This window comes from Streptomyces sp. SN-593 (assembly GCF_016756395.1).
In the GTDB taxonomy this organism is placed as follows: domain Bacteria; phylum Actinomycetota; class Actinomycetes; order Streptomycetales; family Streptomycetaceae; genus Actinacidiphila; species Actinacidiphila reveromycinica.
The window spans coordinates 3,591,997-3,649,667 of the sequence record NZ_AP018365.1; the positions used below are offsets into that span (position 1 = coordinate 3,591,997).

Sequence of the window (57,671 nt, forward strand, 5' to 3'; positions counted from 1 at the left end):
AGCCAAGCGCCTCGACCAGGTCGCGCAGCAGCTCGCCGACGCTCGCGCAGATTGGGCCGCGAACGCCAAGCTGACGGCGTGACCGGCAGCAGCAGCTGACGGCCAGGGCCAGCGCCCGACCGTCCCGCCGCCGAACACATCCTGTGCGTGGGCCAGCGATGACCGGGGTCCACCGTCACCATCGCCACATCCGACCACGGCGACGTCACCATCTCCGAGCTGGCCTGGTGCCCCAGGTGCCACCCAGCCGGCACCTACCGCCGGGACATCGGCCCGAGCGTCAGAACGACCCCACCTCGGGCGCCGTGGGCCGCGCCAGCGCCGCGACGCCGGTCCGGCGCCTTCAGCCGCCGTAGGGCAACGGTACCGACGAATCGGCCTCCGCGGCGGCGTCGAGCAGGTCGGGTAGATCAGGCGAGTCGAGCGGGTCGAGTGCAGTCTGCGCCGCCGGGCCGGTGGCCTCGTCCTCCTCGGCACGGGTCGGCAGCACGTACTCCTGTGCGAGCCCCGTGAGATGGAGCGCAAGCGGGCGGGCGAGCGCCTCCGGATAGTCCGGGGCTGGCGATGCAGGTGGGCGACCAGGGCAAGGCTCTGGGGATCGTCGCCATCCTCGGGGTGGCAACCCAGGACCGCCAGCTCGATCAGGCCGGGCATCCAACCGGGCACGCCGGTGTTGAGTGTGGGCTCCCCCTTCCGCTTCCCGAGAGTGATCGGGCGTGGAGCCAACTTGTCTGCCTGGACAGCGGAGGTGCGGAACTGGACAGGTTTCGGTGTCGTGCTGTAGAAAACCCGGCCGCCGGGATCCTCCTGCGGGACCCACAGGTGTGCGGCGATGCCGTTGTGTCCTGTCCCAGCGTTGACACCCGGCGGATTCAACTGGTCGCCGCAACACCTCGTGACCAGGGAGGTGTTGGATGGTTCGTCGTCAGCAGGCAGCCGATCGGGCGGTGCGGCCGAAGTTGAGATCCCCGGGGCATCCGAAGTACCAGCGTCACGTGGAAGCGGCGTTCTGGACAGAGATCGCCAAGGGCCTTCTACCTGAGGAGGCCGCCGTCGTCGTCGGTGTGGCGCCGGCGGTCGCGACGCGCTGGTACCGCCAGTGTGGTGGCATGCGACCGTTCGATTCGAAGCCGCCCTCAGGCAGGTACCTGTCGTTTTCCGAGCGAGAGGAGATCGCGTTGCTCAGGGCCCAGGGCAAGGGAGTGCGCGAGATCGCTCGGGACGTCGGTCGTCATCCAGGCACGATCTCCCGCGAGCTGCGACGCAACGCCGCCACAAGAAGTGGGAAGCTCGACTACCGGGCGTCGGTGGCGCAGTGGAAGGCAGATATGGCGGCCCGGCGTCCGAAGACAGCGAAGTTGGTTGCTAAACCGGGGTTGCACGCCTACGTCCAGGAGAGGCTGTCCGGCCAGATCGCCACCTCGGGCGGCACTCCGATCACGGGACCGATGACGGGCTCGTGGACAGGGCGGAACAAGCCGCATCGCAAGGATCGTGCATGGGTTCAGGCATGGAGTCCAGAGCAGATCGCAAACCGGATCAGGCTCGATTCCCGGATGATGAATCCATGCGCATCAGTCACGAGGCGATCTACCAGGCCCTCTACATCCAGGGCCGCGGGGCGCTGAAACGCGAGCTCATCCTGTGTCTTCGGACCGGCCGCGCTCTGCGTGCGCCGCGGGCGCGTTCACGGCGGAAGACCTGGGCGCACGTCACACCAGAAGCGTTGATCAGCGAGAGGCCCGCCGAGGCCGAGGAGCGCGCTGTTCCCGGCCACTGGGAAGGGGATTTGATCATCCGGGCTGGAGCGTTCCGCGATCGGCACCGTTGTCGAGCGGTCGACCCGGTTCACCATGCTGGTTCATCTGCCCCGCGAAGAGGGATACGGCACGATCCCTCGAACGAAGAACGGCCCCGCACTCGCTGGCTACGGGGCGATCTCCATGAAGAAATCACTCGCCAACACGATGTCGATCCTCCCCGAGCGGCTGACGCGGTCGCTGACATGGGACCGCGGCAAGGAAATGTCCGCGCACACGCAGTTCAAAGTCGAGACCGGCATCCCGGTCTTCTTCGCCGATCCGCACAGCCCTTGGCAGCGAGGAACGAACGAGAACACCAACGGGCTCCTGCGCCAGTACTTCCCGAAGGGCACCGATCTCTCACGCTGGTCTGCCGAAGAAATCGAAGCCGTTGCTCACGCGCTGAACACCAGACCGCGCAAGACACTTAGTTGGAGGACACCGGCCGAGGCGTTCAACGAGCAGCTACTCTTGCTCCAAGAAGCCGGTGTTGCAACGACCGGTTGAGTCCAGCCAATTTCGGTCCCGGAAATTCGTTCGGGCGCTCGACCGGCACGAGATGACCGGTTCGATAGGAAGGGTCGGGGCGGCAGACGACAACGCGGCCATGGAGTCCTTCTTCAGCCTGCTGCAGAAAAACGTCCTCGACCGCCGGCACTGTGCCACCCGCCAAGAACTGCGGATCACAATCGTGACCTGGATCGAGCGGACCTACCACCGCCGCCGCAGGCAAGCCTCGCTCGGTCGGCTGACCCCCATCGAATACGAGACCGTCACGACCACACCGGCCCTCCAGGCCGCGTGACCAAACCTGTCACCCGAACCTGCACCAGACCCCAGCGACATCCTTCCCACCCGCCCCACAGGGCAAGCCAGTTCAGATGTCACCCGATCGTGCACCAGACCCAGATGCTGGTCGCGCCAGCCGCCGAGCCGCAGGTCCTAGACGAGCGCGAGTGTCATCGGAGTGACGGCTTCTATACCTACCGTCTTGCCTGCCAGCCAGGCAAGTTCACCGGTTGCGCTGAGGGTACGCGCTGGAAACCTCAGCTTCCGGAAACCTCTTCACCCTGCCTATGCTGCGCTCCGACCCTTCCTCGACTGACGAGACCGACATGCAGCAGCCATGGAACAGCGACCGCCGCCGCACCGCGATCGGTCGCTCCAACCTCTCCGTGCCGGCGCGGCAGGCTCTGGCCGACCGCCAGCTCACCGCGGACCGCACGATCCTCGACTACGGCTGCGGCCGAGGCGGCGACGTCGCCTCTCTCCAGTGCCTCGATTGCAAGATCACCGGTTGGGACCCCTACTACAGCTCAAGCGCGCCAGTGGCCCCCTCGGACGTCGTCCTCCTTACCTACGTCCTGAACATCATCGAGGATCCCGTCGAGCGTCAGCAGACGCTCAAGGAGGCATGGAGGCTCGCCACCTCCGTACTCATCGTCTCGGCTCGCCTCAGCTGGGAGCGGTCCAAAGTCCGCGGCCACGAGTACGGCGACGGCCTCCTCACCAGCCGGCAGACGTTTCAGCACCTCTTCAGCCCGGACGAGCTCCGGATCTACGTCGAGGAGGTCACAGGCACACGCTGCATATCAGCGGCCCCCGGCATTGTGTACGCCTTCAAGGACGACTCAGCCCGACTGGGCTACCTCGCACACCGCATCGTCCCCGACGCCGCGTGGCTCGCTTCAGCCGATACCACTTCCGCTCTTGCCTCGCTGGTCGACTACGTCGAACGGCGTGGCCGCCCGCCCCGTGTCGACGAGATGCCCCGGCCGATGGCCGAACAGCTCGCCCATCTGAAACCCGGCGAACTCAAGCGCCTCATACGCGACTCCGCCGACCCCGAGAAGGTCTCCGAGGGCGCCAAGCGCACGACGCTGAACACACTGCTGTTCCTCGCCGTTGAGCTCTTCAACGGTCGAGGTCCGTTCAGCAGCCTTCCCCTGGGCGTCCAGCTCGACGTCCGTTCGTTCTTCACCTCGTACAAGGAAGCCTGCAGACGCTCCGACCGTCTGCTCCTCAAGCTCCGGGACGACACCTATATCCGGGGCGCCATGAACGCATCCAGCGTCGGCAAGATCACCCCGACCGCGCTGTACGTGCACCGCCGGGCGATCGACCGGATGCCGACAGTCCTGCGCCTGTACGAGCACTGCGCCTCCATCGCCGCCGGCCGCCCTCAGGAATGGACCATCGCCAAACTGAAGCACCAGGGGCGAGCCACCAGCTGGCTCGACTACCCAGAATTCGACAAGGACCCACACCCGAGGATCACGTCCTCGTACCTCGTAGATCTCAAGACCCTCGAGACCTCGCACATGTCCTACGCGAACTCCGCCAACCGTCCTCTGCTCCACCGCAAGCACGAGTTCCTGGCGCCCGACGACCCGGACGTGCCGCGATACCGTCGTCTGACCGAGTCCGAGCTACGCGCCGGCCTCTACGAGAATCCGCACCTGATCGGCACCGAAAATGGCTGGAAGGCCGAACTGATCAGGTGCGGTCGCATGCTTCGGGGACACCGGCTGGTCCGGCACCCCAACGACTGAGCAGCTCAAACGCCAGGGGCCTCCGGTTGCATGTACGCAATCGTCTCCGCCAAGCCGTCCGCGTCAAAGTCCGAGACCTGCCCGGGAAACCACGAGAAGCGGAGGCCGTTGGTGGCCACCTCCTCCGGGAGGCCCATTGCGGTCAGCACGTGGCTCGGCGTGTACGAAGCGCTGGTGCATGCGGAACCGGTCGACACGGCCACCTGGTCCTTGATCCGTACGATCAGGGCCTCGGCATTGAGCCCGTCGAAGGTCACATTCAGGATGTGCGGAACCGCGTGGTCGGCATCGCCGTTGATCTGGAAGCGGGTCTTCCCCAGCGCGGCGAGCAGCCGATCCCGCATCTCCTTCGCGTCCCGCTCCCAACGCGACCGGTTCTCCTGGAAGACCTTGACTGCTTCGTACAGTCCCATGATCAGTGGCACGGGGAGCGTCCCGGGGCGCAGCTTTCGTTCCTGCCCGCCGCCGAACATGATCGGCTCCAGCGGCACCTTGTCCCAGCCGCGACGCCGGGTCACCAGAGCACCGATCCCCTTGGGTGCACCGATCTTGTGGCCGCTGATGCTGGTCAAATCGATAGGTGCCTTTAGGTCCTCGGGAACCTTCCCGTACCCCTGCGCGGCATCGACGTGGAGATAAGTCGCCGTCTTCTGGAGCTTCTCCGCCAGCTCGGCCACGGGCTGGATGACGCCCGTCTCATTGTTCACGTGCATTAGCGAGACCAGCAGGGTGTCCGGCCTCAGCTTCTCCAGCACAGCGTCCGTAGAGATCCGCCCCGAGGGGCCGGGTTGCAGGAAGTCGACCTCGAACCCCTGCTTCTCCTGCAGATGCAGGAGTGGCTCGATGACCGCCTTGTGCTCGATGGCGGAGGTGATGATGTGCTTCCGGGCGTGCTTCTCGCCATACGGGGCCATACCGAGCAGCGCGATGTTGTTGGACTCCGTCGCTCCACTGGTGAAGATGATCTCTTCAGTTCTCACACCGACTGTCCCGGCAAGGAACGCCCTAGCCTCCTGGACCGCTTTCTTTGCCCGGGCTCCGTACTCATGGGTGCGGCTGCCGGCGTTGCCGAAGTCTTCGGTCATCCAGTGGAGCACCACGTCAGCCACCCGCGGCTCCACACGGGTCGTCGCCGCCACGTCCAGATACGCCACCACCGCGCTCACCCATCCCAGAGCAATCATCCCGTCACCGGGTACGTCAAACCGTTAACGTACACGCATGCTCACCCGACGCACAGCGCGGCGCCTCAGAGTGGTCAACGCAGACGTCGGCGTACGTCTTCCCGGGCAGGAACTTGTTCGCTCGAGCCGGGTGAAGTTCCAGACATACCGGTGCGTCCTACGCACGTGAAGGTGACGTAACTTCAGCAAGCTTCGTACGTTAACCGGATGACGTACGCTAAGGTTGCCGCGTGGAGATCAAGGCATCGACAGCAGCGACCAGAGTCGTAGCTCCGCGCACCTCAACGGGGTTCGAGTACACGTTCCCTGCGATCCGCGGCATCCAGGCAGGGCGCGAGTATTACGTCTCGATGTGCCCCCTGCGCCTGATCCCAAAGATCTTTATCTTCGATGAAGACGAGCTCTCACCGGAACTGCGCGCCCAGCGGATCCTCAATAAGGGGCGCCTCCCGACACTCACGAAGTACATTCTGGATAATCCAGGAGATTACGTCTTCAGTGCTTTGACCGCATCCGTCGACGGCGACGTGGAGTTCGACCATCTCGGCTCCGACGGCAATGCTTTCCGTACCGGGCAGCTGCGCATCCCCATGGACTCTCGCTTCCTGATCAACGACGGCCAGCACCGGCGCGCGGCCATCGAGCACGCCCTCAAGGAGAACCCGGACATCGGCAACGAGACGATCGCCGTTGTCTTCTTCCATGACGAAGGGCTCGCCCGCTCGCAGCAGATGTTCGCGGACCTCAACCGGCACGCGGTGCGTCCGGCCCGGTCCATCGGCGTACTCTACGACCACCGGGACAGCGAAGCCCAGGTCGCGCGCGCACTGGCCAGCCAGTGCAAGGTCTTCAAGGGCTACGTCGAGATGGAGAAGAGCACCCTCTCCGCCCGTTCCCGGATGATGTTCACCTTGAGCGCTCTCTACTACGGCACTCAGTCCCTCCTCCAGGGCCTGGAGATCGAGGCAGACACCTCAGCCAAACTGGCGCAGGACTATTGGGAGCACATCGACACGACGCTTCCCGAGTGGGAGATGGTTCGCAAGCGAGAGCTCTCAGCACCTGAGATGCGGCGCGATTTCATCCACAGCCACGGAATCGCATTGCACGCTCTCGGCCGCATCGGAAATTCCCTATTTCGGAAATCCACTGCGCCCAGTAAATGGAAACGGAAACTCTCCCCTCTGAAAACGGTCGACTGGACTCGGTCGAATCCAGACTGGGAGGGCCGTGCCATCGTCGGCGGCCGCGTTTCCAAAAGCCACCAAAATGTAGCTCTTACAGTCAACTACCTGCGCAATCATCTGCGCCTCGGCCTCAGCGCCGAAGAGCAGCGGGTAGAGAACGCATACCTGCGAGGCGAAGCATGAGCACCATCCCTCTACAACTCGGCATCACGCCTGTCCGGCGGAAGCCGTTCGACGGACAACCCCTCGAAGAGGTCATCGCCAAGCTCTCAGACGAAGTGCGTGAGCTCTACACCGCCGACCAGGTGCCCTGGGTCATCGGATATAGCGGCGGCAAGGACTCCACCGCGGTCCTTCAGCTCGTATGGAACGCCATCGCCGCTCTGTCGCCGGAGCAGCGCACCAAGACGGTCCACGTCATCAGCACCGACACCCTCGTCGAGAACCCCGTCGTCGCCGCGTGGGTGACGACATCCCTGGAGACGATGGAGAAAGCTGCCGCCGAGCAGGGCCTCCCTATCGAGCCTCATCGCCTGACGCCCGAGATAAAGGACACCTTCTGGGTCAACCTGATCGGTCGGGGCTACCCGGCGCCGCGCCCCAAGTTCCGCTGGTGCACCGAGCGCCTCAAGATCAAGCCCTCCAACTCCTTCATCCGGAACGTCGTGGCAGCACATGGCGAGGCGATCATGGTGCTCGGTATCCGTAAGACCGAGAGCCAGGCGCGCGCCCGTGCCATGGAGAAGCATGAGAAGCGTCGCGTCCGTGATCGCCTCTCCCCCAATGCAAACCTTCCCAACTCCCTTGTCTATAGCCCGGTCGAAGACTGGGCCAACGACGACGTCTGGGAGTACCTGATGCAGAAGCCCAACCCGTGGGGCTACAACAACCAGGATCTCCTCACCATGTACCAGGGCGCCTCCGGCGATGGCGAGTGCCCCCTCGTGGTCGACTCGACCACTCCCTCCTGCGGCTCCAGCCGCTTCGGGTGCTGGACATGCACGCTTGTCGAGCAGGACAAGTCGATGTCGGCGATGATCCAGAACGACGAGGAGAAAGAGTGGATGAGGCCGCTCCTGGACCTCCGCGACAAGCTCGACGCCCCGTTCGGCTACTTCGAAGAGGGCGAGGAAGGACTCCCCGTCGGCCGGAAGCTCCCGTACCCCCGCCCTGACCAGCCGGCGCGAGACTTCCGCCGCATGAACGGCAAGGTCATGGTCTACACGCGCCGGACTGACGGCGAAGAGGTCCCGATCCACGGCCCGTACCTGCAGAAGTTCCGCCAGGACTGGCTCAAGGACTTGCTGGACGCCCAGACCTGGATCCGCGCCAACGCGCCGGAGCACGTCAAGAACATCGAGCTGATCACCCTCGACGAGCTACACGAGATCCGCCGCATCTGGGTCTTCGACAAACACGAGGTCGAGGACTCCCTCCCCCGTATCTACAAGGAGTCCACGGGCGAGCACTTCCCGGGTGGGCCTCTGGACGAGCAGCTCGTCATGGGCGCTGACGAGATGGAGCTCCTGAAGGAGCTCTGCGGGGACGACGACCTGCACTACGACATGGTCCGTGAGTTGCTCTCCGTCGAGCGCAAGTACCGGACAATGTCCCGACGTGCCGGCCTTTTCCAAGCTCTGGAGACTGCGGTAAAGAAGGGCTACTACGAGAACAGCACCGACGCCATCGACTTCGCACAGCGCAAGAACAAGTGGCGTGACGAATCGCCGACCCATCTGACCCTGGACGAAGAAACCGATATCGATGCTCCTGCGTAAGATCACTCTCGAAGAGTTCGGGGCTTACCGCGGCACTCAGTCGCTGGATCTGACTACCAAGAAGAACAAACCGATCGTCCTCATCGGCGGACTCAACGGCTGCGGCAAAACGACCCTTCTTGACGCCATCCAGCTGGCGCTGTTCGGGCCGCGAGCACGGTGCAGCGGTCGAGGCGGCAAGTCGTACGAGACGTACCTTCGCGAGAGCATCAACCGGCAGGCGGACCCCACTCGCGGTGCACAAATTGTCCTGGAGTTCACGGTCACGGTGGACGGCACGGAGCACTATTACAAGGTGGTCCGCAGCTGGCACACCAGCGGAAAGACAACGCTCAAGGAGTTCGTGAACGCGTTCGTCGACGAGGAGTACGGTTCCAGGGCGAAGTCGGGGCGCCGTGTCGAACCTGAGCTGAAGTACAGCCGGGTTCTCAGCCAGGAGTGGGCCGATCACATCGAGAGCCTGCTCCCCCTCGAAGTCGCCTCGCTATCATTCTTCGACGGAGAGAAGATCGAATCGCTCGCCGACCCTGAGCGCGCGGCATCGGTCATCGAATCGGCCATCCACTCGCTGCTGGGTGTCAGCACCGTCCAGCAGCTCCGTACGGACCTGCTGGCGCTCCAGCGCCGGCAGAAGTTGTCGGACGAAGAGCAGCACTTGATGGACAAGATCCGCGCTGAGGAGCAGGAACAGCAGACGGCCGATGCCGCTCTGGAGAACGCAGAGCAGCAGGCAGCGCAACGCAACAGCGAACTCGGCAAAGCTCGGCGCGCTCTCGAAACGCTGGAGGCAGCCTACAAGCAGGAGGGCGGAAACCTCTTCGAGCGCCGAGTCGAGATCGAGCGCGAACACGCTGAGATTTCCGCTCGCCTCGCCGAAATCCGCAGCTCTCTCATCCAGTTGGCTGCTGGCCCGCTTCCGCTTCTCCTGATGGGAAGCCACCTCAAGGAGCTGCGGACGCAGGCCGGTCGCGAGCGGACGGCAGCCGAGTCTCACCAGGTGCTCGGAGTACTCGAAGAGCGTGACCAGTGGCTGCTGGACATGCTCCCTGCCGAGGCGAAGACCGCCGTGATGGGGAAGCTGGAGGTTGACCGCGCCAAGCGCGCCAAGTCCGCCGGTCTCAAAGTAAATCTCGGCCTTTCCCCGGACACGATTCCCCAGCTGTCGGCACTCGACGAGGCACTCAGTCGGGACCAGGCACGAGCTGTCGAGCTCCTTCAGCAGGCCGCGGAAGCCGCCGATGAGCGTGTGCAGCTGGAGCGCCAACTGGCAGGCGTACCGGCCAAGAGCAAGGTCGAGGCCATTCAGAAGGAACGAGAAGACCAGCTCCAGGAAGTCGCACGGCTGGAACGGGAGTACGAGAGCAACCTCAACAGCGTCGACGAGTTGAAGCGCCGCCTCGCATACGTGTCTGCCTCCCTGCAGCGTGCCCACGAAGAGTTCGTCCGCACCAAGGTGAAAGCCGAAGAGGTCGAGCGGATCATCAAGTACTCGGAGAAGGCCCGGAAGACACTGGATCAGTTCGGCGATGCCCTCCTCAAGCGGCACATCAGCCGCCTCGAGGTAGCAATGCTCACGAGCTTCCAGACCCTCATGCGTAAGCAGGGGCTGGTGACCGACCTCCGCATCGATACTGACAAGTTCACGCTCACCCTGGCTGACACCGACGGAGATCCGATCGACCCCGGCCGTCTCAGCGCGGGCGAGCGCCAGCTACTCGCCGTCTCCCTCCTCTGGGGCTTGATGAAGGTCGCCGGCAACCACCTGCCCAGCGTCATCGACACGCCGCTCGGCCGGCTCGACAGCCGTCACCGTGAGCACTTGGTGGACCGATACTTTCCATACGCCAGTGACCAAGTCCTCCTCCTCTCCACCGATGAGGAGATCGACGAATACCTGCTTGGCCGCCTCAAGAAGTCCGTCGCCAACACCTACACACTGGTCCACGACGACACCACCTTCACCACCAGCGTCATCGAGGGCTACTGGTGGAACGTAGGAGCCAGCAATGTCGCTTGAGAACATCCGCCTCGCCACCCCGAGCAAGGACCGCCTGAGCCGTCTGAAGCGCACCACCGGCATCACCCATTGGAACGTCCTGTGCCGATGGGCCCTGGCCCTCTCCTTGGCGGACGCCTCTACCCCACTGGTTCGTGAGGTCGTCACCGACTCCAACGTCGAGATGTCCTGGAAGACCTTCGCCGGACCCCACGGCGACCTCTACCTCGCCCTGCTCAAGCAGCGCTGCGTGGCCGACGGACTGGAGCCGACGGACGAGAACGTCTCCAATACGCTGACGATCCATCTGGCGCGAGGGATCGGCTACCTGGGGGCTCACAGGAAGATGACGGCGATCGAGGGGCTGATCGGAGCCGTGGCAACCGTCTGAATTGATATGAATCGCCCGATGCAGGGCCGATTGGCCTACGCGGGTCGGCCATCTCCCACCCTCCGCAAGATGGCGATCAGTCATCAGACAACACGGATCCACATCACGAGTCCTTCCAGCATTGTCTCTCCAGGATGAGAGCGGTGCGGTGGTGGCCGTCTTCCGGTTCCTGCTGCAGCGACTTCTGCGGGAGATCCGCCAGGACTTCAAGCCGGCAATGCCCCGCTCGACGGGGCCGCGAGCGTGGACGAGTGCACGGTTCAGCGTCAGCTCGGTCGGTGACATTTCACCGCCGGGCGGGCGGCGAATCGCAGTGGTGACCGCGGGGCCAGCGCAGACGAGACGTCAGCGTTTGTGGGAGTAGCCGGCCCCCCAGTCCCCAAGTACGTGAGAGCAACGAGGGCACGCGGTACCGCAGATGGACGGCCTAACAGACACGGTGAACGGTCTCGGGCGAAGGACGGGACTCCATCGCTGCGACCCTCACCCTGCATCTCGGGCAGAGCCGGTGATCAGTCCAGGGCGACTTCACGGCCGCCCGGCGCATACAGGCCGACGTGCCCGCCGAGCGTCGGGTCCTCGACTTCTCCAACTAATTCCGTGATGCGCCGGTCCCGGCCGCAGGGACTAGGAAGATCAGCGCCTGCCAGGCCCTGAGCATCCAACGTCCACCACGCCTGATCTCCCCAAACTCTTACGCAGGGGCAGACGGTCCGGGCGGTGGCGCGTGTGCAGACCTACTTCGACAGCGCGGGGCTGGACCGCGCGTCATGTTTCGACAGGCGTGGGTACTTTCGTAGTCGACGCCCGAAACGTCAAGGACGAGAACATGAGGGTCTTCCCTTGGCCACTGGCACAGTAGGTTTCACGGTGACGACAAGGCAGCCCATCCTCACCGCGCTTCACTGCCCCAGGGGCACGCTATGGGGGATCGCGCCCCCGTTGCCTCGCGAGAATGCAGTTCTGGCGAATCTTCCGCAGAGTTCACTGCACCCCAACGCGTCACTTGCTGCTCTTGAACCTGGACTGACAGCAGGAAACCTTCATGCGGCCCGCCATACAGCACGCTATGCCAGCATGACGGATCCGCGTGCACTATTCAGGTTTCCGGCTCGAAGTCGCATTTGACACCAGCCGGTTGCCCATTATCAGACTTCTGGCTCCCGCGCCGGAGAATCGCTAGAACTCTATCAGCTCCGACGATTTTCGGCCGATACCCTCGATACCCTCTGTGACGAAATCGCTATCATCGCCATGGCGTGCGGCATCCGGCTTTGCCACTTAGGGATCCAGACGTCATTCTGAATGAAATCGGAACGAAGATTTCCGAGGCTCAGGGCGATCTCCGCACGCACCACTCGATGCTCGATCGAAGTCAACCTCATTAGGATGCCTCTCCACCTCATGCGCGCGCCATCGCCCGGACCAGCAGCTTTAGGGTATCGGTCGGGGAGAATCGGACCTTCCGCCCTTCCTCGATTGCAGTTATGCTCCAAGCCGTACCGTTCGCGAAGCGCACTGCAACTTGCCGTACTGCTGCATGCGCATGGTTACGCATGTCGCAACGGCGGCTCTCGATCCATGGAATTTGAATTTATGAATCAAAAACCGTGACTGCCAGCTACCGATAGCCGTGGGTGAGATGTCTCGTTCCAAAGCGGTAGGTGACTCCAATGGTGAAAGGGTTTCCCCCGTTCATGGTCACTCCTCTTCCTCCTGGCTCGCTACAGCCGAGGGGAAGAGCTAAGGGTTGTCCCGTAACTGCCGTCCGCGGGTGGGATGATCTTGGTGTGGCTGGTGTGCTCACGGCGTCGGAGCCGTCCTGGATAGCCCCGTTCACCGGGCTGAGCCCGCGCGCCTTCGGGAAGCTGGTGACAGTGTTGCGGCGCGAGGGTGCGGACGCGGTCCGCAAAGGCAGGCCGTGGGGCCTTCCGCTGGAGGACCGGGCTCTGCTGGTCGCGGCGTACTGGCGCACGAACCTGACGATGCGACAGCTCGCCCCGCTGTTCGGGGTGTCGAAGTCTGCGGCGGACCGGATCATCGATCACCTCGGGCCGATGCTCGCGCTCCAGCCCCGCAAGCGGTTCGCGAAGGACGCCGTGCTCATCGTGGACGGCACCCTGGTCCCCACCCGCGACCACACGGTGGCCGAGCCGTCGAAGAACTACCGGTACTCCACCAACCATCAGGTCGTCATCGACGCCGACACCCGCCTGGTCGTCGTGGTCGGCCGGCCGCTCGCCGGAAACCGCAACGACTGCAAGGCATGGGAGGAGTCCGGTGCCAAAGCCGCTGTCGGCAACACGCTGACGATCTCCGACGGCGGCTACCCGGGCACCGGACTCGTCATGCCCCACCGCCGACGCAACGGCGAAGACCTGCCCGAGTGGAAGCAGGCGCACAACACGTCCCACAAGCAGGTCCGCGCCCGCGTCGAGCACGTCTTCGCTCGCATGAAGACCTGGAAAATCCTCCGCGACTGCCGCCTCAAAGGCGACGGCGTCCACCACGCCATGCTCGGCATCGCCCGGATGCACAACCTCGCCCTCGCCGGCTAGGCCAGCGAGCCGTACGTCAGCCCGCCCTACCCGAAACGACTCGAAGATCATTTACGGGACGGCCCTTAGTTGGGCTCAGTTGTCACCTGCTACGTGGAAACCGCATGAGCCCGAAGAAGAGAGGAGCAACGTGCACAATCCGGTTGATGGCGATCGCTGCTACACCTCGGCGTGCCTGCGGGATGAAGATCAGAGCACATCTGATCGTCAGATCAACGAAGATCCCCCGAAAGGGTATGTAACTCCGGCCACAATCACGGCTGTTGCTACCCTGGTCACTTCCCTGGCCGCACTGATCACGGCCTTCCGGTAGCAGAAGCACGCCGTCAGGAAGCGGGTGAGTTGAAGGTGCTGTCGGCTGACCATCTGGGAGCACCTTCAGCAGCTTGTCAGGAGTCGCATAACTGCTTAGTGCACACTCGAAATCAGCGGATCAACGGGAATGAAGTACTCCGATTCTAATGGACACTCGATTCCCTGAGGGGATCAAGTCATGGCTCGCCCGTCTCCTCGTCCTGCCGAGCTGAGCGCGGTACGAATGCCTGCGGAGATCCGCTATAACTCGCCACCGAGTGGGCCGCAATGAAGGCGGGCGCCGCGAAGTTGGGCATCGATGCCGCGGCCACGGCAGTGCGGGTCGACTGGTTCAACAATCAGCGGCTCCCACACCGCTATCAGAGAGATTCCGCCACACGAACACGAGACTAACTACTTCGCTCCACATCAAGCCCAAGTGGCAGGCTGGAGTCAACTCAGAAATTCTCCACCGATCCCAGAGCGCTTCATTTCCTGGCACCGAGTTCAGGGAAAAATTCGCGCTTTCCGCTGCGGAAAAAGGCGATTCCAAGCCTGCCTGGTACCGCCTGAGCGCTCTGGAGACGACCAGATCAATGGAGTCCCAATCGGGATTCTACCTCACCAACGACCCGAGCCGGATCAACATTGAGCACGTGTTCCCGTAGGACGCCACGGAAGCCGACTGAGAGGAATGCATGAAGAGGATCGGCGCAAACAGGACGCCGCTAGCTGGCGCTACTCGTTTGGAACACGGCGCTCGTTAAGGCTCTAGGCAACTTCAAGATCAGAAACAAGTCATTCGCCGAAATGCCGTGGTCTTCAAGGCGTCAAACTTCGAGCTGACCAGAAGATCAACGAGAAGGCGAGTGCACCCCGGGCCGAATTCGACTTCGGCACACCGTCCTTGCCAGACTCGCGGTCAAGACCTGGCCCCGCTGAGGCGGACCGGGTTGGCAGCCGAACGGATTCCGGCTGCCAAGCCTGCCCTGAAGAAGCGGCTTTACCAGTTCAGATCAGCGCTGGCGAGGATGTCGCCAACATCGTCATTCTCATCCTCCAGCGGCGGGGTCTTAAGCCCTTCGAGGACAAGATTCGAGATGATCGTGTCAAGGTCCTGGTCGGACTGACGGTGCATAAGAGTCTGCAGGTGGGACAGGCCGGCGTTCGCATACTCCTCGAAGATGAGTACCCGATCGGGCTGGCGATCCGCGCTGAGGATCTTCGGGTCGTCGGGGCACTCGACGGCTCCGAGCATGTCGAGGAGCACCTCCCCGTAGTCCCGGCTCTCCATGAGCGCGAGGCGGATCGGCTCGTCAGCATGTTCGAACGGCTTGCGCTCGCCTCGGCGGCGGCCGAGCAGCGCGGCGAACATCATCGCTTCGACCATGGTCGCGAACGTCCCGGTCTTTCTGTCGGTGAGCTTACCGAGCAACTCCTCATGCTCTTTGGGACGGCGGAATCGGTCCGTGTAGGCCATCAGAGGATCACCCTCTCCAAAACTGTGTGTTCGAAGTCGCCGTGTGACACGTACGGAACCTCACGGTTGTTGATGACGATCGTCTCTTCGCCCGCCGAATGGTTCGATGTGAAAGAGCGCAGTACGTACATCTGATTGGCGGCCTGCTGGAGGTTTTCCAGAACCTTGCCCCGCGCCTGCGACTGCGAGAGCAGGGTGATGATCTGGGACGTTAGCGCCGGCAAGGCTTTGGAGATCTCTTCCTGATAGGTCAGGTCGAGGTTGCCGAAGGGGGCATCCATAACGACGGGGTAGACACCGCCGTTGCCGGTCTCGATACTCGCCTCCCCCCTGTTCTTCTTCCGGGCACTGATGTTCCTGGCAACCTCGGAGACCGCACCGACGAAGCTGAGGCCGAGAATCTGGTTCTCACCGGTGGAGCGGATGGCCACTCCGCTCGCGGTGTGCAGCTCCAGCTCAAAGTCGTCGTTCAGCTCGGGTACATAGCTCTTGATGAAGATTCGGGAGAAGACATCTTTGACCTTCTTGTCGAGCTGGTCACGTACCTCCTCGGTCTTGATCTCGAGGATTTCCCTCAGCGCGGCACGCACGTTCTCGACGAGCTCGACCTGCTTCTGAATCTTGCGGGCCTTCTCGCTCTTGCCCTCTGCATTCCGGTACTGGCGGCCTGTGGCCTCTTCCTCCTGCTTGATCGAAGTGACCCTGTTCTCTGCCTCCTTGTGCGCGACGCGGGCGTCGGTCTCCTTGGAGGCGTAATTCTTCCGGCGCTCGATGAGGCGCTGAACATCCTGGATGTTCACCCCTTCCAACTGTCGATCCACATCGGAGCGTTCCGCTTCCAACTCGCTGATCTCGGCATCTGCCTTCTGAATGTCGGAAGCGTTGAGGGTGAGCTGCTCCAAGATCTCCTGGCGCCTCTCCTCCAAGTTCTTCATCTTTCCGCTGACCCGCATCCAGTTCTCCTGTACATCCTCGAGACCAGCGTTGTATTTGCGCTTGTCCAGCTCCTCGTACTCCTGGGTCCCCTTACGGACCTCACGTCCGCACATGCACAGCTGGGCTTCGAGGATGTCCTCGATGAAGCTGCGCTGGATGCCTGCGGGAAGCTGTCGACGCTCTCGCATCTCGTCCGCGAGCTCAATCACCTTGGTGTCGATCCCGCCGGTCAGAGCCAGGAAGCCGTGCCGCGACAGCAGTTCACGCTTACGGCTCTTGAACTCCATGTGCCGGTCGTGCGCGGCCTTGATTCGTCGTGTCAGCGAGTCCCGCTTCTTCTGGAGCGGCTCTGCCTCCCTGTTCTGAAGTAGAGCGCGGTCAATGGACTGGACTTCCTTCTGGAAGGCACTGATCTCGCCGGAGAGACGCAGCATCTCTGCCACCTCTTCCTTCTGGCGGGTGGCGAGTTGGTCCATATGGTCGGACAGCTGCTTCAGCCTGCTGTCCTCCTTGGAGTCGATCTCGCTGGCAAGCTTTCGGGAGACCTTCGGCAGATCTTCCAGAGCACGCTCGATCGATTCCAAGTCCAGAAGGGTCTTAATGGCCTCCTGGACCTCCTGGTTCTTTCCTTCGCCTTCCCGCTTCACGTCGCCGGAGAACATCTTCTCCATGCGCTCACCGTTGAAGAAAAAGAATTGACGCAGGCCCTTGGGTAGGATCTTCTCGATCCGGTCCTGCCCGTTGAGGATGCTCTGGGCTTCGCCGTCCGTCCCGATCTCCGTAACCGTCAGGGCAGGCTCGACGGGCTCCTGCTCCGCTTTCTCCTTGATAACGGTGACGTGCCGGACCACGGAGAACCGGGTCCCGTCGTGCTCGAAGTCCAGCCGCACCGAGGCAGTGACGTCCTCCTCGAACGCGGTATCCGCCCATACCTTGTCGTGAATGATACGGTGCTGCTGCTCCACATCGTCCGAGAATGTGCCATAAAGAGCCCAGGCGAACGCATTGAGCAGGGTGGTCTTACCAGCCCCGTTGTTTCCGAAGATGAGGACAGCGGGCTTGCCCTCCTCTACCGACAGGTCGAGGACTTGCTCGCCATAGAAAGCGCGGAAGTTCTTCAGCGTCAACTTAAGCAATTTCACTTGGTCAGCTCCCTCACGGCGTCGACGATCTTCGGGACGACCTTGGTCGTCTCCCTGATGTGGATGTTCTCGTTCTCCAGATCGATGACCTTCTGGACGAGAATCCTGGCTTCCCGTGGCAGCTCGTTCAGGACGTCGCGCACCGTTCGCGCGCGAGGCTGGTCGGCTGTTTCGTCGCTCACGGACTACTCCTGGCTCGAGGTAGCGGTACGGAAGGTATGGGGTAGTTGCAGTGGGGCTTCAGGTGTCGAAGAGGCCGTAGCGCTCTCGCACGGGGCGGAGGACGTTGAGGGTGTCCCCCTCGTTGTCCGCGAGGAAGGCGAACTCCTCGACACGGGCCAGCTCGCGGCGGAGAAGGCTGCGTTCGGTCTCGTACCGGATCGCATCCCCGCCCGCGGGCGGCACGACGACGAAGTCGATGATGTCCGCGCGTTCCTTGCCGGGCGCCTTGCGCAGGACGCGGCCGCGCCGCTGGATGAACTGTCGGGGATTGGAGGAGCTGGACAACAGGTAGGCGGTCCGGGAGGCCGGGACGTCCACGCCTTCATCCAGACAGCGCATGGACGAGATGACCTGGAGGTCATTGCTCTCAAAGCGGCGCAGGATGTCCAGGCGGGCAGAGCGCTTCGTCTCCGAGGTGTAGCGGGCAGCGGGCATGCGAAGCTCGTTGCCGACCATCTCCATGACCTGGTCAATCTGGCGCGGGCCATCGGTGCCGTGCTCGTAGAGGAGCGGGTGCTTGCCCTCAGCGCAGTAGATCAGCTGGTGGCTAGTGTCCCGGCGCTTCTCGAGCTCTGCGTTGAGGATCTCCAGCTTGCCGTGGGCATGGCCGATAATGTCGGCGCGCTTCTTCAGGAGTCGGCCGAGCGGGCTGTCGCGGTCGGCGGTCTCCTTCAAGTCCGTGCCGGCCGCGATCAGGCGGGCGATCTTTGCGCTGGTCTCTGCATACAGCTCGGCCTCTTCGTGGTCCAGCTCCACGAGGATGGGTGTGTAGGTGTAGTGGCACAAGGCGCCGCGCCCGATGGCTTCGCCGATGCCCATCTCGAAGACGACTCGGTCGAAGTAGCCGGTGAGGGCCTCGGTGCCCTCCTCGTCGAACCAGCGCTCCGGGGTGGCTGAGAGACCTAGGCGGTATTGGGCCTTCTCCGGCAGGCGGGTGCGCAGGTGCGTGGCGCCGAGGTTGTGGGCCTCGTCCGCGATGAGGAGGAAGTGCCCGCGGTAGGAGCTGAGCAGGGTCTGGAAAGCGTCGCCGCCGAAGGTGGCGTTGGTGGTGACGATGACGCCCCCCCGGGTACCCCTCAGGGCGATGCTCTGGAGCAGGCTGTGGGCCCGCGGGGACCATTTACTGGTCGACTCGTAGGCACGCAGCGGTGTCACGCCGAACCACTCGATGTCCTTGGCCCACTGGTCGACCAGATGCTGGTACGGGGCCACGATGACGGTGAGGAGTGAGGCGGACTCGTCGTTCTTCCGCAGGAACGTGCCGAGCTGGGCGGCGGCTGAAAGAGCGGTCAGGGTCTTACCTGTGCCGGTGGCCATACGGAGAATGCCTCGGCACTGGTTGTGGAACCAGTTCTGGACGGCTTCCTTCTGGTAGTCGCGGACCTCCAGGCTGGGCGGGATCGCAAGCGTGCCGGGCGGAGGCAGTGGTGTGGTGCGGATAGGGGTTCCACCGCTCGGCAGGTCGTCCAACTCGTACCGGTCGGCGGTGGCCCGTGCGCTGCGCTCGACGATCACCTTGGCGGCCTCGGTGAACGGGATAACGCGCAGTATCTGCGTGCGGTTCTCCCAGAGGTCTTCAAAGTCTTTGCCTATACGCGCGGCTCGACGTGTGTCGCTTGGGTCCCAGCTCCGGTAGACCTCGATGGCCTCGAAGTTTCCGACCAGACCGGAGCGGGTCTCGTTGGCGCTGCCCTTGAAGGCAATGACATCCCGGCCGTCCCGGAAGACGCCGATCTTCTCGTGGTACATACCGACGCGGCCACGTTCTTCGATATATGCCAGCTTGAAATCGACTCGGTTCTCGGCGACCAGTTGTCCGAGCTTGCCAAGGCCACGGGCTGCCCGCGCGTCCTCGACCGCGTGCTCCAGGTCGCGGAGGGCAGCACGCTGGAGGACTTCGCGCAGCTCGTAGCCGTTCTCGATGTCCTTGATATCGGCCGGGGCAAGGTAGGGGGAGGCGATGATTCGCATGGTGCCGCCTCGCGCGGTGAACTCGTCGATCCCCTGCCCGAGCGTGGCAATCACGGACGCAGCGAAGTAGCCCACGGCCCGGTCGTATGCGGTGGAGGCTGCGAGGGCGGGCAGGTAGAAATCCTCGACAATATTGTTGCGGTCGCTGCGATAGTCGGACTCCGCGCCGCAGTCGCGGAGGAAAGGGGGAGCAGACATCAGGTCAAGCCCAGGTGGTCCATGAGGTCGTCCACGTCGGGGGCCTCGTCGACTGGGCGGGGCTGCTGCTCGGCCGACGCGTCGGTCTCAGCAGTGCGGTCTGCGGGGACAGCTGCTTCCTCGGAGCCAGCGTCTAGGTCTTCGCCTATACGACGGACGATCCCTCCGCGTGCGGTGAAGGGCGCTATGGACATTGCGGCCCGAAGACTGGACTCCTTGATGTCGAAGTCTCGGCGGAGGAGCTCCACGACCCTGTCTGCCTTAACCTGGCCGCCGTGCGCATCTACCATGTCGGAGATTAGTTCCTTGATCGGCTTGTACACCGGGAGGTGCCATTCGGTGAGCGCCCACTGGTTCCGCTGGCTCCGGCTGAAGCGGGCATCCCCTTCCATCTGCTGCCGGAGATACTGAATCCCGATGGTGACGCCCGTGCGCTCCTTGAGATCCTCGACAGTCAGCGGGGTGTCTGCCTCGCGCAAGGCAACCTCCACCTTGTCCAGGCGCTCGCGCTCACGCTGTGGCCCACCGCGCGAGCCGACGACGCCGGTCGAGACGGACGCTCCTTCTTCTGAGGAGGAATCTTCCTGGGCCGAGATCGCTGCACCGGAGGGTGCAGTCGTGTCGGAACCGTCCTGGAGGCACCATGCTCCCCTGGCCGTGATCGCGAAGCGCGCATCCGTAAACAGCACTTCCGTCACTTCTCTCTGAGGCACGACTCCGTCCAGTGCACCCTCGATGAGCGAGGTGCTCATGCCCTCAGCGCAGCGTTCGAGAAGCTGCGCGATGAGGTCCCCGGGCGACGCCTCCAGACCCGCCTCGCTTGCATCCGCCAGCGTTCCTGCAAGCGGGATGGATGCGTCACTCTCTGCTCTCCTGTTTTTCACCTCCTCGCTCGCACTCGAAGAGCTATTACCCTCCGTAGTAATCGACTCCGTCGAGAGTTCTTTGCCTCGCACTGCCCGACGCCTCTCGGAATCGGTGGAGCGATCTGGCACAACCCAGCCCTCGCCTGCGGTGAAGGTGGTGTCGCGGAGCATGCGGGAGACCACTCCAAGCTCCCCGTCTGCCGTTTCCGCCGCGCCGAGGAGGTCACCGAGAGTGAGAATTCTCTCGCCTTTTTTATTTTTTAGGAGGAGGGTGGACAGCTGCTCAACAGTCTCATACAGCCCGTCAGACACGACATCGGTCTCAGCCGGCTCAGGCTTGGAGCGAGCCAACGAGATCTGGTTGCCCTCGCAGTCAAGTCCGCAGTGGATCAGCCACTGGCGCAGAGTGTCGAGATCGCTGGGGACAGACACCTGGCGGGCGTTAAGGAGAGCGGAGGTTGTCGACAGACTCATCACCTCGTCGACACCAAGATCGAGGGCTATTATCGTGGCGGCGCCGCACTCTTCCAGATCATTCATGAAGATCCACTGTCCGGTCGGGGACTCGGAGGTGGTCGCGTCCAGCCAGCGCATGCCGGTGAACAGTCGGAGGACGGTGAGTCTGTTCCCAATGTTCTCGCCAAGCCAGGCGTGGCGGTCCAGAAACGAACTGACGAGGCTAGGTTTCCGCAGGTCAAGCTCAGCGTTCTCTGTCCAGGCACGGAGTATCGGATCCCCCTCGACACTGCGATTGAACTCGTCCATAAGGAAGTTTCGGCACTGCCGCGCAGTCTCCCGAAGGAGGGCATGCTGAGAAGCAAGCTCGTACAACGGAACCGGAACCTCTGCGCAGAAGTGCTGCAGGACGAGGTCCCGGTTGAAGTTGCTGAGCCCCTTGTACCAACGGTCGAATACGTTCATGGCCTGCAGAGGTAGGGGCGGACGGACGGTCAGCGCGCTGGGAGCAGCGCCTCACCACATGCGGCGGTCGGGTTGCCGGTTACCGCGCATTAAGGCGTCATTGGGTTGTTCGTCCCAGCACACCCCTGTGCCTCTTCCTCCCTCCTCCGACACCAGCGACAGAGCCGATGCTTCCAACGGTAAGGGCGATGACTTGAACTGTCCCATGGTTCCCTGAACTGCAGCAGACGCGAAACGGCGGCCCGCGGCTTCCTGCAACCTCACGCCCGCCTCCATGAAGCGAGTGCTACTCATGATCGGGTCCAAGGCGTGCCTCGACTGCAACACCGTCACCGCCGTTGAGACGCTCTCCGAAGCGACGCGGAATGCGCGTGGACTACCTGCGACAGGTCGCCGAGCGTGCACCGGACCACGTCTGCTCCACGACTTCGGGACCCTGCAGGTCGTGTTGGCCATTCTCCTCAAGGACGGCCAAGACATCACCGTCGGCTCCCTCTTCGCCTTCGCGCAGGTCTCCCTGCTGTCGGCACGACGACGCATGCCGGCCGTGCGGGCGCGCTCGACGGCGTCGATGATCACAGCCTCTGGGCGGAGGTTGGCCAGGGCGCGCCGCATCAGGTCGGTGGGGTCGATGCCGAGGATCGTGCCGATCGTCTGGTTCCAGTCCTCCTGGGTGGCGCGGCCGACTTCGAGGTCGGCGTAGACCCGGACGCCTTCGGGGTGGTCGTTGAGGGCGGCGAAGTACGCGCCCGGAACGAGCCCTTCGGACTTCTCGAAGGCTTGTCCGTTGAGCCTCATCCGGGTGGTGAGGACACCGCCGAAGTCGAGGATCAGTCCGCGGTAGGACACGGCGGCTCCTTGAGTGATGGGCGCGATCGGGGGACAGCGGGAAATGCCGTTTCAGAGGGCCGTCACCCAATGGGCGATCTGCTCGGCGTCACGAAGATCCGACACGACGCGTGATGCTCCGGCCGCCCGCAGGTCTTCGGCGGAGAACCGGCCGGAGGCGACAGCGATGAGAGGCACACCGACTTCAAGGGCCGCCGAGACGTCGGCGGGAGTATCGCCGACGACGACCGCATCTTGCGGCGTCAGCTCCCAGTCGAGGTGCTCCGTCGCTCGCCGGAGTGCGACGCGGACGAGGTCCGGTCGTTCGTCGGCGTCTTCGCCGTAGGCGCCACACTCCCACACGATGTGGCGATCCAGTCCGAACACGTTGAGCTTGATCTTGGCGACGGCTCGGACGTTTCCGCTGACGACGGTCTGGGTCACGTCGGGGGTTCGGGAGAGGCGGTCGAGTGCGGCTGCCGCACCGGCGAGGCCGTGGCCACGAGCGCGCAGTTCCTCCGAGCTTTCCACGTGTGCAGCGGTGAGCGCCTCGGCGAATTCCTCGAAGTCATCCCGCGTGGTGGTCAGCCCGTGCAGCTTGGAGGTCTCCCGGAAGATCACGGCTTCCGTGATTCCATCGATGGTCGCCTGTTCCCTCATGGGCATGCCGGTGGTGCGCTCGAACGCCCGCGCGGCAAGCTCCCGCCCCACGCCGCCGGTGTCGATCAGGGTGTGGTCGACATCCCAGAGCACGACCCGGCGAACTGCCATGGAGGGCACCTTCCTTGAAGTGGCTGCGATCTACGGTCAGCCTGCCACAGGGTCGGAGGAACCCGCACAATACCGGTCACCATGCGGCTACGCTCGGTCCATCAGAGCGTAGGGGGCACCCTTGGACCCGGACTTTCTCGTCGGGAAACGCATCCGCGACCACCGCCAGCAGCGGGGCCGTTCCCAGGCGGTCGTTGCCGGATTGTGCGGCATCACCGAGGACTATCTCTCGCGCATCGAGCGCGGGGTCAAGACGCCGACGCTGCATGTCCTGATCAAGATCTCACGTGAGTTGCGGGTGCCCGTGGCCGTCCTCGTCGGCGACACGTCACCAGCCGAACCCCCGCCGTCGTCCACGCCTCCCATGGCGAAGGAGGTCACCCAAGCGCTTCTCGTCGGTTCAACCGTGACGGCCAGCGCGCCGGCCCCGGCAGCGCTCCGTGAGCGAGTCAACGCTGCCTGGTCGATCTGGCAGAGGAGCCCGCAACGCTTCACCGAAGCGGCCGTCGTACTCCCGAGCCTGATCGCCGACACCGAAGCGGCCTTGCACACCTCGTACACCGAGGCCGAGTGCGGCGCGTTGCGCGAAGCGCAACGGTGCGCTGCCGATCTGTACTTCCTCCTGCGCTCCTACTGCCGACGGGCAGGACGAACCGACCTCTCCCTCCTTGTTGCCGACCGCGGCAGGAAAGCGGCCGAGGCGGCCGACGACCCGATTCGTATCGCCGCGGCCACGTGGAACCTGGGGCACATCCTGCTCGGTACCGACGAACCCGAAGAGGCAGCCGACGTCGTTTTGCGCGGGCTGGACCGACTGGGTGAACCCCGGACCGTGGAGGCGACGGCTATGGCAGGCGCCCTTGAACGGGTCTGTCAAACGAGCGGCCCTGTCTCACTTTCGGTGGTGACGGAGGGTGATGTTATCCAAGGAGGATGCGGTGGCGTAGGAGGGTGAAGGCTGCTCGTCCGTGCATTTGGCGCGCGATGCGCTTGGTCTTGGTGTTGACGCCTTCGGTGGGGCCGTTGCTGTACGGAAGTGTGAGCGCGGCGTTCACGGCGTCGTGGTCTCGGTCCAAGCTCCGGGCGAAGTCGTGCAAATGGGGTAGATCGGCTGAGTGAACCTCGACGGTCCAGCGCGAGAGCTCGTCAGCATTTCTTGCGCAAGGCGTCAGGAGTGCGGCGAAGTCCCGGACGCTGGCGGATAGTTGGGTCATCTCGGGGCAGGCGGCGGTGAGCCGTCCCCGAAGATCGTGATGTTCGGCCTTGAGGTTGTCGGGCCTGGTGGGGATCATCCGGGCGAGCCGGCGGGCGGAGATGTGGCTGCGGTCGGCATCCGCGCGGCCCTGATTGATGTACTTGTGCGGGAGGTTCAGGCAGCCGGTGAAACCGAGGGCCTTGATCTCCTCGAACAGGTGCTGGACGGGGACGGCCGGGTCCTCGGCCCGGCGTTTGCGCAGGTGCTCGCGGTAGGGGTCGACGAGACTGGCGCGGTATTTGGGGACGCGGAGCATCCGCTCGGGCCGGTCGGCCCGCGCGTAGCGTTTGACGGTGTTCAGGGCCAGTTGCAGTCGGCGTGCGCATTCGAGCAGGCCCACGCCCTTCTCGAGCAGGCTGTGGACCTGGTGCCAGCGTTCGAGGGTGCTCTGCGCGCGGGGCCCGTCGTAGAGGGGCGCGTCCAGCACAGCGGCCCAGCAGGTGCTGTGTGCTTTCACCTCGCTCAGGGCGGCTTCGCACAGGTTGTGCCACAGGTGCCACCGGTCGGCGACCTGGACTGCGTCGGGCAGGGCGCGGCGGATGGCCTCGGCGTAGGTCGCGGAGCCGTCTGGGCACACGATCTCGATGCCCGGATGCTCGCGCAGCCAGGCTTCCAGCGTGTCGGCGGTGCGGTCGGGCAGTACCTCGATCCGTTCATGGGTCTCGGCGTCGATCACCACGGTGGCGTAGCGGCGCCGCCGGCGCAGGGCGAAGTCGTCGACGCCGACCACGCGGGGCACCCGCCCGGTGGGCAACGGGATGCGCAACAGGGTACGCAGGGCCGTGTGACGAGACAGGCCCACCGCGAGTATCGCCACCAGACGGGACCCAGCCCGGCCCGCTAACTCCTTGACCACGGCCTTGACCTGCCTGGCCAGACGCGCCGTGCGGCGCTGGTATCGCTCCAGCACCCCGGGCATCTGCTCGCGGAAGGTCTGCCGGCAGCCGAGCGTGGGACACACCAGACGCCGCACCCGCACACGGACCACCACTCGGCGACCGTCGACCGGCACGTCAGCGACGGTCCGCCAGTAGTAGCCGTGCACCCGCCCCGTCAACGCCCCCCACACCGGACAGACCACAGCCTCCTGCGGAGTCCGCGCCCTCATCACGATCCGCTCACCCTCGTCGGCCACATCCTCGACCACCAGCGGCAACAGACCCGAAAACACCACCCGCACAAGCTCGTTGACGTCCTCCACACCTAAGGGCCGTCCCGTAAATGATCTTCGAGTCGTTTCGGGTAGGGCGGGCTGACGTACGGCTCGCTGGCCTAGCCGGCGAGGGCGAGGTTGTGCATCCGGGCGATGCCGAGCATGGCGTGGTGGACGCCGTCGCCTTTGAGGCGGCAGTCGCGGAGGATTTTCCAGGTCTTCATGCGAGCGAAGACGTGCTCGACGCGGGCGCGGACCTGCTTGTGGGACGTGTTGTGCGCCTGCTTCCACTCGGGCAGGTCTTCGCCGTTGCGTCGGCGGTGGGGCATGACGAGTCCGGTGCCCGGGTAGCCGCCGTCGGAGATCGTCAGCGTGTTGCCGACAGCGGCTTTGGCACCGGACTCCTCCCATGCCTTGCAGTCGTTGCGGTTTCCGGCGAGCGGCCGGCCGACCACGACGACCAGGCGGGTGTCGGCGTCGATGACGACCTGATGGTTGGTGGAGTACCGGTAGTTCTTCGACGGCTCGGCCAACGTGTGGTCGCGGGTGGGGACCAGGGTGCCGTCCACGATGAGCACGGCGTCCTTCGCGAACCGCTTGCGGGGCTGGAGCGCGAGCATCGGCCCGAGGTGATCGATGATCCGGTCCGCCGCAGACTTCGACACCCCGAACAGCGGGGCGAGCTGTCGCATCGTCAGGTTCGTGCGCCAGTACGCCGCGACCAGCAGAGCCCGGTCCTCCAGCGGAAGGCCCCACGGCCTGCCTTTGCGGACCGCGTCCGCACCCTCGCGCCGCAACACTGTCACCAGCTTCCCGAAGGCGCGCGGGCTCAGCCCGGTGAACGGGGCTATCCAGGACGGCTCCGACGCCGTGAGCACACCAGCCACACCAAGATCATCCCACCCGCGGACGGCAGTTACGGGACAACCCTTAGATGAGTTGTTCCGATGTGGGTTGTTCAGTGGTCGTAGGCGATCAGTGAGCGGGTGATGGGTTGGCCGGTGGTGCGGTTGTGCCAGATTGCGCAGGTCATTGCGAGGATCCGCTGGCTGACCCGGGTAGCGACGCCCTCGATGGTGCGGCCGCCGTGCTGTTCGAGGCCGAGTTGGCCCTTGAGGGTGTCGTTGACCGATTCGATCAGTTGCCGGATCGGTTTGAGCAGGGCTTGTCCGGGTCGGGGCTGGTGGTTGCGGTAGGAGGGCCGCAGGAGGGTGATGCCGTACTGGTCCAGGAAGCGGTCCAGTTCGGCGAAGACGTAGCCCTTGTCGGCGAGGATCATCAGGCCGGGCCGGTCGTGGGCCAGCTCGGGTTCGGTCTCGATCAGTGCGGCCAGGACCTCTCGCTCGTCGACTTTCGGGGTGGCCAGGGCCCAGGTGATGGGCAGTCCGGCGGGTGTGCAGACCAGGTGCAGGCGCAGTCCCCAAAACCAAGCGGGGGTTGCGTCCTTGGAAGTGGTGTAGCGGGTGGGACCCGATCCGGGGGTTTGTCCCGGCGTCCGGGTTGGTGCCTGCATAGAAAGACGGCCACCGGCTGATCTTCGAAGTGACTAAGCCTCGAAGGAGATCAGCACGATGACCGCACCAAACAGTCTGCCCCTGCACGCCCTCACCGAGGACAACCTCGCCGCGGCGAGTCCCGACCTGCTGCGCGCGATGGTCAAGACGTTCACCGACGCGCTCATGTCGGCGGAGGCCGACGCGATGTGCAACGCCGAATACGGGCAGGTCAGCGACGAACGCGTCAACCACCGCAACGGCTACCGCCCGCGCGAGTGGGACACCCGCGCCGGCACGGTAGAACTCGCAATCCCCAAGCTGAGGTCAGGCAGTTACTTCCCGACCTGGCTGCTGGAACGCCGCCGCCGGGCCGAACAGGCCCTCATCTCGGTCGTCGCGACCGCCTACCTCCTGGGCGTCTCTACCCGTCGCGTGGAGAAACTCGCGCAGTCCCTCGGCGTCACCCAACTGTCGAAGTCACAGGTGAGCGCGATGGCCAAGCACCTGGACGAGCAAGTCACCGCGTTCCGGAACCGACCTTTGGACGCCGGCCCGTACGCGTTCGTCCGGGTCGACGCCCTCACACAGAAGGTCCGCGAAGAAGGCCGGATCATCAACATCCACGCGCTGGTGGCGGTCGGAGTCAACGCCGACGGTCACCGCGAGATCCTCGGCCTGGACGTGGCCACCGCCGAGGACGGCGCCGGCTGGCTGGCGTTCCTGCGATCTCTGACCGCCCGCGGTCTTTCCGGTGTCCAGCTCGTCGTCTCCGACGCCCACACCGGCCTCGTGGCCGCGATCGGCACGGTTCTGCCCGGCGCGTCCTGGCAGCGGTGCCGCACCCACTACGCCAGGAATCTGCTGAGCCAGGTCCCGAAATCTGCCCAGCCCTGGGTGGCGACTTTGCTGCGAACCGTCTTCGAGCAGCCCGACACCGACGCCGTCCAGGCCCAGATGCGACACGTCCTGGACGCCCTGGAGACCAAGTTCCCCAAGGCCGCCGAGCACCTCGACACAGCCCAGGCCGATCTGCTGGCGTTCACCGCGTTCCCCCGTGAGATCTGGCGGCAGATCTGGTCCAACAACCCCCAAGAACGCCTGAACAAGGAGATCCGCCGCCGCACCGACGTCGTCGGGATCTTCCCCGACCGCACCGCCGTCATCCGCCTGATCGGCGCAGTCCTGGCCGAGCAGAACGACGAATGGACCGAAGCCCGCCGCTACATGAGCCGCGACCTGCTCGCCAAAACCCGCCCCACCCCGAACGAGTCACAAACCGACAAGATGGACCTGCCGACCGCACTCACCTCCTAATGATGTTGTCAAGCCGTATCGGTGACGGGGAGGCTGGCTTGGTAGCACTGTCCGTCACGGATGAGAGCCCACAGGACATTTACGCGCCGACGGGCCAGAGCGAGAACTGCCTGGGTATGCCTCTTGCCTTCAGCCCGCTTGCGTTCGTAGAAACGGCGCGAGTCGTCGCAGCTGCGGATGCTGATGAGCGCGGAGGTGTAGAAGACACGTTGCAGGCCGCGGTGGTAGCGCCTGGGCCGGTGCAGGTTACCGCTGATGTTGCCCGAGTCCCGGGGGACCGGAGCGACTCCGGCGAGGCTGGCCAGGCGGTCGGCGGTGCCGTAGCGGCTCATGTCGCCAGCGGTGACCGCGAGGAACTCGGCGCCCAACAGCGGGCCGATGCCAGGCATGCTGGAGATCACTTCGGCGAGTTCGTGGTCGCGAAACCGGGCTGCAATGATCTTGTCGATCTCGCTGATCTGCTCGTTGAGGCTCATCACCTCCTTGGCCAGGGTGTGGATCACCTGGGCGATGATCTTCTGGCCGGGGACGGCGGTGTGCTGGCGTTCGGCTGCTTCCAAGGCGGCCTCGGCGAGGGCCTCGGGACTGCGCACGCTGCGGTTGCGCAGCCAGGTCGCCAGCCGCTTTGCGCCGGTCCGGCGAAGGGCGGCGGGGGTCTGGTAGCCGGCCAGAAGGATCAGTGGTCCGAGATTGGTCAGGTCAAGGACCCGTTCCAAGGCAGGGAAGATGCTCGTGAGTTGACCGCGCAGGCGGTTGATCCTGCGGGTGCGGTCCGCGTTCAGGTCTGCCCGGCGGCTGGTAAGGACCCGCAGCTCGACGGCTTGTGCGTCGTCCGACCGCAGAACTGTCAGGTCGCGACGCATCCGGGCCTGATCAGCGATGACGGTGGCGTCCTTGGCGTCGGCCTTGCCCATGCCCCGGTAGCCGGCCGAGGCCCGATTGACGGCCAGGCCGGGTATGTAGACGAGGTGCTGGCCGTGGTTGAGCAGCACGCTGATCCACAGGGCGCCCATGCCATCAGCGACGTCGACCGCCCAGACCACATCCTCATCAAGGGCAAGTACGTCGGTGAGCAGGGCCAGCAGCTCTGGCTCGTCGTTCAGGACGCGCCGCGACAGCAGTCGTTCGCCCTCCGCGTTCAGAACCACGCAATGGTGATGGGTCTTTCCGATGTCCGTACCTGCCCAAATCTGGGCCACCCGTTCCTCCAGTCGTTCGATGTGCTGTTCTCCCGGACGACCTCGCCGGCGCGGTCCTACTCAGCGATCCGCTCGGAGGCGTTCGCAGCTCCTAATCAGCGGCCGAGTCGTCGTGAGACACCGGGCGGCCAGGTGAGTGGAACCATCGAGGGCAACCGCATAGAAGCCATGCCCGGTGTCTCTGGGCCTCTGGACCTTACGATGGCCCGTCCAACCCACGAAAAAGGTAGGACCGCATAACCTCAGAACAAGATCACCGAGTGGCCGTCGATACACCACTCCCACGGACGTGACCCCAGCGGGAGTGGGAGGCGCAGTAGCCGTAGCCGGCCCATCCGGCCAGGGCGGAGCGGCGGGCGGTGTCGCGGGAGCGGCCGCACTCCACGGGGGTGGAGTCGGTGATCCATACCGGGTCGGGCCACAGGTCGCTGTGCTGGGCCAGGGTGCGGATTGCCTGCTGTATGTGTGGTCGGGCTGCGCGGAGGCGTTTGTTGTAGGCCGGGCGTTGGGGCAGGCCGGGGAACATCGGCCGCAGGTGGGCGTGGGCGAAGCGGATCCAACGGGCCTCGGAGTGGAAGCCGAGCAGCACCTGGGCAACGGCCAGGCACACGAGTTCCGCGTCGGACAGGCGTGGAGGACGGCCCAGCCGCCGAGTTTTCGGCAGATGATCATCGACCAGCACGTACAGTGCCGTCAGAAGGGTGTTCAGTTTTTCGGTCGTCACAACCCGATGCTGAACACCCTTCCTGCTGCCCGGGGCCGAAACCGCGAATCCCGAGACATCGGAACTACTCGTCTAGGTCAACGACCCTCACGACTCTCCGTCACCACCGAAAGTGAGACAGGGCCAGACCGTACAGACCCCACCGAGTGGCCGTCGATACACCACTCCAGCGGACGTGACCGCATGGGGTTCCGGCAGGGGGAATGCCTCGGTCTCCGGTGGGCGTATGTCGATCTCGAAGCCGAGTTGTTCCACCCGCAGTGGCAACTCCAGCGGCCTACGTGGCGACACGGCTGCGACGACCCGCATGCGTGCGGCGAGCGGCTGCACCGGTTCCACGTCTGCCCGCCCGAGTGCACCACCCACAAGGGATACAAGCGCGGATGCCCGAAGCCCTGCCCTCCGACATGCACAAGGCACGCGAGCGCGTGCCCGGAACGAAAGGGTGGTGGCCTGGTGTTCACGCGGCCGAAGACAAAGAAGAGCCGCAACGCCGTGCCGATCCCGTCGCCGTTTATCCCGCACCTGCGCCAGCACAAGGCACAACAGGAGGAGACGAGGGCCGCGGCCGGCGAAGCCTGGCAAGAGCACGACGCCGTGTTCACCCGGCCCGACGGCCGGCCGCTCGATCCGCGCCAGGACTACGAGGAGTTCCAGGATCTTCTGACCGAAGCGGGCATCGACGCCCGTCGCCTCTACGACGGCAGCAGGCACACGGCCGGCACGATCCTGAACGAGCTGGGGGTCGACATCGTGACGATCATGGAGATCCTGCGGCACACGCAGATCAGCCAGACGCGCCGCTACGTCAAGGGGCGGTCGCACCTCAGCAAGGCAGCCATGCACCGGATGGGCGACATGTTCCTGCCCCAACCCGGGCCCACGAATGAGACCAGAACTGAGACCGCCGACACCCGCGCGGACCGGGCCCGCCGTCGCCGTCGCATCCGCTGAACGAGAAAACCCCAGCTCAGACACGGTCTGAGCTGGGGTTTCGTGGAGCCGCCTTCGGGATTCGAACCCGAGACCTACGCATTACGAGTGCGTTGCTCTGGCCAACTGAGCTAAGGCGGCTTGCTGCGGGTGGTGCACCGCTGCGGACAAGGGTGTCAGCAGCAGCGGGGCAAAGTCTACAGGGTTCCGGAGGGTGCTCGGGACCGCGGCGGGATCATGGGGAGGGGCTGGTGGGGGGCCGTGGGCGGGGCCGTGGGGGGCCGCCGGGGAGCAGCGGGAGGGGGGTCAGGAGCACACCTTGCCGGCGGGCGGGACCGTGCCGGCCAGCAGGTACGCGTTGACGGCGGAGTCGACGCAGGAGGACCCGAGGGCGTAGGCGGTGTGGCCGTCGCCGTCGTAGGTGAGGAGGTGGCCGGAGCTGAGCTGGGAGGCCAGGGACCTGGCCCAGGCGTACGGGGTCGCCGGGTCCCGGGTGGTGCCGACCACCAGGATCGGGCCGGCGCCCTTCGCGGTGATCCTGGCGGCGTGGCCGGTCGGGGCGACCGGCCAGTAGGCACAGCCGAGGGAGGACCAGGCCAGCGTGGTGCCGAAGAGCGGGGACGCCTTGCGGAAGGAGGGCAGGGCCTTCTCCACGGCGGCCGGGGACGTGAACGCCGGGGGGAGGTCGAGGCAGTTGACCGCGGCGTTGGCGTACATGAGGTTGCTGTACTTGCCGGTGTCGTCGCGCTCGTAGTAGCTGTCGGAGAGCTTGAGGAGGGCGTCGCCCTGCCCCTTCGTGGCGTCGGTGAGGGCGCTGCGCAGGCTCGGCCAGGCGGACTGGTCGTACATCGCGGAGATCACGCCGGTGGTGCCGAGGGCCTCGGTCAGCGGGCGGGCGGCGTCGCCGGTCGGGAGGGGGTGGGCGTCGAGCGACGTGAAGAGCGCGGTGAGGCGCTTGCCGGCGTCGGCGACGGAGGTGGTGCCGAGGGGGCAGCCGGAGCGGGCGACGCAGTCCTTGGCGAAGGCGTCGAAGGCCACCTGGAAGCCGCCCGCCTGGGTGCGGCTGCTCTCCTCGGCACTGATCGAGGGGTCCATCGCGCCGTCGAGCACCATGTGGCCGACGTTCTTCGGGAACAGGCCGGCGTAGGTGGCGCCAAGGAAGGTGCCGTACGACTTGCCGACGTAGTTGAGCTTCGGGTCGCCGAGGACGGCGCGCAGGACGTCCATGTCGCGGGCGGAGTCGACGGTGGAGACGTGGCCGAGCAGCTTGCCGGAACGGCGCTCGCAGCTCTTGTCGAAGTTCCGGTCGGCGGTGGAGAGGGCCTTGATCTCTGCGCTGTCGTCGGGGGTGGTGTCGACGGAACTGAAGGCGTCCATCTGCTTGTCGGTCAGGCACTCCACGGGTGCGCTGCGCGCGACGCCGCGCGGATCGACGGCGGCCATGTCGTAGCGCGAGGTGACCGCGGAGGGGTACCCGAGGGCCGCGTACTGGAGGTAGTCGATCGCGGAGCCGCCGGGGCCGCCGGGGTTCACCAGCAGGGAGCCGAGCTTCTTGTCCTTGCCGGTGGCCTTCTTGCGGGCGACGGCGAGCTTGAGGTCGTCGGCGGCCACGGGGTGGGCGTAGTCCAGCGGGACCTTCATCGTGCCGCAGTCGAAGCCCGCCACCCCGCAGCTGTGCCAGCCGATCTTCTGCCGGTAGTACGACGTCAGGTCCGCGGGCACCGACGACGACCCCGCGGACGGCGCGGACGAGCCGGCCGCCGTGGAGGACGATCCGGAAGTTCCGGAGGCTCCCGGCGAGACCGCGGCCGCCTTGTGTCCGCCCCCTCCCGAGCAGGCGGACAGCAGCAGTCCGGTCACCGCGATCACGGTCGCGGGCATGCGGAGCAGGCGCTTGGGGTGCTTGGCGGCTGGCATCGGCGGCTCGGGTCCTCCCGTTGGGTGGTGCGAGCGTATCCGGCGCGGGGTGCCGAAGTTCACCAACCCTGTCACCTTTTGAGTGATTCGGGGTTTTACGGGCGGTGACGAGGTGTGACGAGGAAGGGGGTGGGCATGAACGCTGTGTGAGGGGCGGGGTGCGGAGGTCCGCAGCGGGGTCGGCGAGGTAGGCGGGGTGGGCCGGGCCGCGGAGGTGGGTGCGCGGAGCAGGGAGCGGGCGCCCAGGTGGGAGCGGGCGCGGATGCGGAGGCCCGTGCGGCGGGTGGTCAGGGTGCGGTGGGGGCGGTCGGGTTGCGGCGGGGGGCGGTCGGGTGGCGGGTCAGTGGGCGGCGGGTGAGGGTGCGGAGGCGGTGCGCGGAGAGGTGCGGTGCGCGGGTGCGGAGGCGGGTTCGGGGGTGGCTTTGCCGGTGGGTTCGGGAGCCGGCCGGGAGGCCGGTGCGGGGTCGGAGTGGGGTGTGCCGGTGGACGGGTGGGCCGCCGTGCCGCCCCGGGTACCGGGAGCCGGGGCCGGTCTGCTGGTGGAAGGCGGCGTGGCGCCGGGTTTCCGGGCGGCGGGTTTCCGGGCGACGGGCTGGTGGGCGGCCGGCTCGTGGGCGGCGGGCGGCTTGGTGGCCGGCGCGCTGACCGCGGGTGTCCGGGAAGCGGGCTTCCCGGCGGGTGGCGTCGTGGCCGGGGTGCCGCCGGGCGTGACGGTGGCGGACGCGGTGGGGGTGGCGCCCGGTGCGAACGGCGACCCGGGCGTCGGGGTGAGGTGCGCCGTCGGGGTACGGGCCGGCCCGTCCAGCTTCTCCGTGAGGTACGCGGCGACCTGCGCCGCCAGGTCCTGCGGCCGCCGTCCTCCGTCGAAGACCCTGACCTGGTCGCCCCTCGCCCGCAGCGAGGTCCGCAGCCGGACGGCGGAGGCGCGCTGCCGGGTCTCCGCGGTGGAGGCGGCGAGCAGCAGTGGCGGGTAGCTCCCGGTCGGGCGGGCGATGGCCGGGTAGTCGCCGGAGACGCCGGCGGCGGCCGCGTAGCGGTCCGGGTGGGACAGCGCCTCGCGGACGGCGCAGGGCGCCTGTGCGCCGAACCCGATCACGCCGTGCGCGGTGCGGGCGGTCAGGGTGCGGTAGCGGGCGGCCACCTCGGCGAGCAGGGCCGCCGGGTCGGTGGGACAGCGGGGAGGAGCGACGAGCAGGAAGGAGTTGGCACGGCCGCGGTTCGCCTGGCCGTCGAACGCGGAGTACAGGTCCGATCCGGCGGAGGAGCCGGCCGAGGAGGTGTGGACGATGACCACGGGATAGGCGATGTCGGCCGCGGACGGCGTCGTGTAGCGGCGGGGCAGCCACACCCGGGTGCCGTCGCGCAGTTCCTCCAGGGTGCCGCCCGCGGGGTGGCCGAGGACCCGCGGTTCCGGCGGTGGCGGTACGGCTTCCGGTGTGCCGGTGGGCGACGGCGGCACGACCGCGGGCCGGGGTGCGCGGGCGGCCACGGCGCGGGTGCGGACCGGCGCGGCCCCGACGTCGTGCAGGAGCGGTACGGCGACGGTCGCGGCGAGCAGTGCGGTGGCGCCCGAGGCACCCGCGCGCAGCAGGGTGCCCCGGTGGTCGACGGGAAGCTCATACACCAGGCCGGCGCGCTGGCCGTACCAGTGCCGCAGGGCCCGCACGGCGAGCAGCGCGGTCGCGCCGAGCGCCAGCAGAAGGAGGAGGACGAGTACGGCGTCGGCCACGGCGGGGCCCTTCCGGGACGGCAGCGGCCCCACGGGGACACGGCAAGCGGCGGGGACGCTGCCTGCACCTTGCCTCCGCGGGCGCCCGGCCGGCGGGACCCGGGTGCGCTCGGGCGCCGTGATCACCCGAAGGCAGGACAGCCGGACGGGTGCGCGGGCGGGTGACGGGTGAACGTGACGGGTTGACGGCGGCAAGCGGCTCGCGGCTCCGGCCGGACAGCGCGCCGACGTCGGCGGTCCGCCCGGGCGCCGGCCTGCCGGGTGCGGAAGTGGCCGAGCGTCGGCCTGCCGGGTGCAGGGGCAGTGAGTGCCCGGACGGCACCCGAGCCACCCGGACGCCAGGGGCGGCGGTGGGCGGGACCACCGGCGCACCCGGGTGCCGCGCCGGCCTATGTCCGAACGGCACCCAAGTCACCCGGACGCCCCGGCAAGCGGGGCAACCAGCGCACCCGCGCGCCCCGGCCAACCGGCAAGCAGGGCCACCAGCACACCCGCGCACCCCGGGGCGGGTCAACCGGCGCGCAGCGCCAGGGTCATGGCCTCGACGGCGAGCAGGGGCGCCACATTGCGGTCGAGGGCATCGCGGCAGGCGAGCACCGCGTCGATGCGCCGCAGGCTCTGCTCGGGCCGGGAGGAGGAGGCGATCCGCTCGATGCCGTCGAGCACCTCGATGTTGGCGACGCGGTCCGGGGAGGCGCCGAGTTGGAGGTTGAGGACGTCGCGGTAGAAACCGGCGAGGTCGGTGAGCGCGAGGTCGAGGGTGTCGCGCTGGGTGCGGGTGGCGCGGCGCTTCTGGCGGTCGGCGAGGTCCTTCATCACGCCGGCGGTGCCCCGGGGCATCCGCCCGCCGCTGCCGGAGGCGGCGCCGAGGGCCGCGCGCAGTTCCTCGGTCTCCTTGGCGTCGACCTCCTCCGCGACGGCCTTGGCGTCCTCGCCCGCGGCGTCCACGAGTTCCTGGGCGGCGCGCAGGCAGCCGCCGATGTCGGCGACGCGCAGCGGCAGGCGCAGGACGCCGGCCCGGCGGGCGCGGGCGCCCTCGTCGGTGGCCAGCCGGCGCGCCCGGCCGATGTGCCCCTGGGTGGAGCGGGAGACGCGGGCGGCGAGGTCCGGGTCGATGCCGTCCCTGCGGGTGAGGACCTCGGCGACCGCCTCCGGGGAGGGGGTGCGCAGCGTCAGCAGCCGGCAGCGGGAGCGGATGGTGGGCAGCGCGTCCTCGACGGAGGGCGCGCACAGCAGCCACACCGTACGGGGGGCCGGCTCCTCGATCGCCTTGAGCAGCACGTTCGCGGCGCCCTCGGTGAGGCGGTCGGCGTCCTCCAGGACGATCACCTGCCACCGTCCGCCGGCCGGGGAGAGCGAGGCGCGGCGGACCAGGTCGCGGGTGTCCTTCACGCCGATGGTGAGCAGGTCGGTACGGACGGTCTCCACGTCGGCGTGGGTGCCGATCAGGGCGGTGTGGCAGCCGTCGCAGAAGCCGCAGCCGGGGGGCGCGCCGAGCTTGCGGTCGGGGCTGACGCACTGGAGTGCCGCGGCGAACGCCTTCGCGGCGGTGGCGCGGCCGGACCCGGGCGGCCCGGTGAACAGCCAGGCGTGCGTCATCCGGGAGGCGTTGGCCGCGGGGCCGGGCTGCCACCCCTCGCCGTGGTCGGCGGTCACGAGCGCGTCCGCGGCCTGGGCGGCCGACGCCAGTTCGGCCACCACGGCGGGCTGGCCCACCACGTCGTCCCAGACGGCCATCGCGACCGCACCTCGCCTCACGTCCGGCATCCGCCCGTACGGCGTCTGCGCGTGTCCTGGTCCCCGGATACGTCCGGGCACCGCCGGGGTGCCCGGAGGTATCCGGGTGCCTCCGGGGTACCCCTGCCGCGGGCGGCGACCGTACGGCGGTGCCGACCGCTCCCCCATTCTGCGGGACGCCCCGGACAGTCCGGCCGCACGGCAGGGCGTACGGCGGTCTCCGGGCCCATGACAGGCAGCTCCGCCCGCGTCCCTGGACATCCCCGGGGCACCTCCGCCCCGTCCGGGCACATCGCCCGCGTCCCCCCGCTTCCCCGGGGCACCCCCGATTCCCCCCGCGTCCCCCGGGCACCTCCGCCCGGTCGCCCAGCCCCGCCTCACCCGCCCCGCTCCCGCCCCACCCCCACGAAACCGCCGAGCGCCCTCCTCACAGGGTGAGCCGCTGGACTCCCCCGGCCAGCGCCCGCTGCTCGGGCGCGTCCGCACCCGTCCAGCACGACCCGCGGCGCCCCAGCAGCCGCCGCAACCACAGCTCGGTCGCCACGATCTCGCCGAGCCCTTCGAGCGCGAGGACCCGCGCGCCGCCCGCCGCGGAGTCCGCCCCCTCGGCGCCGGCCGCCGAGGCCGCCGCCCGGAAGGCCCCGCGCAGCACCCTCGCGTCGACCAGCCCCGCGTCCGCGAGCAGCGGCGCCTCGAACAGGTCGAGCAGCGGGTCCAGTGCCGCGCGCAGCCCGACCCGGACCGCCGAGGACCCGGCGGCCGCCGCCGACCCGCCGCCCCACCCGTGCGGCAGCCCGTGCACCCCCGCGCCCGACAGCGCCACCCGCAGCACCTCCGCCCGCGCCCCGGGCCGCACCCGCAGCGCGCCCGGCAGGGCCTGGCACGCGCGCACCACCTGGTTGTCGAGGAACGGCGCGTGCAGCCGCTGGCTCGGTACGGCCGCGGCCTGCTCCAGCACCCGGTAGTCCGCGGCGTGCCGGGCCAGCGCGGCGCGGGCGCGTCGCTCGCCGGGCCGTTCCAGCGGCCAGGGCCGGCGTGCCGCGTCCTGGAGCCGAACCGATACTTCGGCCAGGGCCTCCCCGGTCAGCCAGCGTGCCGCCGGCCCGGAGCGCACCCAGGCCATCGCGGCCAGCGACGCGGACAGCGCGCCCCCGTCCGGGCCGTCCGGGCCGCCGAGGCCGAAGTCCCGGCGCAGCAGCGCCGTCGCGACGTCCTCGACGCCCTGCCGGTAGGGCGTACGGGCCAGCCGGCGCGCGGAGCGGTAGACGGTGAGCGGGACGGTCACGGAGGTGAGCGAACCGGTGAGGGTGCCGCCGCCGTCCGCCCGGGTCAGCGCGGCGACCGGGCGCAGCAGGTGGCGCCGGCGCCGGTCCATCAGCAGGTCGGCCAGCCGGGCGGGGTGGGCGTCGAGCACCTGCCGGGCGCCGTAGCCGATCAGGTGGTCGGCGCCGCCCGCGGCCAACCGCCGCCGGTGGCGCTCGGCGCTGACCAGCGCGGGGCCGGGCTCGTCGGTGAGCGCGCCGAGCCCGCCGGAGCCCTCGGCCCAGCCGGAGACCAGGTCGGCGTAGGGCAGCGCCTCGGGGCCGCCGGGGACGACGATGTGCCGCAGCCGCGGGTCGGCGCCCATCTCCCGGGCGCGTTCGAGTTCGGCGGCGGTGCCGTGGGCGCCGTGCCGGCCGTCCGCGTCGCCGTGCCCGCCGACCAGGTCGTTGAAGGTGACCGCGAGCAGCCGCTCCCCGGCCAGCGACCCCGGTGCGCCGGGCAGTGTGCCGGGCATGCCGGGCAGTCCGGCCGCGAGCAGCGCCAGCGTGGAGGAGGCGATGCCGCCGGACAGGTCCGCGCCGATGCCGGGGGCCGGGCCGGCCCCGTCCAGCGCGCCGTCGGGCACGAAGCGCGGCTGTGCCAGCCGGACCCGTACCGCGTCGAGCAGCGCGTCGCGCACGCCTTCCACGGCGGCCGCCCCGTCGGCCGCGCTGGCCGGCTGGTGGCCGGCGGCCAACGACGCGGTGGGCTCGTAACCGGTGATCTCGGGTGCGCCGTCGCGAAGGATCAGCGCATGGCCGGGCGGCACCCGCCGCACGCCCAGGTACGGCGTCCCGTCGAGCAGTGCCTCGGGGGCGTCCGGGCAGGCCAGGGTGGCCGCGAGGTGGGTGACGTCGAGGCCGGCCTCGATCAGGTCGGCCAGCGGGAGCGCGGCCGTGGCGTACGCGGTGCCGTCCCGCCAGCGGGTGTGGAAGACCGGCAGCGCGCCGGCGAGGTCGCCCAGCACCGTGATCCGGCGGCCGAGTTGGAGCACCGCGGTGTAGCTGCCGGGCCACGCGGTGACGTGCCGCAGCGCGCCGCCGCGGGCGGCGACCAGGCCGAGCCGCAGTTCCGCGTCGGTGGCCCCGCACCGTCCGAGCACGGCCAGCCGGGCCACGCCGTGCGCGTTGCCGTTGAACCCCGCGCCGTAGGCTCCGTTGACGCCGTGACCGTCGCCGCCGCCGTGGCCGTCGGGGTCCCCGTAGCCGGCGCCGTACGCTCCCGCGCCGTGGGCGGCACCGCCGTAGGGGCCGGATCCGGCCGCGGCGGCGGACCCGTACCCGGGCGGGTATCCGGGCGAACCACTGCCCCAGGAGCGGCCGTTCGCGTTCGCTCCCGGGTCCGCGTGCACCACGCGCACCTCGTCGGGACGCCAGTCCCCCACCGCCCACAGCGGATCGGGGTCGCCCCACAACAACTGCGCGCCGACGGGATGGAGCGCGCGGGACCGCGCACCGGGCAACGGACCCGCGGTGGCACTGCTCCACCCCACCAACCACCGCATCGCCGCCTCCACAGGCTGTGAACAGCCGGCGTGGTCCGGTCGCGCTGCTGCTGCCGCTCACCCCGCCGGGCCGCCACGTCTGACGTCCGAAAGACCATGCTGCCACGTGGAAGCGCGCAAGGAGGCGCACGGGTGCACCAACGCGGGCCGGGTCGCGTCGCGGGCCCGGGGACGAAAACCACCCGAACCGGCGTGCGCGCCGGCCGGCCGCGACCTGGTGGCGAAACGTCTGGTTCGCGCCAAAGTCCACGGCACATGCCGCAGTTGATATGCCCCGGCGGTGCCCGGCACATCGTCCGCGGTGATCGGCGACGGTCACGGAACGTGTCCCGGACCCGTCGGCCGCCCTGGAATCGCCTTTACAGAACCGGCCACGGGGTCAACGGCCCGGGAGGCGTTCGGACGCCGCCCGGGCCGGTCCGCCACCCGCGGGGATTGTGGCAGCGGAACCCCCTGGCCCGCTCCACCCCGGCATAGCCGCCTGCCGTGGCCCGCGGGCCGACCCATGCCGCCATGCAACCGCGACCGGGACACCACGGCACAGAGCGCACGGCCGGGCGCACGGCCACATATACCGGGAGCACACGCCGGATCGCGCGCGCGTCGCGCGCGGGGCGCCCGGGGGCACCCGTCCGTTTCCGGCCATCCGGCCCGAGCCTCTTAACGGTCGGGATGCGGCGAACTACGCTGGGTGTACCCGGTTCGCACACGTAAGCGCGGCACGGGTGCCCGGCGCAAGTACCGTACCGGCCGCCCTGCGGCCGCCGCGGTGGCCGAATCGGGCTCCAGGGGAGGGCGACCCCCGTACCCCATGACATCACCAGGCCAAGCCGGCCTGCCCCCAGCGGCATCACGAGGTGAACCGCAGTGAACAGAGAACACCGCGGGCCGAACGAGAAGCTCGGCACCCTTCTCGCCATGGCGGGCATCAGCAACGCCGGACTCGCCCGCAGGGTCAACGACCTAGGCGCGCAACGGGGTCTGACGCTGCGTTATGACAAGACGTCGGTGGCCCGCTGGGTCACCAAGGGCATGGTGCCGCAGGGCGCCGCGCCCCATCTGATAGCCGCCGCGATCGGCAGCAAACTCGGCCGTCCCGTGCCGCTGCACGAGATAGGTCTGGCCGACGCCGACCCCGCGCCGGAGGTCGGCCTCGCCTTCCCCAGGGACGTCGGGGAGGCGGTGAAATCGGCCACCGACCTGTGGCGACTGGATCTCGCCGGGCGGCGCGGCCCCGGCGGCAGCGGCATCTGGCAGTCCCTGGCCGGATCCTTCGCAGTGAGCGCTTACGTCACTCCCGCCTCACGCTGGCTGATCACCCCGGCCGACGCCACCGTGGCCCGGGACGCGCCGGCCCCCGGCATGGCGCACGTCGGCCACGCCGACGTCACCAAACTCCGCGAGGCCGCCGACGACGCGCGCCGCTGGGACTCCAAGTACGGCGGCGGCGACTGGCGTTCGGGCATGGTGCCGGAGTGCCTGCGGGTGGAGGCGGCGCCGCTGCTGCTGGGCTCCTACAGCGACGACGTCGGCCGCTCGCTGTTCGGCGCCACCGCCGAACTCACCCGGCTGGCCGGGTGGATGGCCTTCGACACCGGTCAACAGGAGGCCGCGCAGCGGTACTACATCCAGGCGCTGCGGCTGGCCCGCGCCGCCGCCGACGTGCCGCTCGGCGGCTACGTCCTGGCGTCGATGTCGCTCCAGGCCACCTACCGCAACTTCTCCGACGAGGGCGTCGACCTCGCGCAGGCGGCCCTGGAGCGCAACCGCGGCCTGGCCACCGCCCGCACCATGAGCTTCTTCCACCTGGTCGAGGCCCGCGCCCACGCCAAGGCCGGCGAGGCCGCCGCCTGCGGTGCCTCGCTGTCGGCCGCCGAGGCACTGCTGGAGCGCGCCCGCACCGGCGACGCCGACCCGAGCTGGCTCGGCTTCTACTCCTACGACCGGCTCGCCGCCGACGCCGCCGAGTGCTACCGCGACCTGCGCCTGCCGCGCCAGGTGCAGCGCTTCACCGAACAGGCGCTGGCCAAGCCCACCGAGGAGTTCGTCCGCTCGCACGGTCTGCGCCTGGTGGTCTCCGCGGTCGCCGAACTGGAGTCCGGCAACCTGGACGCGTGCTGCGCGGCCGGCGTCAAGGCGGTGGAGGTGGCTGGGCGGATCTCCTCCGCCCGCACCACGGAGTACGTCCGCGACCTCCTGCACCGCCTGGAGCCGTACAACGACGACCCGCAGGTGCTCGACCTGCGCGAGCGGGCCCGCCCGCTGCTGGCGGCCCCGGCGTAGGGCTCGGCGCGGGGCGTCGATGTGGGACAGCAGGGTATCGGCGCGAGACAGCGGGGGCATCGACGCGCGCACCGGGCCTCGGCGCGGGGCGGCGTGGGGCGGGGTGAGGCGGGCACGGCGGCGCGCCGCCGTCCGTGCGGCGCCGCGTGCCCGAGGCCGCCCCGGCGGGGCCGCGCCGCCTCGCCGGGACGTACCGCTCCGCCCGGGCGCACCCCTCCGCCGGGCCCCGCGGCCGCGTGTCCGCAAGGTCACGTCCGGCGGGGCCGCCGCCGCCCGCCGCCGCCCCCGTAGAATCGACGGCATTGTGTCGACGCCGTCCCCCGCACCTGCCCCCGCACCTGCCCCCGCCGTGAAGTTCCCGGCCGGGCCCGCGCCCGACCCGGCGGGGTCGCGCGGTGAGCACCGCATCCGCAGCTTCCACGCGCGGCGCGGCCGGCTCACCAAGGCGCAGGAGGCCGCGATAGACCGGCACTGGGCGCGCTGGGGCGTGGAGCTGGACGGCTCCCCCCTGGACCTGGCCGAGCTGTTCCCCGCCCCGGACGGCGGCCGGCTGCCGGTCGTCGTCGAGATCGGCTTCGGCATGGGCGACGCCACCGCCGCGATGGCCGCGGCCGACCCCGGCACCGGCATCCTCGCGGTCGACGTGCACACCCCCGGCCAGGGCAACCTGCTCGCCCTCGCCGACCGCTCCGGTCTGACGAACGTGCGGGTGGCCAACGGCGACGCGATCGTGCTGCTGCGCGACATGCTGCCGCCCGCCTCGCTGGACGGGCTGCGGGTGTACTTCCCCGACCCGTGGCCCAAGGCCAAGCACCACAAACGGCGGCTGATACAGCCGGAGTTCCTCGCCCTGGTCACGCCGCTGCTGCGGCCCGACGCCGTGGTGCACTGCGCCACCGACTGGGAGCCGTACGCGGAGCAGATGCTCCAGGTGCTGACCGCCGCCCCGGGGCTGGTGAACCGCTCCGGCGACACCTTCGCGCCGCGCCCGCCGTCCCGGCCCCTGACGAAGTTCGAGCGCGCCGGCCTCGCGAAGGGCCACGTGGTGCGCGACCTGCTCTTCGTGCGCACCTGAGGCCGCGCCCCGCCGGGTTGCCCCGTACCCTCGCGCGCCGCCGCCCCACCCCCGTACTGTCGTCATGGTGACGACGCATTCGTACCCTTCCGCGCCGGACGCCCCACTCGGGGACGACGTGCCGCGGGAGCCCACCACGGCGCACTACGGGCCGCGGCGCGCCTTCTGGGAGAGCCGGGCGGTGCGGACGGGTGCGCTGTTCACCGCGCTCGCGGTGTGCGGGGTGGTCATCCTGGCGGTGCTGCGGCACCACATCGGCACCGAGCCGTTCCTCGTGGGGCTGGCGCTGGCGCTGCTGCCGGTCCCGCTGATCGTCTGGGCGTACCTGTGGTTCGACCGCGTGGCGCCCAGCCCCTGGCAGAACGTCGTCTTCGCCTTCTCCTGGGGCGCCTGCGCCGCCACCCTGGTGGCGATCTTCGCCAACGAGTACGGCGCGAAGCTGCTGGCCACGGCGTTCTCCGCCACGCCGACGCAGTCCGACCGGTGGGGGGCGACGTTCGTCGCGCCCCTGGTCGAGGAGACCGCCAAGGGCAGCGCGCTGCTGCTGCTCTTCCTCTTCCGCCGCCGGCACATCGAGTCGCTCCTCGACGGCATCGTGCTGGCCGGGCTGACCGCGACCGGCTTCGCCTTCACCGAGAACATCCTCTACCTCGGCACCGCCTTCGACCAGGACAAGGCGCTGGGGGGAGACGGGATCGGCACCACCGTGGCGACCTTCGTCGTCCGGGTGCTCATGACGCCGTTCGCCCACCCGCTGTTCACCTCCATGACCGGGATCGGCTTCGCGCTCGCGGCCACCCTGCGCCCGGGGCTGCGCTGGCGCTGGCGGTGGGTGCCGCCGGTGTGCGGCTGGCTGCTGGCGATGGTGCTGCACGGCACCTGGAACGGCAGTTCCGAACTGTCCCCGGTCGGCTTCCTGACGGTGTACGTGTCGGTGATGGTGCCGGTGTTCGGACTGGTGGTGTGGCTGGCGTTCTGGGCCCGCTCGGGCGAGTTGCGCACCGTCCGCCGCCACCTGCCGCCGTACGCGGCCGCGGGTTGGCTCGGGGTCGGCGAGCCCCACGCGCTGGGCACGATGCGGATACGGGTCGAGGCCCGGCGCGAGGCGAAACGGCTGGTGGGCGAGCAGGCCGCGCGCGCGGTCCGCGACTACACCGCCTTCGCCACGCACCTCGCGTTCCTGCGGGCGGCCGCCGAACGCGGCGCCCCCGAGCCCGACTTCGCCGCACGCGAGGCCGAACTCCTCTCCCACCTGTGGCACCGCAGGGCGCTGGCCCAGCCGGCGCTGGCCCACGCGGTGGCGCTGGACGAGCCGCCGGCCCGGCCGCTCCCGCTGCCGTACGCACCGCAGCCGTACGCACCGCCGTACGCCCAGGTGCCGCCGCCGCGCGGCGCCTCGTGGGGGCCGCCGCGGGCCGGCGGGCCCACCGGGTGGCCGCAGGCCGCCTCGCCGCCGTACGGGCCACCGCGGCAGTTCCGCCCGCCACCGCCGTACGACCCGCCGCCGTACGGTCCGCCGCCGTCGTACAGTCCACCGCCGTACGGCCCGCCGCCGTACGGCCCGCCGCCGTACGGCCCGCCACCGTCGTACAGTCCACCGCCGTACGGCCCGGCGCAGGCGGCGCAGGACCGTCCCGAGCACCTCTAGGGCCAACGCCGTTCAGTTAGGGCGGGTTGGGTGGTGTCAAGGGCTGGTTGTGAGCATGTGGATGCTGATGGTGGCTTGGTGGGTGGTCCGGTCGATGGCGGGTCCTCGTGCGTTGTATTTGGAGATCGCTCGTTTGACGATGCGGTCTTTGGTGCGGACCCGCCGGGTGGGTAGGAGGTGGGCCAGGATGTGGCGGCCGATGGTGCCGACGAGGTCGATGTCGGTGGCGGTGGTGACGCCGGCGGCCAGGACGAGCTGGTCCCGGGCGGCGGAGAGGGCGGTGGTGAAGCCGGCCCGGTCCGGGTCGGTGCCCGGGATGCTGTCGGTGGCATCGGTCATCGCGGTCCGTAGTGCCTGGTAGGCGGTCAGCAGGGCCCAGACTTCCTGCTCGACGCCCGCCGGGGTGCGGGCCCGCAGGACGCGTCCGCCCAGCATCGTGGACTTCAGCTCCGCGTAGGCGGTCTCGATCTCCCAGCGCTCGTGGTAGAGCCGGACGAGTTCGGCGGCCGGGTGGGTTGCGGGGTCGGTGAGGGTGGTCAGCAGCCGGTAGTGGCCGGTGCGGGTGCCGTCGGCGGTGCGGACGGTGATCTCGGCGTCGATGACGCGGACGGTCAGCGCACCGATCCGGGCCAGCGTCGAGCCGTCGCGGCAGCGGGCCACCGGTGGCAGTTTCCGGTTCGTTTTGCAGCGCACCAGCAGGTCGGCACCAGTGGCGGCCCACTGGTTCAGCAGCGCGGCCGAGGCGAACATGCGGTCGCCCAGGAGCAGCATCCCCGTGCGCAGGTCCCCCGCCAGGCGGCGGGCGTACTCCAGCTCGCCGATCGAGGCCGGGCCGAAGGCGGCCCCGATCACCGAGCGGGTCCCGCAGGCGACCAGCAGGGCCAGCCGCAGCTGCGGATAGCCCGAGATCCCGTTGCCCAGCCGCTGCCGGGTGAACGCCGCGAGGTTGGCCGCAGCGTCCGGGACGGGCAGCAGGGTGCCGTCGACCGCGACCACCCTCAGCCCCCGCCACATCCCGGCGGCTGCGGTCGTGGCAGCAGGCCCCCGCACCAGGTCGAACAGTGCTTTCAGCGGTGCCGGCCCCAGCCGCTGACGGGCCTGGCGCAGCGCACTGCCGCTGGGGCGGACCGGCGCCGGGCCCGGTAGCCCGGCACACAACCGCTCGAAGACCTGCCCGTAGCCCAACCCGGCGAACAACGCCCCGGCCAGCAGCAGGTAGACCGTGACCCGAGCCGGCACCAGCCGCACCCTGCGCTGCACCGCGCCCGTGGCCGCCAGTACCTCATCGACCATTTCGAACGGCACGATCCCGGTCAGCTCGCCGATGTGCCCCGGCGCGAACACACCAGTCGCTACCCCGACCGTCCCTGATATGGCAGCCTGTTCCAACAGCGGAGCTCCTGTAGTGAGGATGTCTTGGAGGACAAACCTCTTCTACAGCAGCTCCGCTGCCTCGTTCACCAGCCTTGACTAACAGCCCCAGCACCTAACTGAACGGCGTTGCCTCTAGGGCGGGCACCCGCCGGCACCTCCCGGACGGCGCCGGAGCGCGTACCACCCGGCCGGTGCGCCGGGCGCACGCCCTACGTCCCTCTTCACCCCGGACACACCCTTTGGGGTGATTGATTTCCTGGACGGATTCGGCCTGGAAATCCAGTGATGCTCCTGTAACACTCTGTGCCGGATGGGTCGGTCTCGACCCAAGGGGGGCTCGTACGCGTCGGGGGACGCCGTTCTCGGTGCGCGCGGCGGGCCACGGAGATCGGGCGGCGATGGATTCCGAACAACCGGCGGGCGGACCGAAGGCGGGCACCGGCACGGGCAGGGGGACGGGCGCGTCCGCGGGCTGGGCGGCCGGCGGGCTGCCGGAGCGGCGCCAGGTCGCGGTGGACCAGTTCCCCGGCCCGCACGCGGGGGAGTTGGTGCTGCGGGAACTGGCCGCCGCGGCGCGCGAGTCCGCGGACACCCTCCACCACGACCCGCCGCCGCTGGACCGGCCCGAGCTGGAGTGGCGCCTGGAGGCGGACGCGGCGCTGGCCCGCCGCGGCGTCCGGGTCCGGGCGGTCTACCCGCGCGCGGCGCTGCACGAGCCCCTCCGTGCCCGCTTCCTCCAGGAGTTGTCCGACGCGGGCGTCATCGTGCGGGTGATCGACCACGTGGCGCATGACCTGATGATCTTCGACCGGCACACGGTGTGCCTGCCGTCCTGCGACCGCCCCGCGCGCCGGCGCGCCTTCCACTCCGCGCCGGCGCCGTCCGCGGGCTGCGAGCACGGCGACGGGTTCGACGCCCCGGGCGCACCGGGCTCCCCCTCGGCACACGGTGCGCCCGGACGGGTAGGCGCCACCGGGGCGTCCGAGCCGCCGGAACCGGCCGGGCCCTCGCTGCTGCGCGTCCGCGGCTCCGCCCTCGTCCGCTCCTTCACCGCGATCCACGAGTCGTACTGGCAGCGCGCCACTCCGCTGCCGCTGGCGGGGACCGGACTGCGGCACGCGGCGCTCGGCGAGATGGAGCGGGCGGTGATCCGGCTGATGACCAACGGCTACGGGGACGACCGGATCGCCCGCAAACTCCACATCGAGCGGCAGGCCGTGGAGGACGTGATGGCCGCCCTGATGGAACGCCTGGGCGCCGGCAGCCGTTTCGAGGTCGGGTACAAACTCGCCCGGGCCCTCGACCCCTCCGAGCTGTCCCCCGGTCGGGCCTGACCTCCCCCGCACCGGCCCGCACCACCCGTACACCCCGCCCGCCCGCACCACCGCTCACGCGCCACGCCGACCGGACGCCCCGCCGCACCACCCCGGCCGCACGTCTGCACCCCCGCGTGAAACGAACGAACCCTCGCTAAGGAACGGCACGTGATCGACCACCAGGCCATGCGGACCCTGCTCTCCCGGGCCCGTGCCCGGCAGGACCCCGCCGCGCTCGGGCTCTCCCCGCGCGCCGAACCGCGCGGCCGCAAGGTCGCGGGCCTGACCCACGAGCACATGACGCGCCTGCTCGGCTGGCCGGAGCACAAGTACGGCTACGTGGAGCGCGGTCGGCTCGCCGTCATCGACACCGGGCTCCTCGAACCGATCGCGCGGATACTGCGCCTGACCGAACAGGAGTGGGAGGCGCTGGTGTTCTACGCGACCGGCGCGCCGCCGCCCTTCCCGCTCGACCCGGAGGTCGGCCGCTCCGTGCCCCGGCCCTGGCGGCGGGTGCTGGCGAGCACCCCGGAGATCGCGTACGTCAGCGACGCGGCCTGGGACGTGGTCGCGTACAACTCGGCGTTCACCCGGCTGTTCGTGCCCGACGGCGTGCCGGTCAACGTGATGCGGTGGATGCTGCTCGCGCCGCGCGCCCGGGAGGTGCTCACCGACTGGGAGAACAGTTGGCTGCCCCTGCTGGTACCGCAGTTAAGGGCTCGGGCGGCGGCCCGACCGACCGATCCGACGCTCGTACGGCTGCTCGCGGACATCCGGCGTGACCCGCTGGTGGCGCCGTGCTACGACGCCCCGACCACGGACTACCTCCAGCCGCGGGCCGAGGCCGCCCGCCCCCTGCACCACCCCGACCTGGGCCCGGGGTGGGCGACGTTGTGCGCGGCGGAGCCGTTCGGGGTGACCGGCGGGCGGCTGATGTTCGTGCTCTTCGACCGGGGCGGACGGCCGGAGCCGCAGGAGCCGATGCACGCCCCGGCGGACCACCCGGTGGACCTCGACCCGCCATCCGTGGCGGCCGCGCCCGCAGGCCCGCCCGACGCGCCCGCCGACGGCCACCCCCGCGACCACCCGACCCCGCCCGACCAGCAGACTGGGACGCCATGAACATCGAACCACCGCGCCGCCTGGAGGCGTTGACGCCCTCGGTCCACGTGTGGCTGCCCGACGGGCACGACACCTGGGGCCTGGCCAACTGCGTCCTGATCACCGACCGGGACAGCGCGCTGCTGGTCGACACCCCCTACACCGCCTCCCTGGCCCGGCGCCTGGCCGACCTGGCCGCCGGCGTGATGGCGCCCGGCACGCGGATCACCACCGTCGTCAACACCCACGGCAACGGCGACCACGCGTACGGCAACGGGGTGTTCACGGCCGCGGGGGCGGAGGTGGTCAGCACCGAGGCCACCACCGAGCACCTGTGCAAGGAGCCGAGCCCGGCCCAACTCGCCCGCCTCGTCGCGGACTGCGACCCGGACACACCCCTCGGCGCCTACCTCAGGCGGCACTTCGCCCGCTACGGCGACTTCGGGGTGACCGAGGCGGTGCCGCCGACCCGCACCTTCAGCGACCGGCTCGACCTCGAAGTCGGCGGGATAGCGGTCGAGTTGATCGAGGTCGGACCCGCGCACACGGTCGGCGACCTGATCGTCAACCTGCCCGGCGAGGGCATCGTGTGCGCCGGGGACGTGATCTTCTGCGAGGACCACCCGGTGCACTGGGCCGGGCCGCTCGACGAGGTGCACCGCGCGGTGCAGCGCGTCCTGGCCTGCGACCCGCAGGTGATCGTGCCCGGCCACGGTCCCGTCATGACGCCCGCGGACGTGGCCGGCTACGCGGACTACCTGCTGCGGGTGCGCGACCGCATCCACGCCGCGCACGCGGCCGGCCACCCGATCGCACGGACCGCCGCCGAACTCATCGCGGCCGAGACCAACCCGCGGTGGGGGCTCACCGAACGGCTGGCCATCCTCACCGCCGTCGAGTACCGCGTCCTCGACGGCGACACGTCCCCGACCGACCTGATCCCCCTGGTCGACCTCGCGGCGCACCACGTCCTGCCCGCGACCGGCCCGAGCGGCCCGAGCGGCACGGCTGCCCCGGCCGCCGCCACGTCACCGGCCGTGTAGCGGAGCCGGCACGGCCCTCCCCCGGCGGACAGGCCGGCGGCCCCGGCGCCGGGGGGGTGGTCGCCAGGGCCGCCGGGGCGGTGGGGTCGTCGTCGGAGCGGTGGGACCGGCAGCGGCGGGGCCGTACGCGCGGTGGCGTACGGGGCCGCGCCGGGTGCGGGGCGGTTCCGTGCTCGGCTCGACACGGGCTCGGGGTTGTCACGGGCTCGGGCTCGTCACCGGCTCGGCACGCGCCCTCTCCGCGGGCTGGGCGCGGGCCGGTTCCGGGAGGCGTGGACGCCTGACCGTCAGGCGGGGTGATGCCGGGGCCGGGCCGGGGAGCCGACCGGACCACCGGACCACCGAACCGCCGGGTTCGCCGGACTAGATGGCGACGTCGTGGGCGCGCAGCCAGGGCAGCGGGTCGACGGGGGCGGCGCCATCCGGGCGCACCTCCAGGTGGAGGTGCGGCGCGGGCACGTTGCCGGTCGCGCCGACGCGGCCGATGGTGTCGCCGGTGGTGACCCGGCCGTCGGTGACGACCATGGTCGACAGGTGGCAGTACCGGAGTTCGGTGCCGTCGTCGAGGGTCAGGACGACCCGGTAGCCGTCGCTGCCGGCCCATCCCGCGGAGGTGACGGTGCCGCCGTGCACGGCGTGCACGGGGGTGCCGGTCGGCGCGGTGAAGTCCTGACCGTTGTGCAGGTTGGCCCAGGGGTCGGTCTCGCCGAACCCGGCGCCGAGCGTGGCGCAGGCGACCGGCTTGATGTACGAGGCGGCGAGCCGGGCCAGGCGCTCGGCCTCGGCGCGGACCGCCGCGGCGGCCTCCTCGCGGACCTTCTCCTCGGCGGCGGCCTTCGCGGCGGCGACCTGCTCGCGCACCTTGCGCTCGGCGGCCTCCCGGGCGGCCTGCGCGGCCTCGGCCCTCTCGACCACCTCGCGCTCGGCGCGGGCGACGGCCTCGCGCTGGGCGGCGACCTGGCCGAGGAGGCGCGCGCAGAGGGCCGCGCCGGGGTCGGCGGGAGCGGCCGGCTCGGCTTCTGCCACGGGCCCGGCCTCAGGTCCGGTGGGCGCGGGGTCCTCGTCGGCGACGGCGGGCCCGGGGTCCCGGACCGGGGCGAGGTCCAGGGCGGTCCGCGCGGCGAGCGCCTCGTCGGCGACCGGGCCGGCGGTCCCGGCCTCGTCCGGCTCCACCGGGGCGGGCTCGGCGACAGGCCGCGTCAGCAGGGTCGTCGCCCCGGCGGCGGCCGGTGCGGCGGACTCCGGCGCGGGGAGGGTCAGCGCGCTGGGGTCGTACGACGGCGGGCCGGCGAGCGGGGCGCCGCCGATCACGGCGTCGGGCAGCGGGTACCGGGCGGGGCGCGCGGCGGGCTCGGCCGCGGGGGCCGGGGCCAGGCCGGCCGCTCCGACGCTGGCGAAGGCCGCGAACGCGGGAACGGGGGCGGGCGCGGGGGCGCCCAGCGGACCCGGAGAGGTCAGAGCGGCGGAAGTGCCGTTCGCCGTGAGGCCGTTGGCCCGCTGGCGCGGAAGCCGGAGGTCGTCCCGCTCCTGGCCGGCGAAGTCGCCGTCGGGGCGGGCGGGTGCGTAGGCAAGCTGGTCGGACGCCACGACGGGCGCTCTCCTTTCCTTCCCTCTCGCCTACCGGGTTAGCTGACGGGTTCGGAGGAAGAAGGTCTCCTACGGGCCTGAACGCTGCCCGATTCACCCCATTTTCTCGGGTCCCCGGTTCCCGCGGACGGGATTCGGCAAGCGCGCGGTCCGCCGTCCTGGCGGCGGCGGTGACGACCGCGCTGCGTTATCGAACGTTAATAGAGCCGGAGTCGTTTTCCAAGCCGAATCCGAGAGTTGGGCGTGAGAACAAAGCAGGGTGGGTAGGGATGGAGCGGTCATATCGGTCAGCCGATGTGGCCGGGAAGTGATGTGAGCGTGCATCAGTCGTTATCGGAACGGGGGCTCGGTGGCCACGGTGCGTGAGCGGGCGAACTCGGCGCGCAGGCGGCCGCGGGGATCGCGCGGCCGATCCGCCAGTGGCATGGACCTCTGCCATTGCGCGAACCGCTTGGCAGGTCGCGGACGCGCGCCCCACGATGGGCGGGCCCGACGTTCTTGTCATGAACTTGACCATCCGTGACCCCACAGGGAGCCCCCCATGGAACGCCCCGACAGCCCTCGACTCCCCCACACCCGACGGTCGTTGCTGCGCAGCGGCCTCGCGCTCGGCACCGCCGCGGGCGCCGCGCTCACCGGCGGGCTGTGGGCCGGCAGCGGCCGGGCCTCGGCGGCCGCCGCCGTCGACTACCCCGGCGCCACCTGGGCTCCGGCCAGCACCGCCAACTACACGGCGTCCAACCGGCCCACGACCTACGCGATCGACATGGTCGTCATCCACGTCACCCAGGAGACCTTCGCCGACACCATCAGCCTCTTCCAGGACCCCGCCCACGCCGCCACGGCGCACTACGTCGTGCGCTCCGCCGACGGCGCCGTCGACCAGTGCGTCCGGGAACACGACGTGGCGTGGCACGCGGGCAACTGGGACTACAACACCCGCAGCATCGGCATCGAGCACGAGGGCTGGGTCGACGACGCGTCCTGGTTCACCGACGCGATGTACCACGCATCCGCCGCCCTCACGGCCGAGATCTGCGGCAAGTACGGCATCCCGAAGGACCGGCAGCACATCATCGGCCATGTCGAGGTGCCGGGCACCGACCACACCGACCCGGGCCCGAACTGGGACTGGGTGCGGTACATCCGGCTGGTGAACGGCGGCTGAGGCGGGGCGGGGCGCGGGCGGTGCGGACGCGGGGCCGCGCGGATGCGGGGTGACTGGCGGCGCGGCCCGGGGCGGTACGGCCCGGGGCGGTACGGCCCGGGGCGGGGCGGCCCGGGGCGGGGCGGGCCGTACGGCCCGGGGCGGGGGCGGGGCGCGGGATGTGGGGGGCGCGATCCTCACACCCGGGTGACGGTGCCTGTGCAGGGGGCGTAACCGGCCACGCTTCGCGGGCGTGACCGGGGCGAAACCGGCCCTTCGTACGGTGCGACGGTCAGCCGTACCCGAGAGGGGAGCCGCGTGTCCGCGACCGTGCCCGCACCCGCGACCGTGCCCGTGCCGGGGTCCGCACCCGCGTCCCCACCCCCCGGCGCGGGCGGGCCGGGCGGCGCGGCCGAACAGGTCCGCACGGTCTGCGCGTACTGCGGGGTGGGCTGCGGGATGGTGCTGGACGTCACGACCGGGCCGGACGGACGGCGCAGGGTGGTCAAGGCGTCCGGCGACAAGGAGCACCCGGCGAACTCCGGTCGGCTGTGCACCAAGGGCGCCACCACCGCGGACATGCTCGCCGCGCCCGGCCGGCTGACCACCGCCCTGGTCCGGGCGGAGCGCGGCGGCCCTGCCGAGCCGGTGCCGGTCGCCGAGGCGGTGGCGCGCACGGCCGCGCGACTGCGGGCGATCGTCGACGAGCACGGCCCGGACGCGGTCGCCTTCTACGTCTCGGGCCAGATGAGCCTGGAGGCGCAGTACCTGGCGAACAAGCTCGCCAAGGGCTTCGTGCGCACCAACCAGATCGAGTCGAACTCCCGCCTGTGCATGGCCAGCGCGGGCAGCGGTTACAAGCTGTCCCTCGGCGCCGACGGGCCGCCCGGGTCGTACCGGGACTTCGAACACGCGGACGTCTTCCTGGTGATCGGCTCCAACATGGCCGACTGCCACCCGATCCTCTTCCTGCGGATGATGGAGCGGGTCAAGGCCGGCGCCAAGCTGATCGTGGTCGACCCGCGGCGGACCGCGACGGCCGCCAAGGCCGACGTGTTCCTGCAACTGCGGCCCGGCACCGACCTCGCGCTGCTCAACGGCCTGCTCCACCTGCTGGTCGCCGACGGCCGCACCGACCCGGAGTTCATCGCCGCGCACACCGAGGGGTGGGAGGCGATGCCGGACCTGCTCGCCGACTACCCGCCCTCCGCCGTCGCGGAGCTGACCGGGGTGGCCGAGGAGGACCTGCGCACCGCCGCCCGGTTGATCGGCGGCGCGCGGGAGTGGATGAGCTGCTGGACGATGGGCCTGAACCAGTCCACGCACGGCACCTGGAACACCAACGCGCTGGTCAACCTGCACCTGGCCACCGGCGCGATCTGCCGCCCGGGCAGCGGGCCGTTCTCGCTGACCGGCCAGCCCAACGCGATGGGCGGCCGCGAGATGGGCTACATGGGCCCCGGGCTGCCCGGCCAGCGCTCGGTGCTGGTCGCCGAGGACCGGGCGGCCGCCGAGGAGTTGTGGGGGCTGCCGCCCGGCACGATCCGTGCGGACGGCTCCGGCGGCGGCACCGTCGAGTTGTTCCGGCGGATGGCGGAGGGGCGGATCAAGGCGTGCTGGATCATCTGCACCAACCCGGTCGCCTCCGTCGCCAACCGCGCCGGCGTCGTCGACGGTCTGGCGGCCGCCGAACTGGTCGTCGTGCAGGACGTGTTCGCCGACACCGAGACCACCGCCCTCGCGGACGTGGTGCTGCCGGGCGCGATGTGGACCGAGGCCGAGGGGGTGCTGGTCAACAGCGAGCGCAACCTGACCCTGGCCCGCCCCGCGCTCGACCCGCCCGGCGAGGCGACCCCCGACTGGCGGCTGATCGCGGACGTCGCCCGCGCGATGGGGTACGAGGACGCCTTCACCTACACCGGCCCCGAGCAGGTCTTCGAGGAGCTCAAGGGCGCCTGGAACCCCACCACCGGCTACGACCTGCGCGGGGTGAGCTACGAGCGGCTGCGCGGCACGCCCGTGCAGTGGCCGGCGGCGGACCCGGACGGGCCCGACCGCAACCCGATCCGGTACACCGGACCGGACGGGCCGCGCTTCCCCACGGCCAGCGGGCGGGCCGCCTTCTTCGCCCGCCCGCACCTGCCGCCGGCCGAACTCCCCGACGACGACTACCCGTTCGCGCTCAACACCGGCCGGCTGCCGCACCAGTGGCACACCCTCACCAAGACCGGCCGGGTCGCCAAGCTCAACCGGCTCAACCCGGCGCCGTTCGTCGAGATGCACCCCGCCGACGCGGCCCGGCTCGGCATCGCCGAGGGCGACACGGTCGAGGTCTCCTCGCGGCGCGGCCGGGCGCTGCTGCCCGCGCTGGTCACCGACCGGGTGCTGCCGGGGTGCTGCTTCGCGCCGTTCCACTGGAACGACCTGTTCGGGAAGGACCTCTGCGTCAACGCGGTGACCAACGACGCGGTCGATCCGATCTCGTTCCAGCCGGAGTTCAAGGTGTGCGCGGTGGCGCTGGCGAAGGCGGCCGCGGCGGTTCCGGTGGAGGAGCCGGCGCCGCCGGCGGCCGACCTCGCCCTGCCGCCGGCCGGCCGGGGCCCGCTCGGCGAGGTGCGGCAGGACACGCGGGACCCGCGGGACGCCCGACTCGCGGGCGCGGTGGGGTTGTTCGGGCTCACCGACCCGCCGCCGGTGCTCGCCGCCGGCGAACGGCAGTACCTCGTCGGCTTCCTGGCCGGGCTGGAGTCCGGCGCCCCCGGGGTGCCGGTGCTTCCGCCCGACGCGCCGTTCCTGCCCGAGCACGCGCGGTGGGTCAACGGGGTGCTGGCGGGGCTGTACTCGCGCGCGCCGGAGGGCCTGCCGCCGTCCGGGGACGGGGCCGCGCCCGGCGCCGCGCCCGGGCTCCGGACCGGGCCGCAGCCGGGAACGCCGACACCGACGTGGTCGCGGTCACCGTCGGGGGCACGGTCGCAGGAGTGGCCGGCTTCGTCCGAACCCGCCGCGCCGGCACGGGAGATCGTGGTCCTGTGGGCGTCGCAGACCGGCACCGCCGAGGACTACGCGGCCGGCGTCGTGGAGCGCCTGGCCGGCGCGGGCCACCGCCCCGCCCTGGCCGGCATGGACGTCACCGACCCGCGCGCCCTCCCGGACGGCGCGGACCTGCTGCTGATCACCAGCACCTACGGCGACGGCGACGCCCCCGACAACGGCGCCGGCTTCTGGGACGCGCTCTCCGGGGCCGACGCGCCCCGCCTGGAGGGCCGCCGCTACGCCGTGCTGGCCTTCGGCGACTCCGCGTACGACGACTTCTGCGGCCACGGACGGCGGTTGGACCGGCGGCTGGACGAACTCGGCGCCGTACGGCTGGCTCCCCGTACCGACTGCGAGCCCGACTACGAGGACACGGCCGGGGAGTGGCTGGACGGCGTGCTCACGACGCTGACGGCGGCAGTCCCGCCCTCGGCCACGGCGGCGACGGCAACGGCGGCCACGGCAACGACGGCAACGGCAACGGCGGCCGCGGCTTCCACGGCCACGCGGGATGCGCGGCCGGCACCGTCCGGTGCGGGGTCCGGCCGGGCCGGGCGGCCGGTGACCGCGCTCCTGACCGGCAACCGCCTCCTCAGCGGGCCCGGCGCCACCAAGGAGGTGCGCCGCTTCACCTTCGACACGCGCGCGTGCGAGGTCCCGCTCGGCTACGAGGCCGGCGACGCGCTCAGCGTCACCCCCGTCAACTCCCCCGACCTGGTGGCGGAGTGGCTCGCCGTGACGGGCCTGGACGGCGCCACCCCCGTGGACGTCGCCCCCGGGCCCGCCGCGGCGGCGGGAGACGGGGCGGGGGCGGTGGGCGCGGGCGGGGCTGGTGCGGGCGGGGCTGGTGCGAGCGCGGCGGGTGCGAGCGCGGCGGGTGCGGGCGGGGCTGGTGCGGGCGGGGCGGGCGACGAGGCGTCCGGGCGGATGCCGTTCGGCGAGGCGCTGCACCGCCACTTCGACATCACCCGGATCACCCCCGCCCTGCTCCGCTTCGTCGCCGACCGCACCGGCGACCGCCGGCTGCGGGACATGCTCCGGGCCGACGGCAACGACCGCCTGGCGCAGTGGTGCTGGGGCCGCCAGGCCGTCGACGTGGTCGCCGAGCACGCGGTGACCGCGTCCGCCCAGGAGTGGGCCGGCGTCCTGAAGAGGCTCCAGCCGCGCCAGTACTCCATCTCGTCCAGCCCGCTCACCGATCCGCACGAGGTCGCGCTGACCGTGGCCGTGGTCCGCTACGACAGCCCGCGCGGACGGCGGCGGCAGGGCGTGTGCTCACCGTTCCTCGCGGACGCCGGCGACGGTGCGGCGGTGCCCGTCGCGGTGCGCCGCGCCCCGAACTTCCGGCCGCCCGCGGACCCGTCCACCCCGATGGTGATGATCGGCCCCGGCACCGGCGTCGCCCCGTTCGTCGGCTTCCTCGACGAGCGCCGCGCCCGCGGCGACCGCGGCCCTAACTGGCTCTTCTTCGGCGAACGGCACCGCGCGACGGACTTCTACTACGAGCCGGAGCTCACCGCCCACCTCGACGGCGGCACCCTCGCCCGGCTGGACACCGCGTTCTCCCGCGACCAGCGCGCGAAGGTCTACGTCCAGGACCGGATGCGCGAACACGGCTCCCGGCTGTGGCGGTGGCTCCAGGACGGCGCGCACCTGTACGTCTGCGGCGACGCGGCGCGGATGGCCAAGGACGTCGACCGGGCCCTGCGCGAGGTCGCCGCCGCCCACGGCGGCCTCGACCGCGACGCGGCGGACGCCTACGTCAAGCGCCTCGCCGCGGAGAAGCGGTACGTCCGCGACGTCTACTGAGGGCTGTCCCGCAGGCCCGCGGCCGATCCTGTCGGTCGAGCGCGCGCGCCGTCCGCCCCGCGGCCGGGCCCGACGGTGTCAGTCGAGGCTCTGGGCGGCCAACTGGTAGTCCTCCGCCTGCGCGGAGGTGAGGACCTGGGAGACGCGGATCAGCGAGCCGCCGACGTAGTAGTGGTACTCCCCCGCGCTCACGGTGCCCTCGGCGCCGCTCTCGATCGACCTGGCGCGGGCGTGCGCCTGCGCCGGGGTGGCGAACGTCTCGACGCTGCCGCCGCGCACGACCGCGCCGGCCCTGGCGCCCTCCACGTCGGCGGGCTGCACCCGGGAGTCGGAGAACGCCACCTTGGACAGGTAGCCGTGCGCCGTGCCGAGCAGGTGGTCCGGGTCGCTCGCCGCCGTGTAGACGACCGTCGTCGTCATCGTGGACACGCTCCGCTCCAGCGTCGAGGCCACCTCCTCCGCCGACGTCAGCCCGACCGCCACCGGCTGCTGCGACGCCGCGGCCGCGCTCCCCCCGCCCCCACCGCCCGAAGAGCACCCCGACAGCAGCACGCCCGCCGCGGCCACCGCCGCGACAGCGCTGATACCCGTGGTGCGGAAGATGGTACGGATGTGCATGTTCCCCCCAGATCGGGACGCGAGGGGCACACGCTAACCCCGCCGCCCGCATTCCGGCAGCCTCGGGACGGCATCCGCTCAGTCAAGACCTGATAACGCCCCGCAACCTCCCCGAGCCGGGCGGGGGCGTGCTGCGAAGCTGTCACAGCACGGTCACAGCCGTCGGCAGGCGGCGCACGGGTGCGGCAAGGTGGCGGCATGCGTACCCGTATCGCCGCCGCGGCCGTGGCCGCCGCCGCACTCGCCACGTTCTGCGCGACCGCGTGCTCGTCCAGCAGCGACGACGCGAGCACGTCC

General features: G+C 69.6%; 38 protein-coding genes, 1 tRNA gene, 6 pseudogenes and 1 riboswitch (2 of these 46 only partly in view). Of the genes and pseudogenes, 21 read left to right on the forward strand and 24 right to left on the reverse strand.

From position 1 onward, the window contains the following. Positions 1-82: the 3' portion of a DUF6907 domain-containing protein gene (locus RVR_RS14810; RefSeq protein ID WP_202234303.1), read on the forward strand. It extends 1,136 nt beyond the left edge of the window; the window shows 82 of its 1,218 coding nt (coding positions 1,137-1,218); its start codon lies beyond the left edge, outside the window; the stop codon is at positions 80-82. A gap of 261 nt (positions 83-343) precedes the next feature. Here RVR_RS14810 and RVR_RS37565 read toward each other — a convergent pair whose 3' ends face one another. Together RVR_RS37565 and RVR_RS37570 are read right to left on the reverse strand one after the other, a co-directional pair. Continuing rightward, on the reverse strand, positions 344-490 hold the full coding sequence (locus RVR_RS37565; RefSeq protein WP_237404749.1) for a hypothetical protein: 147 nt from the start codon (positions 488-490) through the stop codon (positions 344-346). 137 nt (positions 491-627) lie between these two features. Then, a pseudogene (locus RVR_RS37570) lies at positions 628-876 on the reverse strand (RNaseH domain-containing protein); the annotation flags it as partial. Positions 877-914: 38 nt separating this feature from the next. Between RVR_RS37570 and RVR_RS14820 the strand changes: the two are divergent. The 3 genes and pseudogenes from RVR_RS14820 (at position 915) to RVR_RS14830 (ending at position 4,354) form a co-directional block, all read left to right on the forward strand. Continuing rightward, positions 915-2,309, forward strand: a pseudogene (locus RVR_RS14820) (IS30 family transposase). Between the two features lie 4 nt (positions 2,310-2,313). After that, positions 2,314-2,607: pseudogene (locus RVR_RS14825) on the forward strand (integrase core domain-containing protein); the annotation flags it as partial. Between the two features lie 271 nt (positions 2,608-2,878). After that, entirely contained in the window at positions 2,879-4,354 is a 1,476-nt protein-coding gene (locus RVR_RS14830) for a DNA phosphorothioation-associated putative methyltransferase (RefSeq protein WP_237404750.1), read from the forward strand. A gap of 5 nt (positions 4,355-4,359) precedes the next feature. Here the strand turns inward: RVR_RS14830 and dndA are convergent, their stop codons facing one another. Further along, positions 4,360-5,520, reverse strand: coding sequence for a cysteine desulfurase DndA (dndA, locus tag RVR_RS14835; RefSeq protein ID WP_237404751.1), 1,161 nt, complete (start codon positions 5,518-5,520; stop codon positions 4,360-4,362). A gap of 248 nt (positions 5,521-5,768) precedes the next feature. Between dndA and dndB the strand changes: the two genes are divergently transcribed. The 4 genes from dndB to dndE are packed head-to-tail and all read left to right on the forward strand — an operon-like array spanning position 5,769 to position 10,890. Further along, positions 5,769-6,908, forward strand: a complete 1,140-nt coding sequence (dndB, locus tag RVR_RS14840) for a DNA sulfur modification protein DndB (RefSeq protein ID WP_237404752.1) — start codon at positions 5,769-5,771, stop codon at positions 6,906-6,908. Next, a complete protein-coding gene (gene dndC, locus RVR_RS14845) occupies positions 6,905-8,503 on the forward strand; it encodes a DNA phosphorothioation system sulfurtransferase DndC (RefSeq protein ID WP_202234305.1) in 1,599 nt (532 codons plus the stop codon). Before dndB ends, dndC begins: the two co-directional genes overlap by 4 nt. Then, complete coding sequence (dndD, locus tag RVR_RS14850; RefSeq protein ID WP_202234306.1) at positions 8,490-10,520, forward strand: DNA sulfur modification protein DndD; 2,031 nt, start codon at positions 8,490-8,492, stop codon at positions 10,518-10,520. The genes dndC and dndD overlap by 14 nt, the downstream gene beginning before the upstream one ends. After that, on the forward strand, positions 10,510-10,890 hold the full coding sequence (dndE, locus tag RVR_RS14855) for a DNA sulfur modification protein DndE (RefSeq protein WP_202234307.1): 381 nt from the start codon (positions 10,510-10,512) through the stop codon (positions 10,888-10,890). The genes dndD and dndE overlap by 11 nt, the downstream gene beginning before the upstream one ends. A gap of 147 nt (positions 10,891-11,037) precedes the next feature. Here the strand turns inward: dndE and RVR_RS37575 are convergent. Beyond that, positions 11,038-11,223, reverse strand: a pseudogene (locus RVR_RS37575) (IS5/IS1182 family transposase); the annotation flags it as partial. 1,457 nt (positions 11,224-12,680) lie between these two features. Here RVR_RS37575 and RVR_RS14860 point away from each other — a divergent pair. After that, a complete protein-coding gene (locus RVR_RS14860) occupies positions 12,681-13,448 on the forward strand; it encodes a transposase (protein ID WP_202234308.1) in 768 nt (255 codons plus the stop codon). A gap of 1,297 nt (positions 13,449-14,745) precedes the next feature. Here the strand turns inward: RVR_RS14860 and RVR_RS14865 are convergent. From RVR_RS14865 to RVR_RS14895, 7 genes are read right to left on the reverse strand one after another with little or no spacing between them, the layout of a single operon-like run. Beyond that, a complete protein-coding gene (locus RVR_RS14865) occupies positions 14,746-15,222 on the reverse strand; it encodes a DNA phosphorothioation-associated protein 4 (protein WP_202234309.1) in 477 nt (158 codons plus the stop codon). Beyond that, on the reverse strand, positions 15,222-17,285 hold the full coding sequence (locus RVR_RS14870) for an AAA family ATPase (protein WP_237404753.1): 2,064 nt from the start codon (positions 17,283-17,285) through the stop codon (positions 15,222-15,224). The genes RVR_RS14865 and RVR_RS14870 overlap by 1 nt, the downstream gene beginning before the upstream one ends. Positions 17,286-17,296: 11 nt before the next feature. Then, the gene (locus RVR_RS14875; RefSeq protein WP_202234311.1) at positions 17,297-17,482 is read right to left on the reverse strand and encodes a hypothetical protein; all 186 of its coding nucleotides are present in this window, start codon (positions 17,480-17,482) and stop codon (positions 17,297-17,299) included. Between the two features lie 58 nt (positions 17,483-17,540). After that, a complete protein-coding gene (locus RVR_RS14880; RefSeq protein WP_202234312.1) occupies positions 17,541-19,691 on the reverse strand; it encodes a DEAD/DEAH box helicase family protein in 2,151 nt (716 codons plus the stop codon). Further along, positions 19,691-21,478 (reverse strand): hypothetical protein, encoded by a 1,788-nt coding sequence (locus RVR_RS14885; protein ID WP_202234313.1) that lies wholly within the window; start codon positions 21,476-21,478, stop codon positions 19,691-19,693. The genes RVR_RS14880 and RVR_RS14885 overlap by 1 nt, the downstream gene beginning before the upstream one ends. A 51-nt stretch (positions 21,479-21,529) precedes the next feature. After that, positions 21,530-22,327: an HAD family hydrolase gene (locus tag RVR_RS37580; RefSeq protein WP_237404754.1), complete on the reverse strand. Its 798-nt coding sequence runs from the start codon at positions 22,325-22,327 to the stop codon at positions 21,530-21,532. Positions 22,328-22,378: 51 nt separating this feature from the next. After that, positions 22,379-23,077: an HAD family hydrolase gene (locus tag RVR_RS14895; protein ID WP_202234314.1), complete on the reverse strand. Its 699-nt coding sequence runs from the start codon at positions 23,075-23,077 to the stop codon at positions 22,379-22,381. Between the two features lie 121 nt (positions 23,078-23,198). Here RVR_RS14895 and RVR_RS14900 point away from each other — a divergent pair, with 121 nt between their 5' ends. After that, positions 23,199-24,032, forward strand: coding sequence for a helix-turn-helix domain-containing protein (locus RVR_RS14900; protein WP_202234315.1), 834 nt, complete (start codon positions 23,199-23,201; stop codon positions 24,030-24,032). Here the strand turns inward: RVR_RS14900 and RVR_RS14905 are convergent. From RVR_RS14905 to RVR_RS14915, 3 genes are all read right to left on the reverse strand, one after another. Continuing rightward, positions 23,998-25,533, reverse strand: a complete 1,536-nt coding sequence (locus RVR_RS14905) for an ISL3 family transposase (RefSeq protein WP_430393136.1) — start codon at positions 25,531-25,533, stop codon at positions 23,998-24,000. The genes RVR_RS14900 and RVR_RS14905 overlap by 35 nt on opposite strands. Positions 25,534-25,604: 71 nt before the next feature. Beyond that, on the reverse strand, positions 25,605-26,372 hold the full coding sequence (locus tag RVR_RS14910; protein WP_202234316.1) for a transposase: 768 nt from the start codon (positions 26,370-26,372) through the stop codon (positions 25,605-25,607). A 71-nt stretch (positions 26,373-26,443) separates the two neighbouring features. Further along, positions 26,444-26,998, reverse strand: a complete 555-nt coding sequence (locus RVR_RS14915; RefSeq protein WP_237404755.1) for a transposase — start codon at positions 26,996-26,998, stop codon at positions 26,444-26,446. 58 nt (positions 26,999-27,056) lie between these two features. Here RVR_RS14915 and RVR_RS14920 point away from each other — a divergent pair, with 58 nt between their 5' ends. Further along, positions 27,057-28,295, forward strand: coding sequence for an IS256 family transposase (locus RVR_RS14920; RefSeq protein ID WP_202234317.1), 1,239 nt, complete (start codon positions 27,057-27,059; stop codon positions 28,293-28,295). Positions 28,296-28,303: 8 nt separating this feature from the next. On the opposite strand, the gene RVR_RS14925 is transcribed toward RVR_RS14920, so the two are convergent. Together RVR_RS14925 and RVR_RS14930 are read right to left on the reverse strand one after the other, a co-directional pair. Beyond that, a complete protein-coding gene (locus tag RVR_RS14925) occupies positions 28,304-29,494 on the reverse strand; it encodes an IS110 family RNA-guided transposase (RefSeq protein ID WP_202234318.1) in 1,191 nt (396 codons plus the stop codon). Positions 29,495-29,786: 292 nt separating this feature from the next. Continuing rightward, positions 29,787-30,218, reverse strand: a pseudogene (locus RVR_RS14930) (transposase family protein); the annotation flags it as partial. A 183-nt stretch (positions 30,219-30,401) separates the two neighbouring features. Between RVR_RS14930 and RVR_RS14935 the strand changes: the two are divergent. Continuing rightward, positions 30,402-31,172 (forward strand): annotated as a pseudogene (locus tag RVR_RS14935) (tyrosine-type recombinase/integrase); the annotation flags it as partial. Between the two features lie 43 nt (positions 31,173-31,215). Here RVR_RS14935 and RVR_RS14940 read toward each other — a convergent pair. From RVR_RS14940 to RVR_RS14960, 5 genes are all read right to left on the reverse strand, one after another. Continuing rightward, positions 31,216-31,292, reverse strand: a tRNA-Thr gene (locus RVR_RS14940). Between the two features lie 165 nt (positions 31,293-31,457). Beyond that, positions 31,458-33,068, reverse strand: a complete 1,611-nt coding sequence (locus RVR_RS14945; protein WP_202234319.1) for an alpha/beta hydrolase — start codon at positions 33,066-33,068, stop codon at positions 31,458-31,460. A 340-nt stretch (positions 33,069-33,408) separates the two neighbouring features. Beyond that, positions 33,409-34,797: a hypothetical protein gene (locus tag RVR_RS14950; RefSeq protein WP_202234320.1), complete on the reverse strand. Its 1,389-nt coding sequence runs from the start codon at positions 34,795-34,797 to the stop codon at positions 33,409-33,411. A 510-nt stretch (positions 34,798-35,307) separates the two neighbouring features. Next, positions 35,308-36,534: a DNA polymerase III subunit delta' gene (locus tag RVR_RS14955; RefSeq protein ID WP_202234321.1), complete on the reverse strand. Its 1,227-nt coding sequence runs from the start codon at positions 36,532-36,534 to the stop codon at positions 35,308-35,310. Positions 36,535-36,961: 427 nt separating this feature from the next. Then, entirely contained in the window at positions 36,962-39,340 is a 2,379-nt protein-coding gene (locus RVR_RS14960) for an asparagine synthase-related protein (protein ID WP_202234322.1), read from the reverse strand. 867 nt (positions 39,341-40,207) lie between these two features. On the opposite strand from RVR_RS14960, the gene RVR_RS14965 reads away from it, so the two are divergent. The 3 genes from RVR_RS14965 to RVR_RS14975 all read left to right on the forward strand — a co-directional run bounded on the left by RVR_RS14965 (position 40,208) and on the right by RVR_RS14975 (position 44,346). Continuing rightward, complete coding sequence (locus RVR_RS14965) at positions 40,208-41,623, forward strand: NsdA family TPR-like regulatory protein (protein WP_202234323.1); 1,416 nt, start codon at positions 40,208-40,210, stop codon at positions 41,621-41,623. A gap of 301 nt (positions 41,624-41,924) precedes the next feature. Beyond that, a complete protein-coding gene (gene trmB / locus RVR_RS14970; RefSeq protein ID WP_430393234.1) occupies positions 41,925-42,698 on the forward strand; it encodes a tRNA (guanosine(46)-N7)-methyltransferase TrmB in 774 nt (257 codons plus the stop codon). 64 nt (positions 42,699-42,762) lie between these two features. Further along, complete coding sequence (locus RVR_RS14975) at positions 42,763-44,346, forward strand: PrsW family intramembrane metalloprotease (RefSeq protein WP_202234325.1); 1,584 nt, start codon at positions 42,763-42,765, stop codon at positions 44,344-44,346. A gap of 36 nt (positions 44,347-44,382) precedes the next feature. Here RVR_RS14975 and RVR_RS14980 read toward each other — a convergent pair whose 3' ends face one another. Beyond that, a complete protein-coding gene (locus RVR_RS14980) occupies positions 44,383-45,735 on the reverse strand; it encodes an IS4 family transposase (RefSeq protein ID WP_237404605.1) in 1,353 nt (450 codons plus the stop codon). Between the two features lie 383 nt (positions 45,736-46,118). Here RVR_RS14980 and RVR_RS14985 point away from each other — a divergent pair, with 383 nt between their 5' ends. The 3 genes from RVR_RS14985 to RVR_RS14995 all read left to right on the forward strand — a co-directional run bounded on the left by RVR_RS14985 (position 46,119) and on the right by RVR_RS14995 (position 49,180). Next, positions 46,119-47,054 carry a LuxR C-terminal-related transcriptional regulator gene (locus RVR_RS14985; protein WP_202234326.1) on the forward strand — a complete coding sequence of 312 codons (936 nt, stop codon included), beginning with the start codon at positions 46,119-46,121 and terminating at the stop codon, positions 47,052-47,054. A gap of 150 nt (positions 47,055-47,204) precedes the next feature. Next, positions 47,205-48,158: a helix-turn-helix transcriptional regulator gene (locus RVR_RS14990; protein WP_202234327.1), complete on the forward strand. Its 954-nt coding sequence runs from the start codon at positions 47,205-47,207 to the stop codon at positions 48,156-48,158. After that, entirely contained in the window at positions 48,155-49,180 is a 1,026-nt protein-coding gene (locus RVR_RS14995) for an MBL fold metallo-hydrolase (protein ID WP_202234328.1), read from the forward strand. Before RVR_RS14990 ends, RVR_RS14995 begins: the two co-directional genes overlap by 4 nt. A 363-nt stretch (positions 49,181-49,543) precedes the next feature. Here the strand turns inward: RVR_RS14995 and RVR_RS15000 are convergent, their stop codons facing one another. Continuing rightward, positions 49,544-50,767: a M23 family metallopeptidase gene (locus RVR_RS15000; RefSeq protein ID WP_237404757.1), complete on the reverse strand. Its 1,224-nt coding sequence runs from the start codon at positions 50,765-50,767 to the stop codon at positions 49,544-49,546. A gap of 12 nt (positions 50,768-50,779) precedes the next feature. Further along, positions 50,780-50,917: riboswitch (cyclic di-AMP (ydaO/yuaA leader) on the reverse strand. Between the two features lie 391 nt (positions 50,918-51,308). Between RVR_RS15000 and RVR_RS15005 the strand changes: the two genes are divergently transcribed. Both RVR_RS15005 and RVR_RS15010 read left to right on the forward strand, forming a co-directional pair. Beyond that, on the forward strand, positions 51,309-51,935 hold the full coding sequence (locus RVR_RS15005) for an N-acetylmuramoyl-L-alanine amidase (protein WP_202234329.1): 627 nt from the start codon (positions 51,309-51,311) through the stop codon (positions 51,933-51,935). Positions 51,936-52,373: 438 nt separating this feature from the next. Further along, complete coding sequence (locus RVR_RS15010; protein ID WP_202238678.1) at positions 52,374-56,756, forward strand: bifunctional nitrate reductase/sulfite reductase flavoprotein subunit alpha; 4,383 nt, start codon at positions 52,374-52,376, stop codon at positions 56,754-56,756. A gap of 78 nt (positions 56,757-56,834) precedes the next feature. On the opposite strand, the gene RVR_RS15015 is transcribed toward RVR_RS15010, so the two are convergent. Further along, entirely contained in the window at positions 56,835-57,374 is a 540-nt protein-coding gene (locus RVR_RS15015; RefSeq protein WP_202234330.1) for a hypothetical protein, read from the reverse strand. Between the two features lie 198 nt (positions 57,375-57,572). On the opposite strand from RVR_RS15015, the gene RVR_RS15020 reads away from it, so the two are divergent. Then, positions 57,573-57,671: the beginning of a hypothetical protein gene (locus tag RVR_RS15020; protein ID WP_202234331.1), read on the forward strand. The gene runs 315 nt beyond the window's last position; only the first 99 of its 414 coding nucleotides appear in the window; it begins with the start codon at positions 57,573-57,575; its stop codon lies beyond the right edge, outside the window.

Bases quoted from the DNA above. Each gene is read 5' to 3' on its own strand.
- RVR_RS14830 (WP_237404750.1), top strand. From the start codon at position 2,879: ATGCTGCGCTCCGACCCTTCCTCGACTGACGAGACCGACATGCAGCAG.
- dndC (WP_202234305.1), top strand. From the start codon at position 6,905: ATGAGCACCATCCCTCTACAACTCGGCATCACGCCTGTCCGGCGGAAG.
- dndD (WP_202234306.1), top strand. From the start codon at position 8,490: ATGCTCCTGCGTAAGATCACTCTCGAAGAGTTCGGGGCTTACCGCGGC.
- dndE (WP_202234307.1), top strand. From the start codon at position 10,510: ATGTCGCTTGAGAACATCCGCCTCGCCACCCCGAGCAAGGACCGCCTG.
- RVR_RS14865 (WP_202234309.1), bottom strand. From the start codon at position 15,222: ATGGCCTACACGGACCGATTCCGCCGTCCCAAAGAGCATGAGGAGTTG.
- RVR_RS14880 (WP_202234312.1), bottom strand. From the start codon at position 19,691: ATGTCTGCTCCCCCTTTCCTCCGCGACTGCGGCGCGGAGTCCGACTAT.
- RVR_RS14885 (WP_202234313.1), bottom strand. From the start codon at position 21,478: ATGAACGTATTCGACCGTTGGTACAAGGGGCTCAGCAACTTCAACCGG.
- RVR_RS14895 (WP_202234314.1), bottom strand. From the start codon at position 23,077: ATGGCAGTTCGCCGGGTCGTGCTCTGGGATGTCGACCACACCCTGATC.
- RVR_RS14915 (WP_237404755.1), bottom strand. From the start codon at position 26,998: ATGCAGGCACCAACCCGGACGCCGGGACAAACCCCCGGATCGGGTCCC.
- RVR_RS14920 (WP_202234317.1), top strand. From the start codon at position 27,057: ATGACCGCACCAAACAGTCTGCCCCTGCACGCCCTCACCGAGGACAAC.
- RVR_RS14945 (WP_202234319.1), bottom strand. From the start codon at position 33,068: ATGCCAGCCGCCAAGCACCCCAAGCGCCTGCTCCGCATGCCCGCGACC.
- RVR_RS14955 (WP_202234321.1), bottom strand. From the start codon at position 36,534: ATGGCCGTCTGGGACGACGTGGTGGGCCAGCCCGCCGTGGTGGCCGAA.
- RVR_RS14960 (WP_202234322.1), bottom strand. From the start codon at position 39,340: ATGCGGTGGTTGGTGGGGTGGAGCAGTGCCACCGCGGGTCCGTTGCCC.
- RVR_RS14975 (WP_202234325.1), top strand. From the start codon at position 42,763: ATGGTGACGACGCATTCGTACCCTTCCGCGCCGGACGCCCCACTCGGG.
- RVR_RS14985 (WP_202234326.1), top strand. From the start codon at position 46,119: ATGGATTCCGAACAACCGGCGGGCGGACCGAAGGCGGGCACCGGCACG.
- RVR_RS14995 (WP_202234328.1), top strand. From the start codon at position 48,155: ATGAACATCGAACCACCGCGCCGCCTGGAGGCGTTGACGCCCTCGGTC.
- RVR_RS15005 (WP_202234329.1), top strand. From the start codon at position 51,309: ATGGAACGCCCCGACAGCCCTCGACTCCCCCACACCCGACGGTCGTTG.
- RVR_RS15010 (WP_202238678.1), top strand. From the start codon at position 52,374: ATGGTGCTGGACGTCACGACCGGGCCGGACGGACGGCGCAGGGTGGTC.
- RVR_RS15015 (WP_202234330.1), bottom strand. From the start codon at position 57,374: ATGCACATCCGTACCATCTTCCGCACCACGGGTATCAGCGCTGTCGCG.